Genomic DNA, 57,671 nt, shown 5'->3' with positions numbered 1-57,671 from the left:
CTCCCCGAGGAGCACACGTGACAGACATCCGAGTCCTCGTCGTCGAGGACGAGCCCGTCGCCGCTGCGGCACACGCCGCCTACGTGGGCAGGGTGGACGGCTTCACGCTGGCAGGAACGGCTCCGGACGGCCAGTCGGCGCTCCGGCTGCTCACCGAGTTCTCAGCCGCCGGCAGCCCGGTGGAGCTGGTTCTGCTGGACATGAACCTGCCGGACCTGCACGGCCTCGACATCGCCCGGCGGATGCGCTCCGCCGGGCACTTCGCCGACATCATTGCCATTACAGCTGTTCGGGAACTGGCGATTGTCCGCAGCGCCGTCTCCATCGGCGTCGTGCAGTACCTCATCAAACCGTTCACTTATGCAACGTTCGCGGACAAGCTGGAGAGCTACCGGCAGTTCCGTCAACAGCTGGCGGGACCAGAGGCGGGGTCTGCGAAGGCAGCGGCGTCGCAGAGCGATGTGGACCAGGCCTTCGCCAGCCTGCGGGCGCCGTCCGAGCTGCCGCTGCCGAAGGGTCTGGCCCCTTCAACGCTCGACGCCGTCCGCGACTTTATGAAGGAACAGCCCGGTGCCGTCTCGGCCACCGAAGTCATGACTGCCCTGGGCATGTCGAGGGTGACCGCGCGGCGGTACCTCGAGTACCTCGCCGACGCCGGAACGGTGTCCCGGACGGCGCGGTACGGGGCTCCGGGCCGTCCCGAGAACGAATACCGCTGGTCCCGCACCTGACCACTAACGGGGATCCTTGTGGACATCGGCATGGGAGACGCGCCCTTAGGCGGCCGCGGGTGTGGACCAATCGGGCCAGGGATCCATAGGCAGCGGGTCGGGATCCTCTGGCAATGACGCGTCCAGTCCCTCGAGGCTGTCGGGCTCGAGGTTGCGGAGCTCTAGGTTGCCGGGCTCGAGGTTGCGGAGCTCTAGGTTGCCGGGCTCGAGGTTGCGGGGCCAGCTGGGTGGTTCCCAGTCCTGGTGCTCGGCGGGGTAGGACCGACCCGTGGGCGAGATCCAGCCGGGCGGGCTCTCACGGGTCGCACCAACAGGTTTCCAGGCTGTTTGGTGTTTGAGTCGGTGGTGCTTGGGACAGGGCTGGCCAAGGTTGCTGATCCCGGTGGTCCCGCCGTCGGCCCAGGCCAGAAGGTGGTCGGCGTCGTTGTCCAGGGAGTGGTTGGTGCAGCCGGGGAACGTGCATCGTCCGTCCCTTAGCCGCAGCCATTGGCGCATCGGTTTGGGGATCCGGTAGCTGGTGCGCCCGATCTCCAGCGGCGCCCCGTCCCGCGGATCGGTCAACACCCGCAGGAATGACCCGGCACCGTCGCTGACGAGCCTGCGGGCCATGGCCGGTGGGATTGGCCCGTACCCGTCGAGCGTGGCCGGTTCGTGGGTCAGGCCGAGCAGCGAGAACACTGGAACCGTGACCAGGACCTGGGCTGCTGGGGACGGCACGTAGCCGGCCCGCACTTCACCGGCCTGGACGGAGTCTGTCGGCACAGAGCCTGCGGGCGTGCCGTCAACGCGCTGACCTGGGCCCAGCAGCCACCCGGCGGCGACATCCACCCGGAGCTGGGTCAGGGTCCTGGATTCGGTGGGGCCCTGCAGGGCGCGGGCGGCGGCGGTGGCGCGGTCCCAGATTCCGGCAGCCTGGTCCGCGGGCAGATACGCCGACAGCCAGGCCATGCCGTCCCGGTCCGGCACATACTCCAGCCGGCGGTCCTTCGCACAGTTGCGGTGCCGGGTTTCGATGCTGACCGGGTGATGCCGTTCCCGCCAATAGCGTGCCCTGGCCCGGAACCTGGACGGTGTCAGCTCCCCGGCCGGACACCCCCTGGCAGCATGCGGCGCGTCAGGGTCCAGGAAATGCGCCTCCAACGCCGCAGCGGCCGCCCGATCCAGCCCGTCCGTTTCATCACACATCACCCGGGCATGCTGCCACGACAGGGTTCCCGACCCCAGCGCGGCCAACGTCAACGGCAGGTCCGTGCTCAACGTGGCCGACTCAGCCAGAAACCGTGCGGCCGACCCTTCACTCACGGTCAGGGCGCACGCCACCTGCGCAGTCAAAGACATCTGCGTGACGGCTTGTTCCCGCGCGGACGCATCAGGCGGCGCCACGGCCGCAACAGTGTCGGCGAATCCGGCCGCGACGTGTACCTGCAGCGCGGCCACCCGGGCCTCCAACTTGGCCACTTCAGTCAGTGCCTCCAGGCAGGCATCCGCCCGATCCTGAAGCGGATCAGCACCCGAACTAGGGCCCGAACCGGTAAGTGAATCAGCGCCGGACAGAGGGTCCGCACCCGCCAATCCCCCAGAAGTCGCCTCGGTCCCGGCGGCCCGACAGACAACAACAGCCAACGCAGCGACGGAGGACGCGATGCCCTCCATCGTCTCCACTGCTGCCTTGCCATCCATACCCACAGCATGACAGGGGGCACCGACAAAAACGCCCGCCATGGGAGACACGCACTATGGGAAGCACGGACGTTCGAGAGCCGTCCCATCCAAGCACCGCGGATGACGTGGCCGCCGGGCCCGTGAACGCCCCGTGAACGCCACGCCGGCACTGCTCAGCCAAACAGGCCTCCTTTGCTAGAACCACTCGCATTGAGCCCAAGACTCCTTCTGTGTATACATTCCAGTCATCTTGCTTGGAAAAAATGCGGCTCATCTAGCCAAACATCTCGTCGGTGTATACACTCGGGACTAAACAAGCGATGGAAGGAGACGGCATGCGCGCGAGTGACAGGGCCTACGCGGCACTGCGCGATGACATCATCGAATGGCGTCTCCTCCCCGGCACGGTACTCGGCGAAGTGGAGCAGTCCGCCAGGCTGGGAATCTCCCGGACGCCGCTCCGCGAGGCCCTGAGCCGTCTCACGGCGGAGGGGCTGACGACGGCGGGTGGCCGCGGCGTCGTCGTCACCGATATCTCGCTGGAGGACATCGACGAACTGTTTGAGCTGCGCGAAACCCTTGAGGGTAAAGCTGCCGCGCTGGCGGCCCAGCGGGGCGATGCCGACGTTTTCCGCCGGCTCCAGTGCGAACTGCTGGACGCGCCCGCCCTGCTCAACTCCCCGGATCCCGCCCGGCACGACTACTACGAGCTCGTGGGCCGCCTGGATGCAGCCATCGACGCTGCCATCTCCAACTCTTACCTGGCGCAGGCCATGCGAAGCCTGCGCGTCCACCTGGTCCGGGTCCGCAGGCTGGCTGCTGACGACCAGGCCCGGCTCACAGCGGCCGCAGCAGAACATGCTGCCATCGCCGAAGCGATCGCGGCCGGCAACCCCCGGCTGGCCGAAGCGGCCACCACCGTCCACTTGCACCGCAGTCTTTCCCACGTTAAAGCCGTCCACACATCCGCCCCGAAGGAGCCCCATGGTTAAGGAACACCACGTCCGCGTATACAAGAGCGAGGAAAACCTCCCGCGTGAACAGCAACTCGCGCACAAGATCGCCGTGGTGGCAGCAGACCCGGTGGCAGTTTCCGACGACGTCACGGAGATGGTGATCAACCGGATCATCGACAACGCCTCCGTGGCCATCGCCTCACTGAACCGGGCCCCGATCGTTGCAGCCCGCGCACAGGCCCTCACTCACAGCCCGTCCAGCGGCGGCATAGGGGCCAAGGTCTTCGGCATCGGTGAGCGCGTCTCCCCGGAGTGGGCGGCGTGGGCCAACGGGGTTGCGGTCCGGGAACTGGACTACCACGACACCTTCCTGGCCGCGGACTACTCGCACCCGGGCGACAACATTCCGCCGATCCTCGCGGTCGCCCAGCACGTGGGCTCCAGCGGCAGGGACCTGATCCGGGCCATCGCCACCGGCTACGAGATCCAAGTGAACCTGGTCAAGGCCATCTGCCTGCACAAGCACAAGATCGACCACGTAGCCCACCTCGGCCCGTCCGCCGCCGCCGGTATCGGCACCCTGCTCGGCCTGGACGTGGAGACCATCTTCCAGTCCGTGGGCCAGGCACTGCACACCACTACTGCAACGAGGCAGTCCAGGAAAGGCGAGATCTCCACCTGGAAGGCACACGCCCCCGCCTTCGCAGGGAAAATGGCCGTCGAAGCGGTGGACAGGTCAATGCGCGGACAGACCTCCCCCGTACCGATCTACGAAGGCGAGGACGGCGTCATCGCCTGGCTGCTGGACGGCCCGGACGCCTCCTACATGGTTCCGCTGCCGACACCGGGCGAGGCCAAGCGTGCCATTCTGGACACCTACACCAAGGAACACTCAGCCGAATACCAGGCCCAGGCCTGGATCGACCTCGCCCGGAAGCTGAACAGGGAACACCCCGAGGCAACCGATCCGGCGAACGTGAAGTCCGTCCTGATCAAGACGAGCCACCACACCCACTACGTGATCGGCTCCGGCGCCAACGATCCCCAGAAGTACAGCCCGACGGCATCACGGGAAACCCTGGACCACTCCATCCCCTACATCTTCACCGTCGCATTGCAGGACGGGGCCTGGCACCACGTCGACTCTTACTCCCCCGAACGCGCCGCCCGCCCGGACACGGTGGAGCTGTGGCAGAAGGTGTCCACGGAGGAAGACCCGGAATGGACCCGGCGGTACCACTCCCTGGACATCTCCGAGAAGGCGTTCGGCGGTTCCGTGGAAATCACGCTCACCGACGGAACCGTCATCCGGGACCAGATCGCCGTGGCCGACGCCCACCCGCTGGGCGCCCGCCCGTTCACCCGCGAGCAGTACGTCAACAAGTTCCGCACTCTGGCTGCCGGGCTGGTCACGGAGGATGAAATCGACAGGTTCCTGGCCGCCGTCGAACGCCTCCCGGAACTGGCCGCCGGCGAGCTGGACCAGCTCAACATCGCAGCGGCGCCCGGCGTTATCGATTTCAGCGCCGCGCCCAAGGGGCTGTTCTAAATGCTGTATGCCAAAACCACCCCGGAGCAGAAGCGGCTCCGCTTCCGTGAACTGCTGGCTTCCGGAACCATTGCGCAGTTCCCCGGCGCGTTCAACCCGCTCTCCGCCCGCCTGATCGAGGAGAAGGGCTTCGCCGGGGTGTACATCTCCGGCGCCGTCCTGGCCAACGACCTCGGCCTGCCGGACATCGGCCTGACCACCCTCACCGAGGTGGCCACCCGGGCCGGGCAGATCGCCCGGATGACCGACCTGCCCTGCCTCGTCGATGCCGACACCGGCTTCGGCGAGCCCATGAACGTGGCCCGCAGCGTGCAGGAACTGGAAAATGCCGGGCTCGCCGGCTGCCACATCGAGGATCAGTTCAACCCCAAGCGCTGCGGCCACCTGGACGGCAAGAACGTCGTGGACCTGGACACCGCCACCAAGCGGATCCGGGCTGCGGCGGATGCGAGGCGGGACCCGAACTTCCTGATCATGGCCCGCACCGACATCCGCGCCGTGGAAGGGCTGGACGCGGCGAAGGACCGGGCAAAGGCCCTCGTCGAGGCCGGCGCCGACGCGATCTTCCCGGAGGCCATGGCCACGCTGGAGGAATTCCAGGCCATCCGTGACGCCGTGGACGTGCCGATCCTGGCCAACATGACCGAGTTCGGCAAGAGCGACCTCTTCACCGTGGACCAGCTGCAGGCCGTGGGCGTGAACGTGGTGATTTATCCGGTGACCCTGCTCCGTAGTGCCATGGGGGCAGCTGAGCGTACGCTGGACTCAATTAGGGCCGACGGAACGCAGGAGGCACAGGTAGGGAGCATGCTGACGCGCGCGCGGTTATATGACCTGGTGGATTACGAGGCCTACAACCGCTTTGACACCGGCGTCTTCAACTTCCGGATCCCCGGAACCGACTGACGCCCAGATCCCCCGCAGGACCACCGGCTCTTCCGGCCGGTAATCGGACGCAAGGAACGAAGGAGTTCAGCATGGCTGAAGAAGAGATCAAGAAGGGCCTCGATGGCGTGGTGGTGGACTACACCGCGGTCTCAAAGGTCAATCCCGACACGAACTCACTGCTGTACCGCGGCTACCCCGTCCAGGAGCTCGCCGCCAGGTGCAGCTTCGAAGAGGTTGCTTACCTCCTATGGAACGGCGAGCTGCCGTCCTCCGGCGAACTGGCTGACTTTACGGCCCGCGAGCGCGCCGGACGGCCGCTGGATCCCGTGGTCAAGCAGGTGATTGATGCCCTCCCGACGACGGCGCACCCCATGGATGTCTGCCGCACGGCAGCATCGGTGATGGGCGCCCGCCACGAGCTCGCGGAGGATTCCTCCCGTGAGGCCAACATGGCCAAGGCCCTGGACCTGTTTGCCGCGATGCCGGCGGTGGTGGCGTACGACCAGCGGCGCCGGCGCGGGCAGGACCCCGTGGAGCCCAGGGATAACCTCGGCTACTCGGCCAACTTCCTGTGGATGACGTTCGGCGAGGAGGCCGTTGCCGAGGTGGTGGAGGCCTTCAACGTCTCCATGATTCTCTACGCGGAGCACTCCTTCAACGCCTCCACCTTCGCCGGGCGCGTCATCATGTCCACGCTGTCGGACCTCCATTCGGCGGTGACCGGCGCGATCGGTGCGCTCAAGGGGCCACTGCACGGCGGAGCCAACGAAGCCGTGATGCACACCTTCGACGAGATCGGAATCCGGCCCGAGGAGTCGCTTGAGGAAGCCGCCGACCGCGCCAAGGCATGGATGGAGAACGCCCTGGCCCAGAAGAAGAAGGTCATGGGATTCGGCCACCGGGTCTACAAGCACGGTGATTCCCGCGTGCCCACCATGAAGGCGGCCCTCGACAAGATGGTTGCCCACTTCGGCCGGCCCGAACTGCTGGGCCTGTACAACGGGCTCGAATCGGCCATGGACGAAGCCAAGGGCATCAAGCCGAACCTCGACTACCCGGCCGGCCCCACGTACCACCTCATGGGATTCGACACGAACATGTTCACGCCGCTCTTCGTCGCCAGCCGGGTCACTGGCTGGACAGCCCACTTTATGGAGCAGCTGAACGCGAACTCGCTCATCCGCCCGCTGAGTGCTTACAACGGTCCGGACGAACGGCACGTGCCGTAGTCGCTCGCCTGTAACGCGAACGACGCCGGGAAAGTACGACGCCGGGCCGGTCACCTTTTTGGGATGGCCGGGCCCGGCGTTGTTTATGTGAAGCATCCTCTAATGCAGGGCTCAGGAGTTAAGCTCCATGCAGCGCCAGGGAGATCAGCATGCGCTTCATGTCCCGGTACTCCTGCGTCCCCATGTATGCCTTCGCCTCGGCAAGGGAGCCAAAGGTGAGCGGAGCGTCCTTTCCGTCCGCCGTGAGCCAAACAGTGTCGCCAAATTGGGCGATGGGAACGTTGTCCGGGCCAAGGATGCCGTTGTACAAGCCACACGTCGTGGTCTGCGGAGCCAGATCTCCGTCAGTCAAGGCGAGGGACCCATAGACCTTATCTCCCTGGATCACGCGGAACACAAAGGCGGACGGACCTTGAGGGTGTTCCCTGAGTTTGGCCGCCTTCTGCGGAATGTCCACGACCACCGAGTCGAGGGTCTGGTACGGCTTCGGGGCCGGGCAGACCGGGCCACCCGCGACGTCGTAGACCAGCCGCAGCGTGGCCATGGTCCTGCCCGCGGCATTCTTCAACTCGACGATGTTGTATGAACCGCCGTCGATTGTTTGCGGGGTTTGGGACACCGTCCACCCCAGGGGGTGTTCGAATGTGGCCTGGCCCGTGGCGTCCGTGAAGGTGGTCCACGTGGCGGGCGCTGGAGTAGGGGTTGGCGTCGGCGTTGCTGTCGCCGTGCGTGTCGGGGAAGGCGTAGCCGTCGGCGTTGCCGGCCCGGCCGTTTCGGAGGTCGACGGCGCAACGGTGCCCGCCGGAGCGGGAGCCGATGCCAGCGGTCCGAGATTCGTCGCCACCAGCACACCGGCGGTCACCGCCGCCGCAGCCAAGGCCAGCACACCGGCAACGCGCGCCCGCCGCCGTTTCCGGTCCTCGAACCGCAGTACGGTCGCCGGCAGGCTGTCCGTGAACATCGGGGCCTCGGTGGTTACCCGCCAAAGGGCCGCATCGGCGTCGGGCACCGCGGCAGGATCGTTGCGAAGCGGGTCTGACCCGGAAATCAGGTTTTTGATCGGATCCATTTCATGCACCCATCTTCTGTGTGACCGAGTTCTGTCTGCTCGACACCGGCATTTGCTTGCGGAAGGCGGCCCTGGCACGGTGGAGGCGTACCTTGGCAGCAGCTTCGCTGCACTGCAGAACGCCGGCGATCTCAGCCACGCTCAGCTCGTCCCAGTAGGCCAATTGCAGGATGTCGCGCTCACTGTCGCGCAGCGCGGCCATCGCGTCGTGGACTACCAGGTCCTCGGACGCCGCACCGGAGCGGAGCTCGGCGGACGCCCGGAGTTTTGCCTGCAGTGCCACGAGCCGGTCACGGCTCCGGTAGGCATTTCCGATCAGGTTCCGCGCCACTGTCAGCAGCCAGGCGATGTCCGCGTGCGGTTGGTCGTGCCATTTTTGCCATACGACGCGGAACACGTCAGCTGCGAGCTCTTCTGCGAGCTCGGGCGATTCCACCCGTCGGCGCACATATCTGTAAACCCGCGGATAGCTGTCCCTGTGAACGGCGATGAACGCCAGTTCGCGTTCCGAATCCACGTATCCCCCAAACGAAAGAAGTAGTGTCCCTGACCAGGCAGGCTAACCGTTTAGTTTCCGGCAGGGAACCGGCGGTTACACGGCCCGGAAAGAATATTCGGCGGACGCCACGGTCTCGTTGTCCTCGTTCAGGGTGATGACGGCATCGACAACGTTCCCGGCCAGCGCCAGCGGCAGCCAGTGCTCCGCATCCTGCCACATGCGTTCCAGTGGAAGGGCGGAAATCAGGAACCACTCCGGAATGATCTCGGGGCTCTCGACTGGCTCACCGGCCCATCGGCGGGACGTGAACAGGCGGGTGGACATGTTCCAGTCAGGGCGTGCGGGAAAGATGAACTCCACTTTTCCCGCGTCGAACAGGTCCTCCTCAAGGACGACGACGCCGGCCTCTTCCAGCACCTCCCGGCATGCCGCCTGGGCATCGGTTTCACCGGTCTCCACGTGCCCGCCCAGTCCGACGATCTTGCCCGTGCCGAAGCCTGTCCTCTTCAGGCCCAGGAGCACCTCCGGCCCTGACTCCGGGCCTTCCCGTAGCAGGAAGCAGAGGGTGACGGGCACGGAAGTCATGCAGACCAGCCTAGTGGTGCCGGCGCTGTCCGCATGTCCATCCCCGAGCTGGGATCATCCCAGTGCCCGGGGATGCGCAGCGGCGTAGACTTCCCGCAGCGTGTCGGCGGTAACGAGTGTGTACACCTGCGTGGTGGTCACCGAGGCATGCCCGAGCAGCTCCTGGACCACGCGGACATCGGCTCCGCCTTCGAGCAGGTGGGTGGCGAAGGAGTGCCGGAGTGTGTGCGGGGAGACGTCCTTGGTGATGTTGGCCTTGTCCGCCGCAGCCTTCAGGATGGTCCAGGCGCTCTGCCGGCTGATGCGCCCGCCCCTGGCGTTGAGGAACAGCGCCGGGGTGCCCTTGCCCTTCCCCGCTAGCAGGGGGCGGCCCCGCACCAGGTACGCATCGAGGGCACGGGCCGCGAATGAGCCGAGCGGCACGAGGCGTTCCTTGGAGCCCTTTCCAAACAGCCGAACGATGGCCGGCCCGGATTCGGCCGCCTGCACCGAGAGATCGTCGACGTCTAGGCCTACGGCTTCACTGATCCGGGCACCGGAGGAGTACAGGAATTCGAGCAACGCCCGGTCCCGGAGGCCGGTTGCCGTATCAGTACCGGCGGCTTCCAGGATCCTGGTGACTTCATCCACGGTGATGGCCTTGGGCAGCCGTTTGCCGGGCATTGGCGGGTGGACATCGCTGGCGGGGTCCGCCGTCGTCGTCCCTTCCAGCGCCCAAAAGCGGTGCAGTCCCCGGACCGCCACTACGGTCCGCGCCGCGGAACGCACCCCCAGCGCAGTGCCGCCGTCGGCGCCGTCGGAGAGTGCCTGGGCAAAGCCCGTCACGTGGTGGCGGGTGATGTCAGCCGGGCTGCTGAGGCCCTGCCCGGCGAGGTAGGCCGAATAGCGGGCGAGGTCGCGGCGGTACGCGGACAGGGTGTTTACTGCGAGGCCCCGTTCGACGCCCATGTGCTGGAGGTAGTCGGTCACGCCGCGGTCAATCGCGGTGCGGGGCCGGTCCGGCGGCGCCGTTTCCACGCCATCTACCGGCTTGGGTGCCGCCGTGGCCGGAGATTCTTCCGGTGCCGCCGTGTCCGTGGACATCAGCGCTGGCTGGGGTGCGCCGGCCAGGGGGCGTCGCCCGGCCGTAGTCCGCTGAAGCCGTCCGCTTTCGCGGCGGCGGCAGCAAGAATGCCGACGACGGCGGACGGGTTGTGCAGGCGTCCCTCCAGCACCGCCGCAACGGCATCCTCCAGCGGGATCCAATGCAGCTCGATTTCCGCTTCTTCGTCCGTGCGGACGTGCAGTTCGTGATGCGGGACCTCGGTGAGGCCGCGGGCCAGGTAGATGCGGATCGCTTCGCTGGAGGATCCGGGTGAATTGAAGAAGTCCACCAGGACGTTCCAGTCGCTGGCGATCAGGTCCGCTTCCTCGGCGAGCTCCCGCCCGGCGCCCACCACGAAGTCCTCGCCGTCGACGTCGAGCAGGCCTGCGGGAATCTCCCACAGGTCCATGCCCACCGGGTGGCGGTACTGCTTGATCAGCAGCACCTCGCCGGCGTCGTTCATGGGGAGCACAGCGACGGCACCGGGGTGCTCGATGTAGTCCCGGACCAGGGGGTCGCCCTCGGCGGTGAGCTTGAAGCTGTCGCTGACAACATCCCAGATCCGGCCGTTGTAGACCCGCTCCCGGGAGAGCAGACGGCGCGAGCTCGGCGCATCCGAAACCTGCCGGACAGCAGGGGTGTTTTCAGATTTACCGGGCATCGCGCCGTCCTTACTCTATGGGAGCTGTGAAATTACTCTGCGGTGGCTTCGCCGGAGCCGGCCGCGGCGGGTTCGAAACCGGTTCTGTCGCTGCCGCTCTGGTGGTCCAGGGCGGCCTTCACCAAGCCGGCAAAGAGCGGGTGCGGCCGGGTGGGCCGTGAGCTCAGTTCCGGGTGCGCCTGCGTGGCCACGTAGTAGGGGTGAACCTCGCGGGGCAGCTCCACGTATTCCACCAGCTTGCCGTCCGGCGATGTACCGGAGAACACCAGACCCTCGGCAGCAATCTGCTCACGGTACTTGTTGTTCACCTCGTACCGGTGGCGGTGGCGTTCGCTGACGGTGGTGGTGCCGTATGTCTCGGCGATGACGGAGCCCTCGTCCAGCTTGGCCTCGTACAGGCCAAGGCGCATGGTGCCGCCGAGGTCGCCGCCGCCCTCGACGAATTCCAGCTGCTCTTCCATCGTGGCGATGACCGGGTACTTAGAGTCCGGCTCGAACTCGCTGGAGGAAGCGCCCTCCATGCCGACGACGTTGCGGGCGTACTCGATAACCATGCACTGCAGGCCGAGGCAGAGGCCCAGAACTGGCAGCCGCGATTCGCGTGAAAACTTCAGGGCGCCCAGCTTGCCTTCCAGGCCGCGGATGCCGAAGCCACCCGGAACACAGATGGCGTCCACACCCTCCAGGGAGCGCACCGCGCCCTCGTGGGTTTCGCATTCGTCGGACGGCACCCAGCGGATCTTGACCTTGGCGTTGTTGGCGAATCCGCCGGCGCGCAGGGCCTCTGTGACAGAGAGGTACGCGTCCGGCAGGTCGATGTACTTGCCGACGAGCGCGATCTCAACCTCGTGCTTGGGGTTGTGGACGGCTTCGAGCAGCTTGTCCCAGCTGGTCCAGTCAACATCCTTGAACGGCAGGTCAAGGGCGCGGACGATGTAGGAATCAAGGCCCTGGGTGTGCAGGGTCTTGGGGATGTCGTAGATGCTCGGCGCATCGGCGGCATTCACCACGGCGTCAATGTCGACGTCGCACATCCGGCCGATCTTTTCACGCATGGCGTCGGGGACTTCGCGGTCCGAACGGATCACGATGGCTTCCGGCTGGATGCCGATGGAGCGGAGGGCGGCCACGGAGTGCTGCGTGGGCTTGGTCTTCAGTTCCTGCGAAGGACCGATGTACGGGACCAGCGAAACGTGGAGGAAGAAGACGTTGGTCCGGCCGATGTCCTGGCGGACCTGGCGGGCGGACTCGAGGAAGGGCTGCGACTCGATGTCGCCGACGGTGCCGCCGATCTCCGTGATGATGACGTCCGGCGCGTTCTTGCCCTCGGAGGGAAGCCGCATCCGGCGCTTGATCTCATCGGTGATGTGCGGGATGACCTGGACGGTGTCCCCGAGGTACTCGCCGCGGCGTTCCTTGGCGATGACCGTGGAGTAAACCTGGCCGGTGGTCACGTTGGCTGAACCCTCGAGGTTTTCATCGAGGAAGCGCTCGTAGTGTCCGATGTCGAGGTCGGTTTCAGCACCGTCGTCTGTGACGAAAACCTCGCCGTGCTGGAAGGGGTTCATCGTGCCCGGATCCACGTTCAGATAGGGATCGAGCTTCTGCATAGTTACTGACAAGCCACGTGCCCGCAGCAGGTGGCCGAGGCTGGAGGCCGTCAGTCCCTTGCCTAGCGAGGACGCCACACCGCCGGTGACGAAGATGTGTTTGGTCGTCTTGGACGAGCCCGGGAACCGGGAATTTACACGGGAATTTGATCGCTGCACCACGGAATTCGAGCCTATCATCAATTGAGCCTTCCACGGATCGGGTATGCGTCCCCAAAGGCTTCAGTTTTCCCTGTCCGCCCGCTCCCGGCAAGGGCTGCCAAGACCTAAGCCGCGCTCAGGCCTGCTGGGGCAGGAGCTTGGCGTCGTCCAGAAGCTCCTGGGCGTGTGCCTGGGCGGTTTCGGAGTCCTCCTGGCCTGCCAGCATCCGGGCCAGTTCCCTGACGCGTTCCGCCTCGTCCAGGAGTTGGACGTCGCTGGAGGTGAAGCCCTTGGCGGTGGAGCCGTCGGCGCCGCGCACCGAGGTCTTGGTCACACGGATGTGCTGGTCGGCAAACGCTGCCACCTGTGGCAGGTGCGTCACCACCAGGACCTGGACATGCCGGGCCAGCATTGCCAGCCGCCGGCCGATCTCCACGGCGGCGCGGCCGCCCACCCCGGCGTCGACCTCGTCGAAGACGAACGTGGGCACAGGGTCCACCGCCGCCAGCACCACCTCGATGGCCAGCATGACCCTGGAGAGCTCACCGCCGGACGCGCCCTTGCCCAGCGGCCGGGCGGGGGCGCCGGAGTGCGGCTGGAGCAGGAAGGAGATCTCGTCCGCGCCGTGGGGTCCCAGCTGGGATGCGGCCTCGATGGTGATCACCAGCGTGGCGTCTGCCATGGCGAGGGCCTTCAGTTCGGCGCTTACCCGGGAGGAGAGGTCCTTGGCGGCTTTGGCGCGGACCTTGCTGATGGCCGCGGCCTGCTTCTTCAGCTCGGCCGCGGCCCTGGCCACCTCGGCTTCCAGGTTCTCGATCCGGGTGGAGTCGCCCTGCAGTTCGTCAAAGCGCGCCCGGGCGTTCTCCGCCCATTCGAGGACCTCGTCGATACTCGGCGCGTACTTCCGGACCAGCTTGGCCAGGGACGCCCGGCGTTCTTCGATTTCGGCCAGCCGCTCCGGCCCCTCCGAGTCCAGCCCGGCCTGGTAGCTGGCCAGCTCACTGGCGATGTCGTTGAGCAGGAACCCTACTTCTGCGAGGCGGGCGGCAGCCGATCCGAGCTCCTCGTCGTGCTCGGCCACGTGTTCCAGGGTCCGCTTGGCCGCGTCCACGAGCGACGTGGCGTCGCCGGCCTCGCCGAAGTCCTCGGCGATGAGGGCCTGGTGCGCGGTGGTGGCGGCGATGCGGAGTTCCTCGACGTTGGCCAGCTTCACGGCCTCGGCCTTCAGGGCCTCGTCCTCCCCCGCCTGCGGGTCCACGGCGTCGATCTCCGCCAGCGCGGCTTCCAGGGACTCTGCCTCGCGGAGCCGCTCGCGCTCAGCACTGCGGAGTGAGTCCAGCTCGGCCTGGCTGGACTTCCAGGAGCTGTAGAGGTCCTGGAATCCGGCGAGCGTCGAGGCCAGCCCGTCCCCCGCGAACTTGTCGAGGGCCTCACGCTGCGCGGCGGCCCCCTTGAGCCGGATCTGGTCCGTCTGCCCGTGCACCACCACAAGCGACTCGCCGATTTCGGCCAGCACCCCCACCGGGGCGGCCCGGCCCCCGAGGAAGGCCCGGCTGCGTCCGTCGGCACCCAGGCGCCGCGACAGCAGAAGTTCCGCGCCGCCGTCGAACTCCTCAACGTCAGCACCGGCGTCCCTGGCACGTTGCAGGGCGAAGTGCCCGGATTGCAACTGCACCACCGCTTCCGCAGAGGCGCTCTTCGCGCCGCTGCGCACGGCGCCGGCGTCCGACCGGGCTCCCAGCAGCAGCCCGACGGCGGTGACCACCATGGTCTTGCCGGCACCGGTCTCGCCGGTAACCACGCTGAGCCCTGGGCCCAGCGGCAGCGTGGCGTCGGTGATGACGCCGAGATCGCGGATTCTCAGTTCTTCAAGCATGGTTCACTTTTCAGTCGGAGGATCGGATTCTGAACCGGGTTCGTACGGCCGAAGTCCCGAGGGCGGCGCCATGGCCCGGGGCGTGCGAACGATCGGCACGGGACCGGTATGGACCTGCTCGGACTGTGGCACGGGGCCGCGCCAGCCATGGATGGGAAGTTCGAACTTGCGGACCAGCCGCGCCGAAAACGGCGTCTGGTGCGTGCGGGCCAGCCGGACAGGGGTGGTGGACCTGGTGACCTCCACGCGGGCGCCGGGAGGCAGGTCCACGGAGCGCCTGCCATCACACCACAGCACGCCCAAGGCGTCCGTCCGGTTGAGCACTTCGACGGCCAGCCGGGACCGGGGCGAAACCACCAGCGGCTTGGCGAACAGGGCATGCGCGCTGATGGGCACAATGAGGAGGGCTTCCACCTCCGGCCACACAACAGGGCCGCCGGCCGAGAACGCGTAGGCGGTGGATCCGGTGGGCGTGGCCAGCACCACGCCGTCGCAGCCGAAGGAGGTCAGCGGGCGCTCGTCCACCTCGGTGACCAGCTCGAGCATGCGCTCCCGGTCGCCTTTTTCGATGGCGGCCTCGTTCAGGGCCCAGGTGTGCCAGATCTTCTGGCCGCGGACCCAGACCTGGACGTCGATGGTCATGCGCTCCTCCACCGTGTATTCACGGCTGGCGATCCATTCGACTGTCTGGGCGAGGTCCGCACGCTCGCTCTCGGCGAGGAAGCCGACATGGCCGAGGTTCACGCCCAGCAGCGGCACGTCCACTTCGCGGACCAGTTCGGCCGCCCGCAGGATAGTCCCGTCCCCGCCCAGCACCATGACCAGTTCCACGTCCGGAAGCTGGATATGGTCATGAAGGATTTCGACCGGCTGGTCCATGGCGCCGAAGAAGCCCTCCATGTCGCCCAGTTCGGACTTCTGCATGACGGGGATGATGCCGAAGGCGTGGAGCTGGGCGCACGCCTCCCAGGCCGCCTTTAGGGATTCCTCGCGGCCGGTATGGGCAAGTACCAGTACACGCCTGCTCATCGGGTTCCGCTCTCTAGTGGTTCGGCCAGATCTTTCCCAACAACGCAGCCACTGCTGCGTCCCGCTCTTCGATCTTAGGCAAGTCTTCGGACATTCTTTGCGTTATCCACAGGAAGTACTCGACATTTCCGTCCTGGCCGGGCAACGGGCTGGTGGCCAGCCCCCGCAGTTCCAGGCCGGCGTCGAGCGCCGCCCCCGCCACTTTACCGACAGCCAAGCGCCGTTCGCGCTCCGAGGTGACCACTCCCGTGCGGGAGAGCCGCTCCTTGCCGATCTCGAACTGCGGCTTGACCATGAGGACCAAGTCTCCGCCCGGAGCGGTGCAGGCCGCCAGCGGGACCAGCACCAGCGTCAGGGATATGAAGGACAGGTCGGCAACCGTGAGCTCGGCCCGGCCGCCGATCTGGCCGGAATCCATGTAGCGGACGTTCAGCCCCTCATGCACGCTCACGCGCGGATCGCTGCGGAGCTGCGGCACCAGCTGGCCGTGCCCGACGTCAACTGCCACCACGTGCGCGGCGCCCCGCCGCAGCAGGACGTCGGTAAAGCCGCCCGTGGACGCTCCGGCGTCAAGGCACCGCTTGCCGCCGACGACGACCTCGGGGAAGGCGTCCAGCGCGCCGGCCAGTTTGTGGCCGGCCCTGCTGACGTACGCGTCCGTCGCGTCTTGCGCGACGCTCAGTTCACGGTCGTCGCCCACCTGCAGCGACGCTTTGGCGAGGACGTCGCCTTCGGAGGACACCTTGCCTTCGGCGATAAGTCGGGCGGCGTGCGTGCGGGACCGCGCCAATCCCCTGCTGACGAGCAGTTGGTCGAGTCTGGGCATGGTCAGGCGGCACCCGGACCATGCCGCGGCTCTTCGTTCTGCGGCTCTTCGTTCTGCGGCTCTTCGTTCAGGGCTTCCAGGAGGGCGTCGTGCATGTCTGCATAGGCGGCTGGGTGCTCCGAAACCGGGAGCCCGGGGACCTCGCGGACCCGGTCCAGGATGGCCAGCACCGCGGGATCGGCGACGCCGGCTTCAGAAGCGCGGCTGCCGGGCACGGCCAGCTCCGGCCAGGCGGCGCCTGGCACTGCGGTGTCCGTCACTGCCGTGTCCGACGCGTTGTTGTTCAACTCGGGCATGGCACCAGTCTATTGATCCAGCCACTCGAGTTCGGGAGCCGTGGGGACGTCGGCGTCGGGGTGGGCCGCCCACCAGGCAGCACACGCCGCCCGCCACGAATCAAGGTCGCCCTTGAGCCCGGCGACGCGGATGGTGTCTCCGGCCACAGTTGCCGTGGCGTTCCCGCAACGGAACGTCCCGCCGTCGTTATCAATCTCCGGATATGCCTCGTAGAGGCCGGCCAGGTCCCGGATGATGTAGCGGGGCCGCTCCTCGGCCCTGGCCGCCAGCATTGTTTCCAGGGTGTCGACGCCGGTCAGGACGGCCACCGTGGCGAAGCCCGCCCGGTTGCCGCCCAGGATGTCGGTGTCCAGCCGGTCGCCGACGACCAGTGGCCGGTCTGACGACAGCCTCTTGGCCGCGGCATGGAACAGCGGAGCCTCCGGCTTGCCGGCAACGAGCGGCCGGCGGCCGGTCGCCGCGGCCACGGCGCCCACCAGGGTTCCGTTGCCGGGCGCCATCCCGCGGGCCTGCGGGATGGACATGTCCGTATTCGTGGCAACCCACAGCACGTCCCCGTCGGCCAGGACAAAGGACGCTTCGGCGAGCTCCTTCCAGCCGATCGCAGGGTTGAAGCCCTGCACCACGGCAACAGGCTTGTCCTCCGCGCCGTGGACCGGCTTCAGGCCAACGAGCTCAACCTCGTGGGCCAGCGCCGGGCTTCCGGTAATCAGGACGGGAGCGCCCGGGGACAGCATGGACGCCAGCAGGTCGGCCCCGGCCTGGGACGAGCTCACCACCTGCTGGTCCTCGGCGGGGGCGCCGAGCTCACGCAGGTGGGCGGCCACCTGCGCCGGCGTGCGGGAGGCGTTGTTGGTGACGTACCCCAGGCCGACGCCGATCCCGGCCAGCCGCTGCAGGGACTCCACAGCTCCGGGGATGGCGTGCGGGCCTGCGTAGACCACCCCGTCCAGGTCGGACAGCAGCGCGTCGAACCGCGAAATCAAGTGGGCATCACTCATGTGCGGCTAGTCCTCCGAGCCGTTCTGGCGGCGGTCAGCATCCTGCTGTTCCGTGTGCTCGGCTTCGGTGCGCTCGGCTTCGGCGGCCTCGGCGTCCTCATCCGGCTCGGCGGAATCCTCGTCGGACTCGGCGTCGTCGGATTCGAAGTAATCCGCCTCGGCGTCGTCCAGGTTTTCCACCGCTGCGTCCTCTGAGGGCCGCTGCGCAGCAGCTTCCTCCTGGGCGCTGATCGCCGGGGCCGCCTGGCTGTCGGTAGACCCGGTTGCTTCCTGCGCCGGCGTGCCTGCAGCGTGCGCAATCCGCTTCCGGCGTTCGGCTTCTTCCCGGGCTTCCTCTTCCTCATCCCAGCCAAGGTCGATGATGTCGGGTTCCTCGGCCATGCCCAGACCCAGGGCTTCTTCCGCTACGACGGCCTGCCGCTGCCACTTTCCGGCCTCGGTTTCGCGGCCAACGGCGGTCAGGGCGTCGGCATAGGCGCGGAACAGGCGCGGGCTGTAGGAAAAGGCCCTGTTGATGTCCAGCTGCGGGATCTCCAGCTCCGCCACGGCGGCGTCCAGCTGGCCAAGGTCGGCGCGGGCACCGGAGGCGACAATCGCCAACTCCACCTTGCCAGGCGCGTCAAGGTCCTGGGCCTCCTCGGAACGGACGACGTCCAGGGCGCGGTCGGGCCGGCCCAGGCCACGTTCGCAGTCGGCCATGACGGGCAGGTGGACGTTGGAACCGCTGATCCGGCGGTAGGTGCGGAACTCGCGCAGGGCCTCGCCGTAGTGTCCGGCGGCATAAGCTGTCAGGCCCACTGCCTCGCGGACAGCGGCAAGGCGTCCGCCGCGGCGGCTGGCGGCGAGGGCGTGCTGGAAAGCCAGTTCAGGCTCGTCGTCGATGAGCCGTCCTGCCATTACGAGGTGGCGGGCAACCCATTCCGCACTGTTGGATTCCAGGGTCTTGATCTGGTGCTGCGTGGCGCGGTCGAGTTCCTTGCCCGTGACATCCTCGTCGATTTCGGGCGAACGCTCACGGTCCGGGCGGTTGGCGCTGCGGAGGTCGCGGGCGTTGGGAACGCGGGCCGGGCGGTCCTCAGCCCTGTCGCGGCCGAACTGGCGGGGGCCGGAGTCGCCTCGATCAAAGCTGCGGGGTGCGCGGTCCTGCCGGTCACCGCGGTCCTGCCGGCCAGCACGGTCCTCGAGGGGTGCACGGTCCTGCCGGTCACCGAAAGGCCTGCGGTTTTCTCCGCCACCAAAGCTGCGGCGGTCGCCCTCGCCCTCGCGGCGCGGACGGTCACCAAACGGCTTACGGTCACGATCACCAAACGGCTTACGCTCGCCACCGCCAAAACCGCGGCGGTCACCCTCGCCCTCGCGGCGCGGACGATCACCAAACGGCTTACGCTCGCCACCGCCAAAACCGCGGCGGTCACCCTCGCCCTCGCGGCGCGGACGGTCACCAAACGGCTTACGGTCACGATCACCAAACGGCTTACGCTCGCCACCGCCAAAACCGCGGCGGTCACCCTCGCCCTCGCGGCGCGGACGGTCACCAAACGGCTTACGGTCACGATCACCAAACGGCTTACGCTCGCCACCGCCAAAACTGCGGCGGTCGCCCTCGCCCTCGCGGCGCGGACGATCACCAAACGGCTTACGCTCACCGCCACCAAAACCGCGGCGGTCGCCCCCGCCCTCACGGCGCGGACGATCAGAGAACGGCTTACGCTCACCGCCACCAAAACCGCGGCGATCGCCCTCGCCCTCACGGCGCGGACGATCAGAGAACGGCTTACGCTCACCGCCACCAAAACCGCGGCGATCGCCGTCGCCCTCGCGGGCGCGGAAGCCCCGCGGATCCCCGCCGGAGTTATTGGTCCCCCTAAACGGGCCCCCCTGCCGTCCCCGGTTGCTTCCCGAGTCCCCCCGGTCGTTTCCGCCGCGGTAACCGCCGCCTTTGTGCTCAGCCATGGTGGATTCCTCCTGTAGTGAGCCGACCACTGGCGCGATGTGCAGCCGCTCTTATCCGTGTTTGGTTGTCCTGCGCGACCCGTGGTGAAGCATCCGGTGTCCGCATATCTCTAGCAATTCTAGGTGAGAGCCGGTGCCGGCCACTAACAGCGAGGGCCTTCCACGGGCTGGCGTGTGCATCCTCACAGGGGTGTGGGCCACTTCATCTGTTGTGGGCCGGGCCGCCTATTCGTGCTCCTGGGCGTCAGGCCCGCACCATCCCACAGGAAATATCCAAGGAGGCGTGGCAAGACTGGGCCTTACAGCATCCGCCGAGGGGGAACCATGAAGAAATCACGGACGAAGCCGGTGGCCGTTGCTGCCGTGATCCTGGGTTGCGGGCTACTGGCATTGTTCGTTGCCTACTCGACCGAGGCCGGCAAGGAAGCAGCCCTCCTGGACCGGACGGGCGCAGCGGTCATCTGGGGGCTTCCCGTTACCAAACTTGTTTTCAATGTCGCGGCTGCCGGGACTGTCGGGCCACTTATCCTGGCGCTCTTTGCCCTCCCCCCGAAGGGAAAAGCGTTCTCGAAGGCACTCGTCCTCGCCGGCATATCCGCTGTGCTCTGGACAGCCGCCGCAGCCGCGATCAGCGTCCTCACCTTCCACTCGCTGGCTAACCTGCCGCTTTTTTCCGAAGGATCCGGCCCCATCTTTGTCAGCTTCCTGACGGATGTCGACGCTGGCCGGAGAAACGCTCTGACAGTCGTGATTACGGCAACTGTGGCGCTCCTGTGCTTCGGCGTTCAGAGCCAGCGGACCGTTGCCGTCACGGCTGTGCTGGCTTCCACGGGGCTGGTACCCCTGGCTCTAAACTCCCACGCCGCGGGCGGTGCCAGCCACGCCGACAGTACGGTTTCGGTGGTCATGCACATGGCCGCCGCAGCCGTCTGGATCGGCGGCCTGGCAACGCTCGTCCTGCTGCGGCGGACGCTGGGAACGGAGTTGCTGGCTGCGGTCCGGCGTTACTCGACGTTGGCGCTGCTGTCCTTTCTTGCCCTGGCAATCTCGGGCATAGCGGCCGGCGTGACAGGCATCGGAACGCTTGACGGGCTGGCGACACAGTACGGCCTGATCCTCTTGGCCAAGACCGCAATCCTGGGGGTCCTCGGCGTGTTCGGGGCCCTGCACCGAAAGTGGATCCTCACGAAACTGGAATCGGCCCCAGGCCGGGCAGGGACCACCTTCTCGGCTCTGGCAGTGGCCGAACTTGCCGTCATGGCAGCCGCATCCGGACTGGCGGCCGCTCTGGCGCGCACCCCGCCGCCAACGGTCTCGCAGGCAACACCCGCCCCGGTGTCCCTACGTCTTCCAGGTTTTGTGGAAGTGCTCGGCAGTTGGAAGCCGGACGCCCTGTGGATCTTCCTCTGCGCCGGCGCCCTGTTCCTCTATGCGGCCGGAGTGCGGCGCGTCAGGAACCGTGGCGGGTACTGGCCTGCCTACCGAGCGGGTCTGTGGGTGGCTGGGGTCGCGCTGCTGTTCCTGGTCACCAACGGAGGACTCCGCGTTTACCAGGAGTACCTGATCAGTGCGCACGTCACGACCCAGATGCTTCTTATCGCCGTCGTTCCGCTCCTGCTGGTTCCGGGTGCGCCGCTGACATTGGTCAGGCTCGCGGCTGCGCCCAGGCAGGACGGGACCATAGGCGGTGCAGAAGCTCTCACTTTGATGCTGCGTCCTGTCATGAGTACTACGTCGTCGGCGCCCTATGTGGCGGCCGCTGGCCTGGCCGCAGTGCTGGCTGCCCTGTACTACACGCCCTTACTGGAGTACTCGTCACGCACCCAGTTCGGGTACCAGGCCATGGCCCTGTTGGCGTTGCTCTCCGGCTGCCTGTTCACCGCTTCCCTTGCCCGCCCCACCGACGGCGGCCCCGGATCGTCACTGGCCTCCAGGCTGGTGACCATAGGTGCCGTGGCCGCGCTCTACGCGGCGCACGGCTGGGCCCTCGCCCAACAGACAGACCAGCTGCCGGATTCACGGCGGCAGGAATGGCTGATCACCGTCGGCCAGCCCTGGGACCAACCGGTTCTGGCGGTCGTCGAGCCGGCGGGCATGGCTATGTGGATCATCGCGGCCGGCACGCTTCTTGCAGTGGCAGTTACTGAGGTGTCCAAGTCTCGCCGACGCCGCGATCCGGGCGCACGGCACCGTTCCGCTACTGAGCGCGCCCACGACCTCGTGATGTCCTCTGAGACCTGATGGGCCCCTCTCCCCCAGGCGGGCGTCTCTTGGGTGGCCTCCACCCAAAGAAGGCCGCCGCCAGCCCTGTCCCTCTCAAGGTTTCCGCAGGGTAGGTATTACACCCTTCAACTAAATCAATTGGACTTTCTAAATGACGTCGGAGGTAGTCGTGTCAGTTACACGCCGTCAGGCATTGCAAATAGGTGGAGTGGGGATCATCGGTGCCTTTGGGATGGCTGTACCCTTGACCTCGGTCAACGCCAAGTCAGCAAGTCAGCTGGCGTCCCGCAACATGCCGAAGCCCTACCAGCGGACGCTTCCCATTCCGGAGGTACTCAAGCCCAACAGCACGGTTGTGGACCCCGACGGCCACAAGCGGCACCTGTACAAGATCGAACAGAAAGCCGCCCTGGCCAACATCGTCCCTGGCCTCAGCACCCCGATCCTCGGCTACAACGGGACATTTCCGGGGCCGACCATCAAGGTGAACCAGGGCGAACGAATCACTCTGGAGATGGACAACGTGTTGCCTCTGTTCCACCCGCAGTGGGGGTATCGGCTTGATACCTCGACCCACCTGCACGGGTCGGCGTCGCTGCCGCAGTTCGACGGCTACGCCAACGACCTCACCGGCCGGGACTACTGCAAGGACTATGAATACCCCAACTTCCAGCCGGCACGGACCCTCTGGTACCACGACCACGCCGTCCACAATACGGGCCAGAGCGTCTACTCCGGCCTGGCCGCCCAATACCACCTGCACGACGAAGTGGAAGGCAACATTCTTCCGCAGGGAAAGTTCGACGTACCGCTCACGATTTCCGACGCCATGTTCGCAGCCAACGGCTCCCTCGGCTACAACGACAACACCCATTCCGGCTTGTGGGGCGACGTCGTCCTTGTCAACGGAGCGCCTTGGCCGGTAATGAAGGTCCAGCGACGGATCTACCGCTTCCGTATTCTCAATGCCTCCATTGCTCGTTCCTACCGTTTCTCCTTGAGCACAGGAGACGCAATGACCATCGTCGCAACGGACGGCGGCCTGATGCCGGCCGCCCAGCAGGTGACATCCTGGCGGCACGGCGGCGCCGAACGGTATGAGGTCCTCATCGACTTTTCGAAGTACCCCGCCGGCAAACGGGTCGAGCTGCGCAATCTGTCCAACAAGAACAATGTGGACTACGACTTCACCAACAAAGTCATGGCCTTCGACGTGACGGACGAGCCTGTCGACACGTCCGGACCCGGCGCCAGGGTGCTGCCAACACTTCTCGCCCCGAGCAACGCCATGAGCCTCAAGACTTCGGACTCTGTAAAGACCAGGCGCATGCGCGTGAAGCGGGACAACGACGTCTGGACCATCGGGGGCATGACGTGGGACGAGGTGGTCGAGAGCGGCTACAAGAAGGTCCTCGCCGATCCCGACCTCAACGACGTGGAAATTTGGGAAATAGAAAACAGCTCAGGAGGATGGTTCCATCCGGTCCACATCCACCTGGTGGACTTCCAGGTCCTCAGCCGCAACGGGCAGGCACCCTTCGCCCACGAGCGTGGGCCCAAGGACGTGGTCTACGTGGGCGAGGGCGAAACGGTCCGGCTGCTCATGAAGTTCGAGCACAACCGCGGCAGATACATGATCCACTGCCACAACCTGCCCCACGAGGACCATGACATGATGGCCCAGTTCAGCGTCGGCATCGATCCGAACGATGTAGATCCCAATCATCCAGTCGAAGCTGTGCGGCCGCACCCGATCAACCAGGCTGCACCGGTACAAGGCACGGCGGAAGTGCCGGCACGACAGACCACGCAGCCGGCAGAGGTGGCGGCACCGGTGGGGACCACCACGTCACCGGCGGCATCACCACCGGCACCGGCCCAGACTGCCGCACCTGTGGGACAGAAAGACGTTGTGACCATTACCGCCGCCCGGCACCGTCTGAACAAGGAAATGACTCTCATTGGGACTTCCAAGTTCGCCGGCTCGACGGCGGCAACTTCGGCCACCGTCGTACTGTTCGACGTGACGCCAGGGCGGGCCGCCGCACGCTTGGGAACCGTGAAGGCAAACACCCTGGGGACCTGGACGCTGACGGTCAAGCCCGGGCCTACCAGGCAGGTCACCGCCGTCAAGGCCGAATCAAGCGTTGGCGGGACAGCGACGACAAGCGTACGGACCAGCTGAATGGTGGCTTAAATGCGGGAGAGCCCCGACCATGGCTGGTTGGGGCTCTCGACCGTTTTTCTAATGGTTGTCCGGCGGTGACCTACTCTCCCACACCCTCCCGGGTGCAGTACCATCGGCGCTGTGGGTCTTAGCTTCCGGGTTCGGAATGGGACCGGGCGTTTCCCCCACGCTATGACCGCCGTAACCCTTGCTCCTCCGCCGCGGCCGGGCCGTGACGGGGAAATCTTTGTGGTTACAACCTTCCTGCCTGGTGAGGCAGGTGTGGTGTTGTTATTCAATTTTGTCGGTTCTCAAGCAACGGGTTTGTTGGTTGGGAACCACATAGTGGACGCAAGCAGTCTTGTTATCTTTTTACCATCCCTGGTTGCAAACGCTTTTGAATCCGTTTGCGGGATGGTGTGTGGTGTAAGTTATCGGCCTATTAGTACCGGTCAGCTTCACGAGTCGTTAGTCCTCGCTTCCACATCCGGCCTATCAACCCAGTGGTCTGGCTGGGGGCCTCTCACACACAAGGTGTATGGAAATCTCATCTCGAAGCGAGCTTCCCGCTTAGATGCTTTCAGCGGTTATCCCATCCGAACGTAGCTAATCAGCGGTGCACTTGGCAGTACAACTGACACACCAGAGGTTCGTCCGTCCCGGTCCTCTCGTACTAAGGACAGCCCTTCTCAAATTTCCTGCGCGCGCAGCGGATAGGGACCGAACTGTCTCACGACGTTCTAAACCCAGCTCGCGTACCGCTTTAATGGGCGAACAGCCCAACCCTTGGGACCTACTCCAGCCCCAGGATGCGACGAGCCGACATCGAGGTGCCAAACCATGCCGTCGATATGGACTCTTGGGCAAGATCAGCCTGTTATCCCCGAGGTACCTTTTATCCGTTGAGCGACGGCCATTCCACAATGTACCGCCGGATCACTAGTCCCGACTTTCGTCCCTGCTCGAGATGTCTCTCTCACAGTCAAGCTCCCTTGTGCACTTACACTCGACACCTGATTGCCAACCAGGCTGAGGGAACCTTTGGGCGCCTCCGTTACTTTTTAGGAGGCAACCGCCCCAGTTAAACTACCCATCAGGCACTGTCCCTGACCCGGATTACGGGCCGAAGTTAGATGTCCAAAGTGACCAGAGTGGTATTTCAACGATGACTCCACCCGAACTGGCGTCCGGGCTTCAACGTCTCCCACCTATCCTACACAAGCCACTCCGAACACCAATACCAAACTATAGTAAAGGTCTCGGGGTCTTTCCGTCCTGCTGCGCGTAACGAGCATCTTTACTCGTACTGCAATTTCGCCGAGTTTATGGTTGAGACAGCGGGGAAGTCGTTACTCCATTCGTGCAGGTCGGAACTTACCCGACAAGGAATTTCGCTACCTTAGGATGGTTATAGTTACCACCGCCGTTTACTGGGGCTTAAATTCTCAGCTTCGCCCTTGCGGACTAACCGGTCCTCTTAACCTTCCAGCACCGGGCAGGAGTCAGTCCGTATACATCGTCTTGCGACTTCGCACGGACCTGTGTTTTTAGTAAACAGTCGCTTCCCCCTGGTCTCTGCGGCCCCGATCCCCTCCCGGTCGCTAGTACCGTTCAAGGTTGGGGCCCCCCTTCTCCCGAAGTTACGGGGGCATTTTGCCGAGTTCCTTAACCATAATTCTCTCGATCGCCTTAGTATTCTCTACCTGATCACCTGTGTCGGTTTGGGGTACGGGCGGCTAAAACCTCGCGCCGATGCTTTTCTAGGCAGCATAGGATCACCGAATCCCCCCTTTACGGGAGTCCCGTCAGATCTCAGGCACATGAACAGCGGATTTGCCTACCGTTCGCCCTACATCCTTGGACCGGGACAACCATCGCCCGGCTCGGCTACCTTCCTGCGTCACACCTGTTAATACGCTTGCCTCCCAGGATCAGGTCCCGCGCTCCACCAAAAACCGCACACCACAAGGGTGATTGGTCAGGTCTCGGGCGGTTAGTATCCCCTGTTCAACATGGGCGGTTTTTCGCCGGTACGGGAATATCAACCCGTTGTCCATCGACTACGCCTGTCGGCCTCGCCTTAGGTCCCGACTTACCCAGGGCAGATTAGCTTGACCCTGGAACCCTTGATCATCCGGCGGACGGGTTTCTCACCCGTCTTTCGCTACTCATGCCTGCATTCTCACTCGTGTAGGCTCCACCGCTGGTTTACACCGCGACTTCACCGCCCACACGACGCTCCCCTACCCATCCACACTCCTGAACCACAAAGGCTTGGAAAATATGTGAATGCCACAACTTCGGCGGTGTACTTGAGCCCCGCTACATTGTCGGCGCGGAATCACTTGACCAGTGAGCTATTACGCACTCTTTTAAGGATGGCTGCTTCTAAGCCAACCTCCTGGTTGTCTTCGCAACTCCACATCCTTTCCCACTTAGCACACGCTTAGGGGCCTTAGTTGGTGGTCTGGGCTGTTTCCCTCTCGACTATGAAGCTTATCCCCCACAGTCTCACTGCTGCGCTCTCACTTACCGGCATTCGGAGTTTGGCTGACGTCAGTAACCTTGTAGGGCCCATTAGCCATCCAGTAGCTCTACCTCCGGTAAGAAACACGCAACGCTGCACCTAAATGCATTTCGGGGAGAACCAGCTATCACGAAGTTTGATTGGCCTTTCACCCCTACCCACAGCTCATCCCCTCCATTTTCAACTGAAGTGGGTTCGGTCCTCCACGACGTCTTACCGTCGCTTCAACCTGGCCATGGGTAGATCACTTCGCTTCGGGTCTAGATCACGCCACTGCAACGCCCTGTTCAGACTCGCTTTCGCTACGGCTTCCCCACACGGGTTAACCTCGCGACGTAACACTAACTCGCAGGCTCATTCTTCAAAAGGCACGCCGTCACAGCTACAAGGCTGCTCCGACGGATTGTAAGCACACGGTTTCAGGTACTGTTTCACTCCCCTCCCGGGGTACTTTTCACCTTTCCCTCACGGTACTGGTCCGCTATCGGTCATTAGGGAGTATTTAGGCTTATCAGGTGGTCCTGACAGATTCACACGGGATTTCTCGGGCCCCGTGCTACTTGGGATACTCATCAAAGGCGGCGCACAGCATTACGGTTACGGGGCTCACACCCTCTACGGCCGGCCTTTCAAGACCGTTCACCTATACCAGCACTCACACCTCCCCGGTCCGGCAGAACCAGGACAACAAGTCCCACAACCCCGCCCATGCAACGCCCGCCGGCTATCACACATGGGTCGGTTTAGCCTGATCCGCGTTCGCTCGCCACTACTAACGGAATCACTGTTGTTTTCTCTTCCTGCGGGTACTGAGATGTTTCACTTCCCCGCGTTCCCTCCACGCACCCTATGTGTTCAGATGCGGGTCACCAGATCACTCGCGCGTCTGGCGGGGTTTCCCCATTCGGACACCCTGGGATCACAGTCCGGTTATCGACTCCCCCAGGCTTATCGCAGATTCCTACGTCCTTCTTCGGCTCCTAATGCCAAGGCATCCACCGTGTGCTCTTAAAAACTTGACCACAAAAGATCAAAAAACACTTTCGAGAGAACCACGGAAACCAACCCCACACCCCGAAAGATGCACGGCCAGATCCAGGTTCATATTCTTGGAAATTGCTTCTTATAAAAGATGCTCGCGTCCACTATGTAGTTCTCAAACAACAACCCCGTACCACACACCCCACACACAACCCCAAAAGGTCAACCGTGCGATCCGTGCAGCCAGGAAACCAGAAACACAAGTCCCGGAAAACAGGCAGCCAAAACCACCCCTCCCCCGGCCCTGTTGCCTCAGGACCCAACAGTGTGCCAAACACAAAACCACACAACCCCCGCCCCCGCCGTTCCAGGACAGCCACCCACAAGGGGCACACCATCCGTACTGAACCAGGACAAAAACCATGCAGCCGCTATTTGCTGATATTCCACCCATGAGCACCCGCCGCAGAACAATCGCCTGCGCAACGGGCCTTTACTCCTGACAACCCCTCCACACCCGCATACACGGGGCAAGGGAACTGTAGGTGCTCCTTAGAAAGGAGGTGATCCAGCCGCACCTTCCGGTACGGCTACCTTGTTACGACTTAGTCCCAATCGCCAGTCCCACCTTCGACGGCTCCCTCCCACAAGGGGTTAGGCCACCGGCTTCGGGTGTTACCAACTTTCGTGACTTGACGGGCGGTGTGTACAAGGCCCGGGAACGTATTCACCGCAGCGTTGCTGATCTGCGATTACTAGCGACTCCGACTTCATGGGGTCGAGTTGCAGACCCCAATCCGAACTGAGACCGGCTTTTTGGGATTAGCTCCACCTCACAGTATCGCAACCCTTTGTACCGGCCATTGTAGCATGCGTGAAGCCCAAGACATAAGGGGCATGATGATTTGACGTCGTCCCCACCTTCCTCCGAGTTGACCCCGGCAGTCTCCCATGAGTCCCCACCACTACGTGCTGGCAACATGGAACGAGGGTTGCGCTCGTTGCGGGACTTAACCCAACATCTCACGACACGAGCTGACGACAACCATGCACCACCTGTGAACCGGCCCCAAAAGGAGAAACCACATTTCTGCGGCGGTCCGGTCCATGTCAAGCCTTGGTAAGGTTCTTCGCGTTGCATCGAATTAATCCGCATGCTCCGCCGCTTGTGCGGGCCCCCGTCAATTCCTTTGAGTTTTAGCCTTGCGGCCGTACTCCCCAGGCGGGGCACTTAATGCGTTAGCTACGGCGCGGAAAACGTGGAATGTCCCCCACACCTAGTGCCCAACGTTTACGGCATGGACTACCAGGGTATCTAATCCTGTTCGCTCCCCATGCTTTCGCTCCTCAGCGTCAGTTAATGCCCAGAGACCTGCCTTCGCCATCGGTGTTCCTCCTGATATCTGCGCATTTCACCGCTACACCAGGAATTCCAGTCTCCCCTACATCACTCTAGTCTGCCCGTACCCACCGCAGATCCGGAGTTGAGCCCCGGACTTTCACGGCAGACGCGACAAACCGCCTACGAGCTCTTTACGCCCAATAATTCCGGATAACGCTTGCGCCCTACGTATTACCGCGGCTGCTGGCACGTAGTTAGCCGGCGCTTCTTCTGCAGGTACCGTCACTTTCGCTTCTTCCCTACTGAAAGAGGTTTACAACCCGAAGGCCGTCATCCCTCACGCGGCGTCGCTGCATCAGGCTTTCGCCCATTGTGCAATATTCCCCACTGCTGCCTCCCGTAGGAGTCTGGGCCGTGTCTCAGTCCCAGTGTGGCCGGTCACCCTCTCAGGCCGGCTACCCGTCGTCGCCTTGGTGAGCCATTACCTCACCAACAAGCTGATAGGCCGCGAGTCCATCCAAAACCACAAAAGCTTTCCACCCCCCACCATGCGATGAGGAGTCATATCCGGTATTAGACCCAGTTTCCCAGGCTTATCCCAGAGTCAAGGGCAGGTTACTCACGTGTTACTCACCCGTTCGCCACTAATCCCCGATGCAAGCACCGGATCATCGTTCGACTTGCATGTGTTAAGCACGCCGCCAGCGTTCATCCTGAGCCAGGATCAAACTCTCCGTTGAAGAAAAACAGACACAACCAACACCCCCGGAAATAACAGGAACGAAGGCTGCACAAAATTTGAAACCAGCCAAAAACACCAGGCCACACCACGGGGGTGGGCAGCCCGGCAAATTCAACCAATTTAATAAAAAATCGGTATCAACAAACTTGGCACACTATTGAGTTCTCAAACAACAGACACGTTCGAATACTTCCGAAACAATTCCGATTCATTATCGGAAATTTGTGTTTCGCATTTCTTCGCTGCGATGTTTCCAGCTTATTTCATTCATTTTCACTTTGCAAATCCGGGATATTCACCCGATATTCACCTCGTGGAATGAATCAAACCCAGCACTAATGGAAGCTTTTCTTCATTCATGCTTGTAGTTGAAGAATTGCTTCTCAGTGAAGGGAGTTTGTCACCGCTCAGCGGCGGCGACTCAGAAGACATTACACGCTCCCCCGCGGCCGTGCAAATCGGCTGCGGAGGAGCGTGCATTTTGCCCGTTCCGGTGCTAGGCGCCGGACACCTGAACTGTGGCCAGGTTCTTCTTGCCCCGGCGGAGCAGCAGGTACTTGCCGTGCAGCAGCTGAGACGGGGAGATCACCGCGTCCGGATCCGTGACTTTGGCGTTGTTGACATAGGCGCCGCCCTCTCCGACGACACGGCGTGCGGCTGACTTGCTCTCCGACAGCCCCGAAGCAACCAGCAGGTCGATGATGCCGAGGCCCGTGCCGTCCACGGATGCGGACGGAAGTTCTGCAGTTGCCGCGGCAAGCGTCTGCTCGTCGAGGACCGACAGATCGCCGTTGCCGAAAACCGCCGCGGAAGCAGCAATGACCTTTTCGGTGGCTTCGGCGCCGTGGACCAGCGCCGTCACCTCGTAGGCGAGCTTCCGCTGGCCCTCGCGGGCGAAGGGACGCTCGGCGACAGACACGGCAATTTCCTCGATCTCGGCCCGGGTGAGGAACGTGAACACCTTTAGCCGGTCCACGACATCCGCATCGGCGGTGTTCAGCCAGAACTGGTAGAAGGTGTACGGGCTGACCATGGCGGAATCCAGCCAGATGGCGTTGCCCTCGCTCTTGCCGAACTTGGTACCGTCGGCGTTGGTGATGAGCGGGGTGCCCAGTGCATGGACCGTCTTGCCCTCCACCTTGCGGATGAGCTCGGTACCGCTGGTGAGGTTGCCCCACTGGTCGGATCCGCCGGTCTGCAGCATGCAGCCGTAATCGCGGTAGAGCTGGAGGTAATCCATGCCCTGCAGGATCTGGTAGCTGAACTCCGTGTAGCTGATGCCCTCCTCGGAGCTGAGGCGTGAGGCCACGGCGTCCTTGCGGAGCATCGTGCCCACGCGGAAGTGCTTGCCGACCTCGCGAAGGAAGTCGATCGCGCTCAGCGGCGCGGTCCAGTCGAGGTTGTTGACCATCCTGGCGGCGTTGGCGCCATCGAAGCTGAGGAAGCGGCGGACCTGGGCCTGCAGGTAGCCAACCCACTCCGAAACGGTGTCCTTGGTGTTCAGGGTGCGTTCCGCCGTCGGACGCGGATCACCGATCAGCCCGGTGGAGCCACCCACAAGACCCAGGGGCTTGTGGCCGGCAAGCTGGAGCCGCCTCATGAGGAGGAGCTGGACCAGATTTCCCAGGTGGAGGCTCGGCGCCGTGGGGTCGAATCCGCAGTAATAGGTGACCGGTTCCCCGGCGAGGAGCTTTTCCAGTTCCACCTCGTCGGTGGATACGTGGACAAGGCCGCGCCATTTGAGCTCCTGCCAGATGTTGGCGAAGCTGGGGTCGTTCTGCTGGGATTCGAGGTCGTTTAGTTGTGACACGCTTTCTAAGTTAGCAGGATCAGCGCAACCGCGACCCTCGTGAAGGGCAGCAGGCAGGCCGGGCCGCGAACGGCCGGGCCTGCCCGGAAACCTTAACGCTCGATGCCCGCCGGAACGTCCGCGGCTGCGATCAGCCGAAGCCGCTGCGTGGGGCGGGTCATGGCGACGTACAGATCGCCGACCCTGCCGTGCTCATGGTTCAGCATGGCGCTCGGTTCAAGGACCACGACGCCGTCGAACTCAAGTCCCTTGGCCTCCCGCGGGCTGATGACCACCACGTCCTGTTCATAACTGCCGGCACCCGTGCCCAGCCGGGAACCGTACTCCGCGCGCAGCGCCGCGGTGGCTTCCCTCAGCAGGTCGCCGTCGGCAATCACGGCGAGCAGACCGCCGTCGAGCGCTTGGAGCTCATCCGGGAGGACCTCCACCAGCCGGTTCACAATGCCCGACCGCTCTACGCGGTCGATAATGGGCGACCAGCGGCCTTCCCGAACCGCCTTCGGGGCCGATACCACGAGTCCAGCCGCGTTGGCCATCCGCGCCGCCGCTTCGGCGATCTGCGACGGCGTGCGGTAGTTCACCGTGAGCTCCTCCAGCTGCCAGCGGTCGCCGAACATCGGGGCGAGGGCTCCCTGCCAGGATTTCGCTCCGGCCACGGAACTGGTCTGGGCGATATCCCCCACGATCGTGAAGGACTTGAGCGGGCAGCGGCGGACCAGGAGCCGCCACTGCATGGGCGACAGTTCCTGTGCCTCGTCGACGACGATGTGGCCGAACGCCCATGTGCGGTCGCTGGTGGCGCGCTCGGCTGCCGTCAGGCGGGCCTCGCGTTCCTCGTTCTGTTCAACGAGGTCCTCGGCAGACATGAGGACATCAACGCCGGCCGACTCCATGTTGACCAGGGTCTGCCGGGCGTTGGCCAGGGCGCGGGCCCGGTCCTGCTCCTGCTGGGCGAGGCCGCGGCCGGCGGCGGGATCCAGTTCACCGAGAAGCTCGGCAGCTTCGTCGAGCAGGGGTACGTCGGCCTCGGTCCACGGGGCATCGGGAGCCCGCAGCAGGAGCTCGCGTTCCCTGGCCGTGAACCCGGGCGTGCAGGCTTCGAGGAGGGCAGGCTTGCTGAGGAGTTCGCCCACCAGCTTCTCGGGCGTCATGGGCATCCAGCACAGGTTGAGCGCGATGCGCACATCGCGGGCTGTCCGCACGTCCTCGGCGAGGTACGAGCGGTCGGCGTTGTTGCCGATGTTCCCGGCCTCGACGAGTTCGGTCATCTGCTCGGTCAGCTCCCGGAGCAGGATCTTGACGAACGTAACGCGGGCCTCGTTGTGCGGCTTGCCGGTGGAGCGTGCGCGTTCACGTGCGCGCCGGACCTGGCGGGGCGTAAGGGTCAGCTTGCGGCCGTCGACTTCCAGGATCCGGTTTTCGGCCGGAACGCGCTGCCGGTTGGCCACGGCGTTGGCAATGACCTCGGCCATGTCCAGCCGGCCCTTGATGGCGGCGACGTCCGCCTCCTGCTCCGGCACGGCATTGATGCCCGGCATGAGCCTGCCGAGGCTGGCCATGACCACGCCGGTCTCACCCAGCGACGGCAGGACGCGTTCGATGTATTTCATGAACGACGACGACGGGCCCACCAGCAGCACGCCGGCGGACTTGAGCCGGTCGCGGTGGGTATACAGCAGATAGGCGGCGCGGTGCAGGGCCACGGCGGTTTTGCCGGTGCCCGGCCCGCCCTGGACCACGAGGGCGCCAGAGATGGAAGACCGGATAATACGGTCCTGCTCGGACTGGATGGTGCCCACGATGTCCGACATCCGGCCCGTGCGCTTGGAGTTCAGGGCGGCAAGCAGGGCGCCCTCGCCCTGCAGCGAGTCGGCGTCGGAGAGCATGTCGGCATCCAGGACGTCGTCCTCGATGGCCTTGACCTCGCGGCCCTGCAGGATCAGGTGCCGGCGCCGGCGCACGCCCTGCCGGTCAAATGCGGTGGCCTGGTAGAAGTGGCCGGCCTCCGGCGCGCGCCAGTCGACCATGAGCCGGACGAGATCCTCGGTGGTGAGCCCGATGCGGCCAATGTACTGTGCCTCCCCGGAGTCCAGGTCCAGCCGACCGAACACCAGGCGGTCATCGACGGCGTCGAGCTGGGCGAGGCGGTCCTCGTACAGGGCCGCGAAGGCGTCGCGTTCGGAGACATTCTGCATGGTGCCGACTGCTCCCGCGCGGCGCACCTGGGCCAGCTGGGCGCGCTTTTCCTCGCGCAGTTCATCAAGCCGGGTGTACAGACCGGCTACATAGTCCCGTTCGTGGGCCAAATCGGCGTCGAGCATCGTTCCCCTATCGCAAAAGACAGACCGTCCATTCTATAACCTTTTCGGCTTACGTGGCGGCTGTTGAGCTGCTTAAAGCAGGTTATCTGACGGCGCGGCTCCGCCGCTCACCGACAAGGCCGCTGTTCAGGGCCCGGTAAGCCAGGGCCGCGCACGGCCCGCGGATCAAAACATCAGAGGCGCAGCAGCGACCGCACGCGATGCCCGGCAAGCGCCGAGCGGCCGCGCAGCTCGCCGAGTTCCATCACCACGCCCACGCCCGAGACGTGGACACCGCAGCGTTCAAACAGGCGGGCGGCTGCCCCAAGGGTGCCGCCCGTGGCGAGGACGTCGTCAAGGATCAGCACCCGGCTGCCGCGGGCCAGGTCGGTGGTGTGAAGTTCCAGGGTGGCGTTGCCGTATTCCAGGGCGTAATCCTCGGAGTAAACCTCCCGCGGCAGCTTCCCGGCCTTCCGCACCGTCACCACGCCGGTGCCTGTGGCGTAGGCCGCGGCGGCGGCGAGCAGGAAGCCCCGTGCCTCGACTCCTGCCACGGCGTCGAACTGCCCCTTGAACGGTTCCACGAGCGCGTCAACGACTGCACGGAACGCGGCACCATCGGCGAAGACGGGGGTCAGGTCCTTGAAGGTGATGCCGGGCTTGGGGTAGTCCGGAACGGTCGCGCAGAGGCTGGTAATGAGTTCGTCCACGGGGACGGGCCTGCGGGCAGGGGCTTGTTCGCTGTGGTTCACCCGTCCAGCCTACGCCCGCGGCGGGCGCGCCTTCGCAGCCTTGTAACGGGACACGGTCGGGTCGCCGGTGAGCCAGAACCGCCATGGATAATCGTGCGTGCCGCCATGCCCGGCGACGCCGACCCGCGGCCCGGTGCTGACATGGGCGGCGGGTGCCGGCGGCAAAACCAGGCCAAACGGAGGGCCCAGGGCGTCCCGCCCGCTGTCCTCGGTGGTCAGTCCGAGCGCTGTGGCCAGCCGGGCCGGTCCGCTGGCCAGGTCCTTGGCGGCCTTCGACGTCGGCCGCCGCGTGAGCGCCAGTTCCCGGCCCTGAACGATTTCACCCGCGCGCAGCAGGACGGCCGAGGCGTGGCCGGCCGGGCCGCAGACGATGTTGGCGCAGTAGTGCATGCCATACGTGAAGTAGACGTAGAGGTGGCCGGCCGGGCCGAACATGGGGGCGTTCCTGCGGGTTGGGCCGCGGTATGTGTGGGAGCCGGGGTCAGGGTGCAGTGAATCGACGGGACCCATGTAGGCCTCGAGTTCTGTGATCCGGACGGCAACGGAACCTTCCCCGCTGTCGTGGGTCAGGACAGCGCCCAGGAGCAGCGGGGCTATTTCGCGGGCATCGCCGGACAGGAACTGCCGCACAGGGCCGCTGGAGGTCATGTCCCGACTTTACCGAAGCGCCTGTTGGCCGGGCCTGATGCCCGAGAGCCGCTCCACGGCCATGTCCGATTTCCGCTAGCACGGCCTTCTGGCGGCTGGCAGGATGGAGTCATGGACTTCTGGCAGCGCTACCGCGCCATCGACGCGCGGGACACCCGCTTCGACGGGCAGTTCTACACGGCGGTGCGGACCACGGGCATTTACTGCCGGCCCTCATGCCCGGCGAGGACGCCCAAGGCGGAAAATGTCACGTTCTACGAGACCTCCGCCGCCGCGCACGAGGCCGGGTACCGCGCGTGCAAGCGCTGCCTGCCCGAGGCCGTGCCAGGCACGCCAGCCTGGAACCTCCGTTCGGATGTTGCCGGCCGGGCCATGCGGCTGATCAACGACGGCGTGATCAACCGCGACGGCGTTGAGGGGCTCGCCTCGAGGCTGGGCTATTCGTCCCGCCAGCTGAACCGGATCCTCAGCCATGAACTGGGCGCTGGTCCCCTGTCCCTGGCCCGGGCCAGCAGGGCACAGACCGCGCGCACGCTGCTGGTGTCCACGGGGATGAAGTTTGCGGACGTCGCCTTCGCCGCGGGTTTCAGCAGCGTTCGCCAGTTCAACGAGACCGTGGCCGAGGTGTTCGACATGACGCCGACGGCCTTGCGCAGCACCGCCCGGCACCATCCGTCCGCCCCTGCGAGCACCTCACTCACGCTGGCTCTCCCTTACCGGGAGCCGTTCGACCCCGGCGTGTTCAGCTTCCTCGCCGTTCGCGCCATTCCGGGGATCGAGGCCGGAACCGCAACGTCCTATGCCCGGACACTGAGGCTCCCGCACGGGGACGCGCGGTTCCGCGTGGAATACACCGGCGAAGGCAACGCCACCGAGGAGCGCAGCACCCTGTTGGGTGGCAAGGTGGAGTACGACGGCGGGGCGCACCGGCGGCCGCTGGTGCTCACCATCGGAGCCATGGACCTCCGGGACCTGCCGGCCCTGCTTAGCAGGGTTCGCCGGCTTTTTGACCTCGACGCCGATCCCGTTGCCATCGACGGCGCGCTCGGCGCCGACCCTCGGCTTGCGGCGTCCGTGGCGGCAGCGCCGGGGATCCGCCTGCCGGGTGCCCTGGATCCGCAGGAACTGCTGGTCCGCGCCATGGTCGGGCAGCAGATCACGGTGGCCGCCGCGCGCACTGCCCTCACGCAGCTGGCTGCGGCCGGCAGTCCCAGCGCGGCCGCCGGCGACGGGCTTTCCCGGCTGTTCCCGTCGCCGGCGCAGATCGCCGGGGCCGGCGCGGAACTGCTGCGCGGCCCGCGGCGCAGGATAGAGTCGCTGCTGGCCGTGGCCACGGCATTGGCCGAAAACAAGCTGGACCTTGGCTACGGGGACGATCTGCCCAGCCTTTCTGCCAAGCTGCTGCCGCTGCCCGGCGTGGGGCCGTGGACCGTGGGATATGTGGCCATGCGGGTCATCGGCGCGCCGGACATCTTCCTCGCCAACGACGCCGCGGTGCGCAACGGAATCCGGGCGCTGCCCGGCGGTACTGCCGGAAGTGGCGCCGCGCCGCCGTCGGACTTCCTGTCCTCGGACTTCCGCGAAGTGAGCCCGTGGCGTTCGTATGCCACCATGCATCTCTGGCGGGCGGCCGCGGCTGCATCCAAGACGTCCGGGTCCAAAACGTCCGTGCCCAAAGCAATGAAAGTGACAGCGCAATGAAAGCGACAGTGCAATGAAAGCCCAACTGCTCACCATGACCACGCCGGACGGGCCGTTCACGATCATCGCCCGCGACGGCGTGGTGCTCGGCTCAGGCTGGACGGCCGACCCCCAGGACCTCACGGGCCAGATCCATCCAGAGCTCCTGCCGGACGCCTACGAGGCAGTGGAGCACCTCGGCCCGATATCAGCCGCGGTTGAGGCGTTCTACACGGGCAATCCGGCTCCCGCCATGAGCGTGCCGGTCCTGCAGAAATCAGGCCCGTTCCGCGCCCACGCCTGGGACGTGCTCCGCACCGTTAGCCCAGGGGCGCCGGTTACGTACACCGAGTACGCGGAGCTGTCCGGCAACGCCAGGGCAGTCCGGGCCGCCGCCAGCGCCTGTGCCTTCAACGCGGTGGCGCTGTTCGTTCCGTGCCACCGCGTGGTCCGCACGGACGGCACCATGGGTGGCTTCCGCTGGGGTCTGCGGATCAAGGAAAGCCTGCTGGCCCGGGAAAAGCAGGGACTCGCAGCGGGTTAAGCTGCCGCGCCCTGGGTTAGGCGCTATTTCGCCGGAACCCCGGAAGGCCACGGCAGCAGCTCCGGCAGGTCCACGCCGTCGGCGGCGGCCGAGGCGCGCAGGCTGCCAAGCGACGGTTCCCGTCCAGCGAGCCAGGCGGCGATGTCGGTGACCATTCCACTGACGACCGTGGAACGGCCGCCGGTTCCGATCGTCACCGGCGGCATGCCAAGCGGCTGCAGCACCAGCTTCTGGTCCTCGGGCACGCGCGCGGCCAGGAAGGTTAACAGGTGCTCGCAGAATTGCCTGCTCCACGTTTCCGGGCCGCGGCCGGTGTTGAGGTCGGAGGCATGGATCACCAGCTCGCGCCAGAGCGCCAGGCCGCCGTCCAGCACCACTCCCCCGCGGTAGGAGATAGGCGCGCGCCAGCCGCCGGCACCGGCGGCATCGGAACCCGTATCCGCCTCCAGCGAATCGAAGGCGCGCAGCGCCCGCTCCAGCGCTGCGTCCAGGTCCGCCCGGTGCTGTTCCAGGGCATGCCCGGCGCTCATTTCGATGGCCTTCGTGCGGCCGTCGTAGCCGCCGTCGTACAGTTCCACCGCTTCCCCGCGCGCGGCGTATTCGAGCTGCCGGGCCATCGCGTTGGAGATGCCGGTGATGTGCGCGAGGACATGCCCGCGGGTCCAGCCCGGGAGGGCAGAGGGAGCCGGGACGTCAGCCTCGGTGAGTTTGGCCGCCAGGGAGGAAACGGCGTCGGCCGCTTTATGGAGCTCGGCGAGCAAAGTGTCAGGTGTGATCGCGGTCATGCCGCAATCGTAGCGGAGTGACCCACCGGCTCCCTGCCTTCGCAAGCTCAGACGGGGGCCTTCGCCGGCGTGGGCCCCCGCGACGGAAACCTGCCGGCGGGGGCCACTCTTAGCTGCCGACTATCCCGCGTACTCGCGGACGCCGTTAAGCTCGCCTTCCAGCGCAGCGAGCTGGCGTTCGACGGCGGCCGGGGCCGTGCCGCCCTGCGAGTTCCGGCTGTTGAGCGAGCCTTCCGTGCTGAGGACGCTGCGGACCTCGGGGGTGAGATGCTCCGAAATGGCGGCATACTCCTCGTCCGTCAGGTCCCACAGCTCCACGCCGCGGCTTTCGGCCTGCTTCACGGCGGCACCCGAGAGCTCATGCGCCTCGCGGAACGGAACACCCTGGCGGACCAGCCATTCGGCGATGTCCGTGGCCAGCGCGAAGCCCTGCGGAGCGAGCGATTCCATCCGTTCGGTGTTGAACTTCAGGGTGGCGATCATTCCGGAGACGGCCGGGAGCAGCAGCTCCAGCGTGTCGGCTGCGTCGAACACCGGTTCCTTGTCCTCCTGCAGGTCGCGGTTGTACGCGAGCGGCAGGCCCTTGAGCGTGGCCAGCAGGCCGGTGAGGTTGCCGATCAGACGGCCGGCCTTGCCGCGGGCCAGTTCAGCCACGTCCGGGTTCTTCTTCTGCGGCATGATGGACGATCCCGTGGAGTAGGAATCGTGCAGCGTGACGAACGAGAACTCCTTGGTGGCCCAGAAGATGACTTCCTCCGAGATCCTGGACAGGTCCACGCCGATCATCGCGGCCACCCAGCCGAACTCGGCGAAGACATCGCGGGCCGCGGTACCGTCGATCGAGTTGTGGACGGCGGAAAAGAAGCCCAGGTCCGCGGCAACTGCCTCGGGGTCAAGGCCCAGCGACGAGCCGGCGAGGGCACCTGAACCGTAGGGCGAAACGCCGGCGCGCTTGTCCCAGTCCTGCAACCGCTGCACGTCGCGCAGCAGCGCCCAGGCGTGGGCCAGGAGGTGGTGGCTGAGCAGGACGGGCTGCGCGTGCTGCAGGTGCGTGCGCCCCGGCATCGCCACTCCCTGGTGGGCCTTGGCCTGCTCCACCAGCGCGTCGATGGTGGCCAGCACGCCGCGTGCGATGATCCGGGCGTGGTCGCGCAGGAACATGCGGCCCAGGGTGGCCACTTGGTCGTTGCGGGAACGCCCTGCCCGGAGCTTCCCGCCCAGCTGGGTGCCGGCCCGCTCAATCAGGCCGCGCTCCAGGGAACCGTGCACGTCCTCATCAGATTCCGCCGGCACGTAGGCGCCCGAGGCGACGTCCGCATCCAGCTGGTCCAGGGCTGCGAGCATGCCTTCGAGCTCGGCGGCATCCAGCAGCCCGGCCTTGTGCAGCACGCGGGCGTGCGCCTTGGAGCCGGCGATGTCGTAGCGCGCCAGGCGCCAGTCGAAGTGCGTGGACTTGCTCAGTGCCGCAAGGGCGTCGGCGGGGCCGCCGGCGAACCGGCCGCCCCACAGCGCACCCGTGTTTGTAGCTTGGGGTTTGGTTTCCTGCTCAGCCACAGGGGCTACTTTCCTGCGACGCGGATGTCGCGGCCGGAGGCAACCTTGGCGGACATGCCCCACAGCTCGATGAAGCCGCGCGCCATGGACTGGTCGAACGTGTCGCCGGTGTCGTAGGTGGCGAGTTCGAAGTCGTAGAGCGAGGTCTCGGAGCGGCGTCCGTTGACGATCGCCTGGCCGCCGTGCAGCACCATGCGGATGTCGCCGGTGACGTACTTCTGGGTGTCCTCGATGAAGGCGTCCAGGGAACGCTTCAGCGGGGAGAACCACTGGCCGTCGTACACCAGTTCGGCCCAGCGCTGGCCAACGGTGGCCTTGAAGCGGGCCTGCTCGCGTTCGATGGTGATGTCCTCGAGGTGCTTGTGCGCGGTGATCAGCGCCATGGCACCCGGGGCTTCGTAGATTTCGCGGGACTTGATGCCCACGAGGCGGTCCTCGACGACGTCGATGCGGCCCACGCCCTGGGCGCCGGCGCGGCGGTTCAGTTCCTTGATGGCCTGCAGCGGGGTGACCTTCACGCCGTCGATCGCTACCGGAACGCCTGCTTCGAAGGAGATGGTGACCTCGTCCGGTGCCGGCGGGAATTCCGGCGTGGCGGTGTAGTCGTAGATGTCCTTGGTGGGGGCGTTCCAGATGTCCTCGAGGTAGCCGGTTTCGACGGCGCGGCCCCAGACGTTCTGGTCGATCGAGTACGGGTTCTTCTTGGTGGTCTCGATCGGCAGTCCCTTTTCCTCGGCGAAGGCGATGGCTTTGTCGCGGGTCAGGGCGAGGTCGCGGACCGGGGCGATGCATTTCAGGTCCGGGCCGAGGGTCTGGATGCCTACTTCGAAGCGGACCTGGTCGTTTCCTTTGCCGGTGCAGCCGTGGGCCACGGTGGTGGCGCCGAATTCGCGGGCTGCCTTGACCAGGTGCTTGACGATCACCGGGCGGGAGATCGCGGAGACCAGCGGGTAGTGGCCCTGGTAGAGGGCGTTGGCCTTCAGCGTGGGCACGCAGTATTCGTTGGCGAACTCGTCGCTGGCGTCCGCCACATAGGCTTCGACGGCGCCGCAGCCCAGGGCGCGCTGGCGGATGGTCTCCAGCGACTCGCCGCCCTGTCCCACGTCGACCGCCACGGCGATGACCTCGGCACCGGTGGCTTCACCGATCCAGCCGATGGCTACGGAAGTATCGAGGCCACCGGAGTAGGCCAGAACAATACGCTCAGTCACGTCAAATGCTCCTTAGTTGTTGTTTCTGTTGTTTGTTTGTCTTGAAAGGTAGCGGCCAGGTTCTACTGGCCGGCTTCCTCGGCGAGCTGCAGGAACCGGGCAGCCAGTTCCGGCCCGCCCAGCGGATCCCGTGCCACGAGCAGCACGGTGTCGTCCCCGGCGATGGTGCCCAGGATCGAGGGCATTACGGAATGGTCGATGGCGAGGGCGAGGAAGTTCGCCGCGCCCGGCGGGGTCCTGAGCACCACGAGGTTGGCTGATGCCTCGGCCGTGACCAGTAGCTCCCCACACAGCCGCGCCAGCCTGGCATCCAGGATTTCCTGGCTGACCCCGCTCTTGGCCGCCCGCTCCCCGCCTTCACCGGGAACGGCGTACACCAGCACGCCTTCCTTGCCCCGGACGCGGACGGCACCAAGCTCCACGAGGTCACGCGACAGCGTGGCCTGGGTGACCTGTACGCCGTCGTCCGCGAGCAATGCCGCAAGCTCGGCCTGGGAACGCACCGATTCGCCGGTCAGGATCGCGGTGATCCGCGCCTGGCGGGCGGTCTTGGTGGCCGGGCTCGCCCCGGGCGAGGGTGCGGGGACGGACAACTACGCCTGCCCTGCCAGGGGGCGCAGCCCGTCGACGACGGCCAGTCCGGACTGGTGCATGAGCCAGGCCATGAGCCCCTTCTGCGCGTGCAGGCGGTTTTCGGCCTCGTCCCACACGATCGACTGCGGGCCGTCAATCACGCCAGCCGAGATTTCGTAGCCGCGGTAGGCGGGAAGGCAGTGCAGCACGACGGCGTCCGCGGCGGCCTGCCCCAGCGCGGCCTCGTCCACGGAGTATTCACGGAACAGCTGCATCCGTGCTTCCTTTTCGGCTTCCTGGCCCATGGAGACCCAGGTGTCGGTGGCGACGACGTCGGCCCCCTTGAGTGCCTCCGCCGCGTCGGTCGTGATGAGCACGGATCCGCCGGTCTCGGAGGCACGTTCCTGGGCGGCCGCCACGATGCCGGCCGCGGGGAGGTAGCCCTCGGGACCGGCGATGCGTACGTGCATGCCGGCGGTGACGCCAGCCAGCAGGTAGGAGTTGGCCATGTTGTTGGCGGCGTCGCCGAGGTAGGCCATGGTGAGGCCCTTGAGTTCGCCCTTGTGCTCCTTGACGGTAAGCAGGTCGGCCAGCAGCTGGCAGGGGTGGTAGTCGTCGCACAGGGCGTTGATGACCGGAACCTTTGAGTTCTCAGCCATGGCGACGAGGCCGGAGTGCGCCCCGGTCCGCCACACGATGGTGGAAACCATGCGCTCGAGGACCTTGGCGGTGTCCTCGACGGATTCCTTGTGGCCGATCTGCGCCTCGCCCGGGTTGATGATCAGGGCGTTGCCGCCCATGTCCGCCACCCCGGTGGCAAAGGAGACCCTGGTCCGGGTGGAGGTCTTGTCGAAGATCACTGCAACGGTCTTGCGGCCGCTGCCTTCGGCGGCGAACGGCTGGACGCTGTAAGGCGCCGCCTTCATGCGGCCCGCGAGTTCCAGGACTTCCGCCTGCTCGGCAGGGCTGAGGTCCGTGTCCTTGAGGAAGTGGCGGATGGTGCCGGTGGAAGTCACTGTGCGTCCTTTGCGGTTTGCAGGATGGCCGGAAGGGCGGCCAGGAAACGGTCCGCCTGCTCGGTGGTCAGGATGAGCGGCGGGGCTAGACGGATGGTGCGCGGGCCAGGGCTGTTGATGATGAAGCCGGCGTCCAGGGCAGCGGTCACGGCGGCAGGGGCGACGTCGGCATCCAGGTCGAAGCCGATCAACAGTCCCTCGCCGCGCACCTCTGTGACGCCGTCGACGGCGGCCAGCGCCTGCCGGAGATGCTCACCCACCACGCGGACATTGTCCAGCACGTGCTGGCTTTCGATCGCGTGCAGCGTGGCCAGAGCCGCAGCGGTGGCCACCGGGTTGCCGCCGAAGGTGGTGCCGTGCTGCCCTGCGGAGAGCAGGGACGACGTCTTCTCACCGAACGTGACGAGCGCGCCGATCGGGAAACCGCCGCCAAGGCCTTTGGCAAGGGTGATGGCGTCGGGCACGATCCCGGCGTCCTCGCTGGCCAGCCACTTGCCCGTGCGTGCGATGCCGGTCTGCACCTCATCGAGGATCAGCAGGGCGCCGGCTTCGGCGGTGCACTCGCGGGCGGCCTTCAGGTAACCGGCCGGAAGGGGCCGGACGCCCGCCTCGCCCTGGATCGGCTCCAGGAAGACGGCAGCCACGGTGTTGTCCACCGCGTTGCGCAGGGCCTCGATGTCCCCGAACGGAATGTGCTCGACGCCGCCGGGCACCGGCTCGAAGGGAGCACGGTAGGCCTCCTTGGCCGTGAGCGCGAGTGCGCCCATGGTCCGGCCGTGGAATGCGCCTTCGAGCGCGATGATCCGTGTGCGGGGTTTGCCGCCTTCGGTGCCGGAGTTCCGGCGGGCCAGCTTGAAGGCTGCCTCGTTGGCCTCGGTGCCGGAGTTGGTGAAGAACACCTTCGAGCCGGCCGGCGCTGCACTGAGTTCCAGCAGCTTTTCGGCCAGGGCGATCTGCGTGGGGCTGGTGAAGAAGTTGGAGACGTGCCCCAGGGTGGCCAGCTGGCTGGAGATTACCGAGGTCACGAATGGGTGGGCGTGGCCCAGCGCGTTAACGGCGATGCCGCCCAGGAGGTCCAGGTACTCCTTGCCGTCGGCGTCCCAGACGAGGCAGCCCGCGCCGCGGACCAGCACCCGCTGAGGCGTGCCGAAGACACCCATCAGCGACGACGAGTAGCGCGCCAGCCAGTCGGCGCCGCTGGAGTGGCCCTTGGTTTCGACCAGCTCTACCACCGGGGACTGCTCAACGAGTGCCGATTGTTCAAAGTTGCTCATGCGTTCACTTCCTCGTCCGGGACCACCTGGGTGCCGATGCCGGCGGTCGTGAAGGTTTCCAGGAGCATCGAGTGCGGCAGCCGGCCGTCCACGATGTGTGCGCGTTCGACGCCGTCGTCAACGGCTTTCAGGCAGGCCGCCATCTTGGGGATCATCCCGGACTCAAGGCGCGGCAGCATCTCCCGCAGCTCCGAAGCAGTCACCGACGAGATGAGCGATGACTTGTCCGGCCAGTTCGCGTAAAGGCCCTCGACGTCAGTGAGGATGACAAGTTTGGAGGCGCCAAGGGCCGACGCGACGGCGGCCGCCGCCGTGTCTGCGTTGACGTTGAGCACCTGTCCGGTGGTGCTACCGTCTTCGGATATCTCCGGGGCGACGGTGGAGATCACGGGGATCCGGCCGGCGTCGAGAATGTCCACGATGCCGGCGGGGTCCACTCCGACCACCTCGCCAACGAGCCCGAGGTCCACCTCCTCGCCGTCAACCACGGTGCCGGTGCGGACGGCGCGCAAGAGGCCGCCGTCTTCACCGGACATGCCGACGGCGTAGGGCCCGTGCGAGTTGATCAGGCCCACCAGTTCACGGCCCACCTGTCCGGTGAGGACCATGCGCACCACGTCCATCGCCTCGGGCGTGGTGACGCGCAGGCCGCCCTTGAATTCCGACTCGATGCCGAGCCTTCCCAGCATCGAGTTGATCTGCGGGCCGCCGCCGTGCACCACCACGGGGTGGATGCCCACGTGGTGGAGGAACACGACGTCCTCGGCGAAGGCGCGGCGCAGATCGTCGTTGACCATGGCGTTGCCGCCGTACTTGATCACCATGGTGGTTCCGGCGAAGCGCTGGATCCACGGCAGGGCTTCGATGAGTGTGCCGGCCTTGTCTTGGGCATCACTCATGGACGTTGACTCGCGGGTCTGGGTGTTCATGCGGCTGGTTCTCCAGGGTTTGCTGGCGGATCTAGCTTGAGTAGGCGCTGTTCTCGTGGACGTAGTCGTGCGTAAGGTCGTTGGTCCAGATGGTGGCTTCCGCCCCGCCGGCCTGCAGGTCAATCTCCACGAGCACCTCTCGTGGTTCCAGGTCCACGAGCTTGCGGTCCTGGCCGATGCCGCCGTTCTGGCAGATCTGGATGCCGTTCATGGACACGTTGAGCTGGTCCGGTTCGAACATGGCGTCGGTGGTTCCCACGGCGGAGAGCACCCGGCCCCAGTTGGGGTCCTTGCCGAAAATGGCGGCCTTGAAGAGGTTGGAGCGGGCCACGGCGCGGCTGACGGTTTCGGCGTCGCGCTCGGTGGCCGCGTTGAACGTCCGGATCGCGATGTCGTGGCTGGCACCCTCGGCGTCGCCGATCAGCTTGCGGGCCAGCTCGGCGCAGACCTGGGTAAGGCCCTGGCCGAAGGTGTCGGCTGACGGAACGGCCTTGGAAGCGCCGGAGGCGAGCAGCACCACGGTGTCGTTGGTGGACATGCAGCCATCGGAGTCGGCCCGGTCAAAGGTGACCCGCGTGGCGTCGCGGAGGACGAGATCGAGCATTTCCGGCTGCACGTCGGCATCGGTGGTGAGCACCACCAGCATGGTGGCGAGTCCGGGTGCCAGCATGCCGGCGCCCTTGGCGATGCCGCCGATGGTGAATTCATTTCCTTCGGCGTCGGCGCCGTTGAAGACCGCCTGCTTGGACACCGTGTCGGTGGTCATGATGGCAGTGGCCGCTTCGGGACCGCCGTCGGCGCGCAGGGCGGCGGCCGCAGCGTCGATGCCGGGGACAATCTTGTCCATGGGCAGCTGCTCGCCGATCAGGCCGGTGGAACAGACAAAGACGTCGGTGGCGGACAGTCCCAGTGCCTCGGCCGTTTTCTCGGCCGTCGTGTGCGTGTTCTGGAAGCCCTGCGGGCCGGTGCAGGCGTTGGCGCCGCCGGAGTTGAGGATCACAGCGTCGACGCGGCCGTCCGAGACCACCTGGCGTGACCAGTGGACAGGGGCCGCGGCAACCCGATTGGAGGTGAAGACCGCGGCTGCCGCCTTGGACGGTCCGTCGTTGACCACGAGGGCGAGGTCCGGGTTTCCTGAGGCCTTGAGTCCGGCAGTGACGCCTGAGGCGCGGAATCCCTTGGGGGCGGTAACGGTCACGGGGCAACTCCCTGCAGGTTAAGGCCGGCGGTCTCCGGCAGGCCAAGGGCAATGTTCATGGACTGCACCGCTCCACCGGCGGTGCCTTTGGTCAGGTTGTCGATGGCGCACGTGACAATGACGCGCCCGACGTGCTGGTCGAACGCAAGCTGCATGGCGGCATGGTTGGAGCCCTGCACGGACTTGGTGGTGGGCCACTGGCCTTCGGGCAGCAGGTGGACGAACGGCTCGTCGTCATACGCCTCCGCCCAGGCACGGCGAAGTTCCTCGGCACCGACGCCGGGCTTGACCCGCGCGGTGGCTGTGGTGAGGATGCCCCGGCTCATGGGCGCCAGGGTGGGCGTGAAGGAAACTGTCACCGGCCCGCCGGAGGCGTTGGACAGGCCCTGCTCGATTTCCGGCGTGTGCCGGTGGCCACCGCCCACGCCATAGGGGCTCATGGACCCCATGACCTCGGCGCCGATGAGGTTCACCTTTGCTGCCTTTCCGGCCCCGGAGGTGCCGGAGGCGGAGACGATGACGACGTCGTTCCCCTCGAGCAGGCCGCCGGCAAAGCCGGGCGTGAGGGCGAGCAGCGCCGACGTCGGATAGCAGCCCGGGACGGCGATCCGGTTGGCGCCCTTGAGTTTCTCGCGCTGGCCCGGCAGCTCAGGCAGGCCGTAGGGCCACGTCCCGGCGTGGTCCGAACCGTAGAACTTTTCCCACGCGGTGGCGTCCTCCAGGCGGTGGTCCGCGCCGGCGTCGATCACCACCGTGCCTTCAGGGAGCTTGGCCGCGATCTCGGCAGACGCCCCGTGCGGGAGGGCGAGGAACACGACGTCGTGCCCGGACAGGTTCTCCACGCTGGTCTCCTCGAGAATCCTGCTCGCCAGGCCATGGAGATGCGGCTGCAGTTCGCCTAGTCTGGAACCGGCGTTGCTGTGTGCCGTGATGGCTCCGATGGTGACGTCCGGATGGCCGGCCAGGAGGCGGAGGACTTCGCCGCCGGCATAGCCGCTGGCGCCGGAAACGGCAACAGAAATAGTCATGTAATCGACTATACAGCAAGACTATGCATAGGTACCGATATTTATGCATGATTGACCCGCGCCCGCCAGGCGAGCCAGCCTCGCTGGCCAGAGTATGCTTGGCAGAGGGTGATCCTGACCGCGCGCGCCGAATGTCGGCCGCAGCGTCGCCCGTTATTGTTACGAGGCACGCAGTTCATGGCCCCCACTATCACTTCCGAGCGCCCACAACCGCGTATTCGCCAAGCAAGCAGAGTGCAGAGGCCGAACCCTGTAACTCAGAGCTACTCTGATCTGCTCAAGTCCGTGCGGGCAGCCGGACTCCTGGAGCGGCGCCAGGGCTTCTACATCACCGTCTTCGCCACGCTGGCTGCACTCATGGCAGCGGTGTGGTTCGGTTTCGCGCTGATCGGCCAGAGCTGGTTCCAGCTCCTCATCGCCGCGGCGCTCGGCATCATTTGCACGCAGCTGAGCTTTCTGGCCCACGAGGCCGGCCACCGCCAGATATTCGCCTCCCGGCGGGCCAACGACTGGTCCGCACGGCTCCTGGCCACATCCGTCGCCGGCGTCAGCTACTCGTGGTGGGAGCAGAAACACGGGGCACACCACAACCACCCGAACGTCATATCCAAGGACCCTGACATCGCACCCGGTGCCATCGTGTTCCACACGGAAGCCGCGGCCAAACGGCAGGGCCGGCTGGCGCTGCTGACGCGCAAGCAAGGCTGGCTGTTCTTCCCCCTGCTGTTCCTTGTGGGCCTCGGCCTGCAGATAGATTCGGTGCGCTTCATCTTCCGGCGCGCCAAGGTCACGCACCGCTGGGTGGAACTGCCTATCCTGCTGACCCGCCTCAGCATCCTGCCTGTGCTGGCGTTTTCATTCCTGCCGCTGGGCATGGCTGCCGCCTTCATCGGCGTGCAGTTGGCTGTTTTCGGCTTCTACATGGGTGCGTCCTTTGCGCCCAACCACAAGGGCATGCCGGTCCTTCCGGCAGACAGCCGCGTCGACTTCCTCAGCCGTCAGGTCCTTACATCACGCAACATTTCCGGCGGCCGGTTCATGGATATCCTGCTCGGCGGCCTGAACCGCCAGGTGGAGCACCACCTCTTCCCCGACATGGCCCGGCCCCAGCTGCACAAGGCAACGGCGATTGTGCGCCAGCACTGCGACACACAGGGGATCCCTTTCACGGAGACCACCTTGGCGGCGTCGTTCGGGATCATCGTCCGGTACCTCAACGAGGTGGGGCTCGCTGCGGGACGCCACTTCGAATGCCCCATGGCAGCGGTCTCCCGGCGTTACTAGCCGGCTGCTCCGACTTCGCGTGCACGTCCACGTTCCCTAGGATGGGTTGTCCCTAGGATGAGTGAGGAAGGGTGCCGGAGGTCCCGGCCCGGATAAGGAGAGTTTCCATGACGCACGCCATCGTCGCCCGGCAGCCGGGTGGACCGGAGGTTCTGGAATTCACGGAGATCGACCGCCCAGTCCCCGGACCTGGCCAGCTGCTGGTGAAAGTAGCGGCAACGGGCGTCAATTTCATTGAGACTTACCAGCGCAGCGGCACCTACAAGGTGTCCTACCCCTTCACACCCGGATCGGAAGCTGCCGGCGTCGTCGAGGAAGTCGGTGAAGGGGTGGAGGATTACGCCGTCGGAAGCCGCGTGGCGACGGCCGAAGGTGCCGGGTGCTACGCCGGGTACATCGTGTTGGACGCCGCGAAGGCCCTGCCCGTCCCGGACGGCGTCGACGATCACACGGCCGCGGCGCTCCCCCTCCAGGGCATGACAGCCCATTACCTCATCAACTCCTCGTTCCGCGTTGAACCCGGGCACAACGTGCTGGTCCACGCCGGCGCCGGCGGGGTGGGCCTGCTGCTGATCCAGCTCCTGAAGGCCCGCGGCGCCCGCGTCATCACCACCGTGTCCAAGGACGAGAAGGAATCCCTGGCCCGCGGTGCAGGCGCTGACGAGGTGCTGCCCTACGACGGCTTCGCCGACGCCGTCCGGGACCTGACTCACGGCGCCGGCGTGAACGTGGTTTACGACGGCGTTGGGAAGGACACGTTCGACGGTTCGCTGGCCAGCCTGCGCACCCGGGGCTCGCTGGTGCTCTTCGGCGCAGCGTCCGGACCCGTTCCGCCGGTGGACCCGCAGCGCCTCAATGCCGGCGGCTCACTGACCCTCACGCGCCCGTCGCTCGCCCACTTCCTCGGCAACCCGCAGGAACGGCTCTGGCGCTCCACGGAAATCTTCGGCGCCGCGGCCGATGGCAGCCTCAACGTCCGCATCGGCGCCACCTACCCGCTGGCCGAGGCAGGCCGGGCCCACGAGGACCTCGAAGGCCGGCGCACCACGGGCAAGGTTCTGCTGGTCCCCTAGCCTGGCCTCAAGCAATGCGGTCCCCGTGACAAAGGCAGCCCGGATTAACGCGGGGGAAACGATGTCATCTTCCGTTCATCTTGCTGAGGGAGAACCCAGCCGTGATTGAGCCGCTCCCGAAAACCCTGGACACGACCGCACCGTCTGCCGCCGGTGGACCGGCGGCAGAGGTGTACCCGGAGCAACTGCCGGGCCCTGCCGCCGCCCCGCCGGAGCGGACCCTGGTGGACATCCTCACCGACACCGCCGCACGTTTCCCGGATGCTTCGGCGCTCGATGACGGCCGCCGCTCCCTGAGCTACGCCCGGCTCCTGGCGGAGATTAAGGCCGAGGGCCGCCGGCTCCACCAGGCCGGCCTGGGAGCGGGAGACAAAATAGGGGTGCGGATTCCCTCGGGCACCAACGAGCTCTACACCGCGATCCTTGCCATCCTGCTGATTGGCGCCGCCTACGTCCCCGTGGACGCGGATGATCCGGACGAACGGGCCAAACTGGTGTTCGGTGAGGCACGGGTGGCCGGCATCCTGCGGCCAACGGCGAGAACGTTACGGACCACAAGCGGCCCATCCCCTTCCCGGCTCCGCGCCCTGCCACCCCCGACGACGATGCCTGGGTCATCTTCACGTCCGGTTCCACCGGGACGCCCAAGGGCGTGGCGGTGCAGCACCGCTTTGGCGGCAGCGTTCGTGGACGCGGAAGCCCGCATCTTCCTGCAGGACGATCCGGTGGGGCCGCAGGACCGCGTGCTCGCGGGACTTTCGGTCGCCTTCGACGCGTCCTGCGAAGAGATGTGGCTGGCCTGGCGCCATGGCGCCTGCCTCGTGCCTGCCCCGCAGGCACTGGTCCGAACGGGCATGGACCTGGGGCCGTGGCTGATCAATCACGGCATCACTGTGGTCTCCACCGTTCCCACGCTTGCGGCACTGTGGCCGGCAGAGGCCCTGGAGAACGTCCGGCTGCTGATCTTTGGCGGCGAGGCCTGCCCGCCGGAGCTGGCCGAGCGCCTGGCCGTGGACGGCCGTGAGGTGTGGAACACGTACGGACCCACCGAGGCAACGGTCGTGGCCTGCGCGGCTCCCCTGGGCGGTACTGGCCCGGTCAGGATTGGGCTCCCGCTGGACGGCTGGGACCTGGCGGTGGTTGGCTCCGACAGCGTCCCGGTGGCCGAGGGCGAGGTCGGCGAGCTCATCATCGGCGGCGTGGGGCTGGCCCGCTACCTCGATCCGCAGAAGGATGCGAAGAAATATGCCCCCATGCCCTCACTGGGGTGGGGGCATGCCTACCGCTCCGGCGACCTGGTCCGTTTCGAGCGCGCCGGCCTGATCTTCATGGGACGCGCCGACGAGCAGGTCAAGCTTGGCGGCCGCCGGATCGAACTCGGTGAGATCGACCTGCCCTGCAGTCGCTGCCGGGCATTGCGGGCGCCGCCGCTGCAGTTCGCACGACGGCGGCCGGCAACCAGGTCCTCGTAGGCTACCTGGCTCCCACCGGCGGAACGGACACCGCACCGGACCGTCCTCCACTCGACCGTCCTTTCGTAGACCTGGCCGCGTTCCGTGAACTGCTGCCCGCTCCGCTCATCCCCATGCTGACCGTCGTCGACGCGCTGCCCACCAAGACCAGCGGGAAAGTCGACCGGCATGTGCTGCCATGGCCCCTGCCGGGTGCCGGCGCGGCGGCCGCGGACGCCGCGCCGCTGAACCTGCCCGAGGATGCCCAGTGGATCGTTGACCGGTGGCAGGCCGTCCTGGGCAGCAGCGTCGCCGGCCTCGACGCGGACTTCTTTGCCCACGGCGGCGGATCGCTGGCCGCGGCGCAGCTCGTCTCCGCACTCCGGGTCCGCTACCCCACCATCCCCATGGCTGATATCTACGCCACCCCGCGCATCGGCGCGCTGATCACCCTTGGCTCTACGAAGAAGCCCTGCCGCCGCTGCCGTGAATTGTTTCCGGCATTTGGTTTTCCGGCATAAGAAAGACCACGCCAAATGGCGTGGTCTTTCTTTATGGCCTGCTAGCGCTGGACGGCACCAAACCGCTCGGCCGCGGTGGCGACGGCGCGCTCCCGCGCCTCCGACGCCTCGTCGGCCGTCAGTGTCCGGTCGGTTGCGCGGAACCGCAGGCCGAAGGCGAGGGACTTCTTGCCGTCCTCGATCCCCTTCCCCGCGTAGACGTCGAACAGGGCGACGTCCTCGAGCAGCTCACCGGCGCCTTCACGCAACGCTGCCAGCACGTCGTCGGCGGGGACGTCCTGCGGCACCACGAGTGCCACGTCCTGCGTGGCCACCGGGAAGGTGGAGATGTGGCGGGCCACCACGACGTCGGCCGCCGCCTCGAAGAGGGCGTCCGCGTTGAGTTCCAGCGCGACCGACCGCGCCGGCACGTCGTGCGCAGCCAGGAGCTTGGGGTGCAGCTCGCCGGCGTATCCCACGACCTCGCCGGAGCGCAGGGAAAGCTGCGCGGCGCGGCCCGGGTGGAAGGCCTGGTGCCGGCCTTGGGTGACCACAAGCTCCACCCCAAGGACGTCACCGGCCAGGCGGGCGATGTCCAGGGCGTCTGCCCAGTCCCACAGCCGCGGCGTGTGGCCGGCAGCGGCGGGCGAGTCATGGCCGGTGAGGACAGCGGCGACGTGCAGCGGCTGGTCCGGAACGCCGTCGTACAGCGCGTCCAGCACCTCATCGCTTGGCTTGACGCCCAACGGAGGAATGGTCGGCGTGCCCAGGGTGTCGCCGGGCAGGAACACCATGCCGGCTTCGAAGACGGCGAGGTCGCGGAAGCCGCGGGAGTGGTTGCGCTTGGCGACCTCCAGCAGGCCCGGCAGCACCGAAGTGCGCAGGTATCCGTGCTCTTCGCTGATCGGGTTGGCAAGCTTGACCGCAGTCCGGGGTGCACCCTCCTCGGCCACGCCAAACGTGTCGTTGGCGGCCTTCGACACGAAGGGGTAGGCCAGGACCTCGGTCAGGCCGGCATCCGCCAGGGCCTGGACCAGGCGGCGGCGCTGCTGCTGCACGCGGGTCAGGCCGCGGCCGGGAGGCGCCACCGGCAGGGTCGCTGGGATCTGGTCGTAGCCGACGAGGCGGGCTACCTCCTCGGAGAGGTCCTCTTTGGTTTCCAGGTCGTTGCGCCAGCTCGGCGCGGTGACGGTCCAGCCGGCGCCGGTCTTTTCCAGTACGGCACCGAGGTCCTCAAGGGACGTGACGATCTGCTCTTCGGTGAAGTCGATGCCGATCCGGGCGGCGGGGAATTCCGCCGGCAGCGCGATCGTCACCGGATCCGGCGAGGTGCCGACGTCGGTGCCCGCCTCATCGGCGGTCCCGCCGGCGAGTTCCACGAGAAGATCCACGGCGCGCTGGGCCGCGACGTTCGCAACCTGCCAGTCCACACCGCGTTCGAAGCGCTTGGAGGCTTCGGACGGGAGCTTGTGGCGCCGGCGCGAGCGGGCAATGGAAACTTCCTCGAAGTGGGCCGCTTCGATCAGCACAGCCGTGGTGGCGTCGGAGACCTCGGTGGACGCGCCGCCCATGACGCCGGCGACGCCGATGGGGCCGGAGGCGTCGGTGATCAGCAGGTCCTCGGCGTCAAGCGAGCGCTCCTTGCCGTCGAGGGTGGTCAGCTTCTCCCCCGCCACAGCCCTGCGCACCACGATGTCGCCGGACAGCTTGTCCTGGTCATAGAAGTGCAGCGGCTGGCCGAGTTCGAGCATCACATAGTTCGAGATGTCCACCGGCAGGGAGATGGACCGGATCCCGGCCAACCTAAGCCGGGAAGTCATCCACGGCGGCGTGGGCCTGGTGGCGTCCACGCCGCGGACGGTGCGCGCCACGAAGCGGTCGCAGCCGGGCTTGCCGTAGATCGGCGCGTCGTCGTTGATCTTGACGCCGTAGCCTCCGGAGAGGACAGCCGGCGCGTTGACCTTCGACGCGGGATCGGTGAATTCCGTGCCGGTGGCGTGGGCGTATTCGCGTGCCACGCCGCGGATCGAGAAGGCGTAGCCGCGGTCCGGGGTCACGTTGATTTCGGCGGCCTGGTCGTAGAGGCCCAGCAGTTCCATGGCGTCGGTCCCTATCTCGGGGTCCAGGCCGATCCGGGAAAGCACCAGGATGCCGTCGTGGTCCTCGCCGATGCCCAGTTCGCGGACCGAGGCGATCATGCCCGCAGACATGTGGCCGTAGGTCTTCCGTGCCGAGATGTGGAAGTCGCCGGGCAGGACGGCGCCTGGCAGGGTGACCACCACTTTGTCGCCCTCAACGAAGTTGTGGGCGCCGCAGACGATGCCCTGCACGCCGGACGGATCAATGCCCTTGCCCGTGAGGGTCTGCTCCTGCCCCTCGGGGACGACGCGGACCTGGCACCAGTTGATGGTCTTGCCGTTGGACTGCGGTTCCTTGACCAGGCTCAGGACCTGGCCCACCACGACGGGTCCGCGCAGGGCGTCCGTGGGGCGGTGGACCGCTTCCTCTTCAAAGCCGACCTTGACGAGGTCCGCCATGACGTCTTCGGCCGTGGCTCCGGCCGGTACCTGCGCGAATTCACGCAGCCAGGAAAGTGGGATACGCACTGTTAGATCTCCATCCCGAAGTGCTCGCTGAAACGTACATCGCCCTCGATCATGTCGCGCATGTCGCCGACTTCGTTGCGGAACATAAGGGTCCGCTCGATGCCCATGCCGAAGGCAAAGCCTGAATAGACGTCCGGATCGATCCCGGCGGCCCGCAGGACGTTGGGGTTGACCATGCCGCAGCCGCCCCATTCGATCCAGCGTGGCCCGCCCTTGGCGCCGGGGTGGAAGATGTCCAGCTCGGCGGACGGCTCGGTGAACGGGAAGTAGTTGGGGCGCAGCCGGATCTGGGCTTCGTCGCCGAACATCTGGCGGGCGAAGTGCTCCAGGGTTCCGCGGAGGTCAGCCATGCTGAGCTTCTTGTCGATGGCCAGGCCCTCGAACTGGTGGAAAACCGGGGTGTGGGTGGCATCGAGCTCATCGGTGCGGAAGACCTTGCCCGGGCACAGCACGTAGATGGGCAGCTCCCGCTCCAGCATGGACCGGACTTGTACCGGGGAGGTGTGTGTGCGCATCAGCAGGTGGGCTTCGGGCGGCTCCACGAAGAACGTGTCCTGCATTTCGCGGGCCGGGTGGTCCGGCTTGAAGTTCAGTGCGTCGAAGTTAAACCATTCGGATTCCACCTCGGGGCCCTCGGCGATTTCCCAGCCCATGCCCACGAAGATGTCCGCAACGCGGTCCTGCAGCGTGGACAGTGGATGGCGGGCTCCGGCGCGGCGGCGCCGCGGGGCTGCCGTGACATCAACGGTCTCCTCAACCAGGATGCGGGCGTCATTCTCCGCTTCGAGTTCGGCGGTGCGGTCCGCGAGCGCCTTGTTAACACGTCCGCGCGATGAGCCCATCAGCTTGCCGGCGGCGGCTTTCTGGTCCTTGGGCAGGCTTCCGATCCCACGGTTGGCCAGGCTGAGCGGCGACTTCTCACCGGTGTGGGCCAGACGGACTGCCTTAAGTTCATCGAGCGTGGACGCACCGGCAATGGCGGCGACGGCCTGGTCCACGGCGGCGTTGATGGCGGTTTCATCCAGAGGGTTCGGGACGGCGGCGCCCGGCAAGGTTTCAGTCATCTACTGTTCTTAGCTACGAGTCGGGTGATGCCAGCCGCCGGTGCAGCCGCGCCGGTTTCCCAGGCAGCGCGTCCGTCGCTGGCACGTCATTGCATGAAGTCATCCAAGGACGTCATCCAAAGACGCCATCCAAAGACAAGGGCAGGCTCGCCGGCGGGTGGCCGGCAGGCACTGTTCCCAGTCTAATTGACAGCGCCGGGCTAATTGACAGCGGCCCGGCTGCCCGGGGTCATCGGGCGCTCATCTGTCCGGCCTGGGCCCCGTCATGCACCGCCGGGGCCGTTGCCTGTCCTGCACGGCCGCCCGCGGCTAGCATGGCCTCATGACTCAAGGCCCCCGAACGAGAGTCCCCCGAACCAGAGGCCCGCTGACGCCAAGACAGCGCCTCAGGCAACTCGCAAACGTGCTGAACGCCTCCACGCCCTTGGGGCTGGTGCTTGCCGGGCTGGCCGGCACCAGGACGTTTCGGGGTCCCCGCGGCCTGATTGTCGCCACGGGTTACCGCTGGCGCCTGCCGGTGGCTCGTGCCTTCACTGTGGGCAACGTGGTCATCTTCCGCTCGGGTGCCGACGCCACTTTGACAAGCCGCTCGCTCCTGGGCCACGAGGAACGGCACAGCACCCAGTACGCGTGGTGCCTGGGGCTGCCCTTCCTGCTGTTCTATTTCGCGGCCGCTGCATGGTCGGCAGTGCGGTACGGCGATCCGGCGTCGGGAAATCCATTCGAGCGGCATGCCGGCCTGGAGGCCGGCGGCTATGTGGACCGGAGGCTCAGGCGTGAGTGAACCCGCGGGCCGGGCGGCAGCCCGGACTGTCACCGTCACGGGATTCGGAACCGCCGAGGCCGCACCGGACCTGCTGACGCTCTCCGTTGGCGTGGAATGCCGGCGCGATACCGCTGGGGATGCCTATGCCGCTGCCGGAGAGGCGTCTGCTGCCGTAACGGGCGCACTGCGCAGCCGGGGAACGCAGAGCCGGGATATCAGGACGTCCGGGCTTAACGTCCGTGCTGACGTCGTCTGGCAGGAGGGCCGCGGCCAGCAGGTCACGGGCTATGTGGCATCCAGCATGCTCAGCGTTCGGCTCCGGGACCTCGCTGCCGGTTCGGGTGTCATCGCGGCGGCCGTGGAGGCAGGCGGCAACGACGTGCGCCTGGATGGCGTTCAGCTGGGCTTTGCCGATGCCGCAGCCGTGATGACGCTGGCCCGCGAGGCCGCCTGGGCTGACGCGCGGGCGGCGGCCGCACAGCTCGCCGGTCTTGCCGGAGCTGAGCTGGGTGAGGTGGTCTCTGCGCGCCAGCACCCCGTGCCGTCGGCTCCCGTCCCGGTGGGCGGGATGCAGCGGGCCTTCGCCGCCGACGCCGTTGGGGTGGAATCCGGTGAGTCCAGCGCCAGCACCAGTGTCACGGTTGAGTGGGAGCTGTTCAGTGGAGGCTTCGCCCCTGCAGCGGCCGAACCGCACCCCGCCGGATGAACCACGGCATCATCGCAGTTGATGGCAACCCTATCCGTGTCACCCCTATCCAGGGACACCCGCCCGCGGCCTCCGGCTTGCCCGTTACACACCACCCGTTCCAACCCAGCGCCGTCGGCGCCTCCGCGGGAAACGCCGACGGCGGACCTTGACTTAAGTTCGAACATACCTTCGAATGGAGGGCATGAGATGGGATGCACAAGCACTCAAACCGGCACAGGAAGAGATGCCCGGGACTGCACCGCTGCTACCCTTGGCCGGCCTGGTGCGGTCTGTGTCCACGCCCGAGTTCGCCGGCGTCACCTTTCATGAGGTCACCGCCAAATCGGTGCTCAACAAGGTGCCCTCCGGCTCCCGGATGCCGTTCGAGTGGACTGTGAACCCCTACAGGGGCTGCAGCCACGCCTGCGTCTACTGCTTCGCCCGCAAGAGCCACACCTATCTGGACTTCGACGCCGGGCTGGATTTCGACAGCCAGGTGGTGGTAAAGATCAACGCGGCCGAGGTACTCCGCAAGGAGCTGGCCAAGCCCTCCTGGAACCGGCAGCAGGTGGCACTGGGCACCAACACGGACCCCTACCAGCGAGCGGAGGGCCGGTACCGGCTGATGCCCGGCATCATCGGTGCGCTGGCCGATTCGGGGACTCCGCTGTCCATCCTGACCAAGGGGACTTTGCTGGCGCGTGACATTCCGCTCCTGAAACATGCCGCGGCACAGGTGCCGGTGGGCATCGGGATCTCGCTCGCCATGACGGACGAGCAACTATCCGAGGCCATCGAACCCGGCACTCCCGGACCACGGGCCCGGCTCAAGCTCGTTTCCAGGCTTCGCGAAGCCGGGCTGCCCTGCGGGGTGATGGCCATGCCCATCCTGCCGTGGCTCTCGGACAGCGACGATGCACTGGACTCCCTGTTCGCCTCGCTGGCGGCCGCGGGTGCCACCGGCGTCACGGCCGGAGCGCTATATTTGAAGCCCGGCACCAGGGAATGGTTCATGCAGTGGATCGCGGGCCGGCATCCGGAACTCGTGGGCCGCTACCGCAGGCTGTACGGCACGGGCTCGTATGCCTCCAAGGAATACCGCACCTGGCTGGCGGGCAGGGTCCGCTTCTTCAAAGCCCGGCACGGCTTTTCCGGCTCGCACGGGTTCAGCCACCGGGACGTCGACGATCACCAGGCTGACGATCCCCGCGGCGAGGAAGCCGCCTACCCCGAGGGAAGCATTCCGCAGGATCGCTCAGGGCAACACAGGACCGGTCAGCATGGACACCGCAGCTCAGGCCGGACGTCC

The 57,671-nt window shown here is 66.1% G+C and carries 44 protein-coding genes, 3 rRNA genes and 1 pseudogene (2 of these 48 running past the window's edge); 17 read left to right on the top strand and 31 right to left on the bottom strand.

What is annotated here, in order from left to right:
* Positions 1-21: the final stretch of a sensor histidine kinase gene (locus QFZ23_RS08875; RefSeq protein ID WP_306922232.1), read on the top strand. The gene continues 1,701 nt to the left of window position 1, outside the view; 21 of the gene's 1,722 nt are visible here — the last part of the coding sequence; its start codon lies off the left edge, out of view; the stop codon is at positions 19-21.
* The gene (locus QFZ23_RS08870) at positions 18-731 is read left to right on the top strand and encodes a response regulator (protein WP_306922231.1); all 714 of its coding nucleotides are present in this window, start codon (positions 18-20) and stop codon (positions 729-731) included. The genes QFZ23_RS08875 and QFZ23_RS08870 overlap by 4 nt, the downstream gene beginning before the upstream one ends.
* Before the next feature lie 45 nt (positions 732-776).
* On the opposite strand, the gene QFZ23_RS08865 is transcribed toward QFZ23_RS08870, so the two are convergent.
* Positions 777-2,411 carry an HNH endonuclease signature motif containing protein gene (locus QFZ23_RS08865; protein ID WP_306922229.1) on the bottom strand — a complete coding sequence of 545 codons (1,635 nt, stop codon included), beginning with the start codon at positions 2,409-2,411 and terminating at the stop codon, positions 777-779.
* A gap of 317 nt (positions 2,412-2,728) precedes the next feature.
* Here QFZ23_RS08865 and QFZ23_RS08860 point away from each other — a divergent pair, with 317 nt between their 5' ends.
* From QFZ23_RS08860 to QFZ23_RS08845, 4 genes are all read left to right on the top strand, one after another.
* A complete protein-coding gene (locus QFZ23_RS08860) occupies positions 2,729-3,385 on the top strand; it encodes a GntR family transcriptional regulator (protein WP_306922228.1) in 657 nt (218 codons plus the stop codon).
* Positions 3,378-4,898: an MmgE/PrpD family protein gene (locus QFZ23_RS08855; protein WP_306922226.1), complete on the top strand. Its 1,521-nt coding sequence runs from the start codon at positions 3,378-3,380 to the stop codon at positions 4,896-4,898. Before QFZ23_RS08860 ends, QFZ23_RS08855 begins: the two co-directional genes overlap by 8 nt.
* A complete protein-coding gene (gene prpB, locus QFZ23_RS08850; RefSeq protein WP_306922224.1) occupies positions 4,899-5,804 on the top strand; it encodes a methylisocitrate lyase in 906 nt (301 codons plus the stop codon).
* A 71-nt stretch (positions 5,805-5,875) separates the two neighbouring features.
* On the top strand, positions 5,876-7,015 hold the full coding sequence (locus tag QFZ23_RS08845; protein WP_306922222.1) for a bifunctional 2-methylcitrate synthase/citrate synthase: 1,140 nt from the start codon (positions 5,876-5,878) through the stop codon (positions 7,013-7,015).
* 118 nt (positions 7,016-7,133) lie between these two features.
* Here QFZ23_RS08845 and QFZ23_RS08840 read toward each other — a convergent pair whose 3' ends face one another.
* The 12 genes from QFZ23_RS08840 to QFZ23_RS08785 form a co-directional block, all read right to left on the bottom strand.
* A complete protein-coding gene (locus tag QFZ23_RS08840) occupies positions 7,134-8,084 on the bottom strand; it encodes a hypothetical protein (RefSeq protein ID WP_306922220.1) in 951 nt (316 codons plus the stop codon).
* A 1-nt stretch (position 8,085) separates the two neighbouring features.
* The gene (locus QFZ23_RS08835; RefSeq protein WP_306922218.1) at positions 8,086-8,601 is read right to left on the bottom strand and encodes an RNA polymerase sigma factor; all 516 of its coding nucleotides are present in this window, start codon (positions 8,599-8,601) and stop codon (positions 8,086-8,088) included.
* A gap of 75 nt (positions 8,602-8,676) precedes the next feature.
* On the bottom strand, positions 8,677-9,168 hold the full coding sequence (locus tag QFZ23_RS08830; RefSeq protein ID WP_306922216.1) for an 8-oxo-dGTP diphosphatase: 492 nt from the start codon (positions 9,166-9,168) through the stop codon (positions 8,677-8,679).
* A 54-nt stretch (positions 9,169-9,222) separates the two neighbouring features.
* Positions 9,223-10,251, bottom strand: a complete 1,029-nt coding sequence (xerD, locus tag QFZ23_RS08825) for a site-specific tyrosine recombinase XerD (RefSeq protein ID WP_306922215.1) — start codon at positions 10,249-10,251, stop codon at positions 9,223-9,225.
* A complete protein-coding gene (locus QFZ23_RS08820; protein ID WP_306922213.1) occupies positions 10,251-10,913 on the bottom strand; it encodes an NUDIX domain-containing protein in 663 nt (220 codons plus the stop codon). Before QFZ23_RS08820 ends, xerD begins: the two co-directional genes overlap by 1 nt.
* Before the next feature lie 32 nt (positions 10,914-10,945).
* On the bottom strand, positions 10,946-12,703 hold the full coding sequence (locus QFZ23_RS08815; RefSeq protein ID WP_306922211.1) for a CTP synthase: 1,758 nt from the start codon (positions 12,701-12,703) through the stop codon (positions 10,946-10,948).
* A 97-nt stretch (positions 12,704-12,800) separates the two neighbouring features.
* Positions 12,801-14,540, bottom strand: coding sequence for a DNA repair protein RecN (gene recN / locus QFZ23_RS08810; protein ID WP_306922208.1), 1,740 nt, complete (start codon positions 14,538-14,540; stop codon positions 12,801-12,803).
* A gap of 3 nt (positions 14,541-14,543) precedes the next feature.
* Positions 14,544-15,569 (bottom strand): NAD kinase, encoded by a 1,026-nt coding sequence (locus QFZ23_RS08805; protein ID WP_306922206.1) that lies wholly within the window; start codon positions 15,567-15,569, stop codon positions 14,544-14,546.
* Positions 15,570-15,582: 13 nt separating this feature from the next.
* The gene (locus QFZ23_RS08800; protein WP_306922205.1) at positions 15,583-16,395 is read right to left on the bottom strand and encodes a TlyA family RNA methyltransferase; all 813 of its coding nucleotides are present in this window, start codon (positions 16,393-16,395) and stop codon (positions 15,583-15,585) included.
* Positions 16,396-16,397: 2 nt separating this feature from the next.
* Positions 16,398-16,691 carry a hypothetical protein gene (locus QFZ23_RS08795; RefSeq protein WP_306922203.1) on the bottom strand — a complete coding sequence of 98 codons (294 nt, stop codon included), beginning with the start codon at positions 16,689-16,691 and terminating at the stop codon, positions 16,398-16,400.
* Between the two features lie 9 nt (positions 16,692-16,700).
* Positions 16,701-17,693, bottom strand: coding sequence for an HAD-IIA family hydrolase (locus QFZ23_RS08790; protein WP_306922200.1), 993 nt, complete (start codon positions 17,691-17,693; stop codon positions 16,701-16,703).
* 6 nt (positions 17,694-17,699) lie between these two features.
* The gene (locus tag QFZ23_RS08785; protein WP_306922198.1) at positions 17,700-18,590 is read right to left on the bottom strand and encodes a hypothetical protein; all 891 of its coding nucleotides are present in this window, start codon (positions 18,588-18,590) and stop codon (positions 17,700-17,702) included.
* On the opposite strand from QFZ23_RS08785, the gene QFZ23_RS08780 reads away from it, so the two are divergent.
* From QFZ23_RS08780 to QFZ23_RS08770, 3 genes are all read left to right on the top strand, one after another.
* Positions 18,543-19,664: a hypothetical protein gene (locus QFZ23_RS08780; RefSeq protein ID WP_306922196.1), complete on the top strand. Its 1,122-nt coding sequence runs from the start codon at positions 18,543-18,545 to the stop codon at positions 19,662-19,664. The two genes, QFZ23_RS08785 and QFZ23_RS08780, sit on opposite strands and share 48 nt — an antisense overlap.
* Before the next feature lie 306 nt (positions 19,665-19,970).
* Positions 19,971-21,887 carry a cytochrome c oxidase assembly protein gene (locus QFZ23_RS08775; RefSeq protein WP_306922194.1) on the top strand — a complete coding sequence of 639 codons (1,917 nt, stop codon included), beginning with the start codon at positions 19,971-19,973 and terminating at the stop codon, positions 21,885-21,887.
* Between the two features lie 214 nt (positions 21,888-22,101).
* Complete coding sequence (locus QFZ23_RS08770; protein ID WP_306922192.1) at positions 22,102-24,054, top strand: multicopper oxidase family protein; 1,953 nt, start codon at positions 22,102-22,104, stop codon at positions 24,052-24,054.
* Between the two features lie 69 nt (positions 24,055-24,123).
* Here the strand turns inward: QFZ23_RS08770 and rrf are convergent.
* The 7 genes from rrf to QFZ23_RS08735 form a co-directional block, all read right to left on the bottom strand.
* A 5S ribosomal RNA gene (gene rrf / locus QFZ23_RS08765) occupies positions 24,124-24,240 on the bottom strand.
* A gap of 217 nt (positions 24,241-24,457) precedes the next feature.
* A 23S ribosomal RNA gene (locus QFZ23_RS08760) occupies positions 24,458-27,585 on the bottom strand.
* A gap of 515 nt (positions 27,586-28,100) precedes the next feature.
* A 16S ribosomal RNA gene (locus QFZ23_RS08755) occupies positions 28,101-29,626 on the bottom strand.
* The 16S, 23S and 5S rRNA genes sit together here, the layout of an rRNA operon.
* A 498-nt stretch (positions 29,627-30,124) precedes the next feature.
* Entirely contained in the window at positions 30,125-31,438 is a 1,314-nt protein-coding gene (tyrS, locus tag QFZ23_RS08750; RefSeq protein ID WP_306922189.1) for a tyrosine--tRNA ligase, read from the bottom strand.
* A gap of 92 nt (positions 31,439-31,530) precedes the next feature.
* Complete coding sequence (locus QFZ23_RS08745; protein WP_306922187.1) at positions 31,531-33,759, bottom strand: HelD family protein; 2,229 nt, start codon at positions 33,757-33,759, stop codon at positions 31,531-31,533.
* A gap of 173 nt (positions 33,760-33,932) precedes the next feature.
* Positions 33,933-34,490 carry an adenine phosphoribosyltransferase gene (locus tag QFZ23_RS08740; RefSeq protein WP_306922184.1) on the bottom strand — a complete coding sequence of 186 codons (558 nt, stop codon included), beginning with the start codon at positions 34,488-34,490 and terminating at the stop codon, positions 33,933-33,935.
* Between the two features lie 9 nt (positions 34,491-34,499).
* On the bottom strand, positions 34,500-35,138 hold the full coding sequence (locus QFZ23_RS08735) for a DNA-3-methyladenine glycosylase (RefSeq protein WP_306922182.1): 639 nt from the start codon (positions 35,136-35,138) through the stop codon (positions 34,500-34,502).
* 111 nt (positions 35,139-35,249) lie between these two features.
* On the opposite strand from QFZ23_RS08735, the gene QFZ23_RS08730 reads away from it, so the two are divergent.
* Both QFZ23_RS08730 and QFZ23_RS08725 read left to right on the top strand, forming a co-directional pair.
* Positions 35,250-36,839 (top strand): DNA-3-methyladenine glycosylase 2 family protein, encoded by a 1,590-nt coding sequence (locus tag QFZ23_RS08730; protein WP_306922180.1) that lies wholly within the window; start codon positions 35,250-35,252, stop codon positions 36,837-36,839.
* Between the two features lie 13 nt (positions 36,840-36,852).
* Complete coding sequence (locus QFZ23_RS08725; protein WP_306922177.1) at positions 36,853-37,362, top strand: methylated-DNA--[protein]-cysteine S-methyltransferase; 510 nt, start codon at positions 36,853-36,855, stop codon at positions 37,360-37,362.
* A gap of 23 nt (positions 37,363-37,385) precedes the next feature.
* Here QFZ23_RS08725 and QFZ23_RS08720 read toward each other — a convergent pair whose 3' ends face one another.
* The 9 genes from QFZ23_RS08720 to argC all read right to left on the bottom strand — a co-directional run bounded on the left by QFZ23_RS08720 (position 37,386) and on the right by argC (position 46,930).
* Positions 37,386-38,147, bottom strand: coding sequence for a maleylpyruvate isomerase family mycothiol-dependent enzyme (locus QFZ23_RS08720; RefSeq protein WP_306922175.1), 762 nt, complete (start codon positions 38,145-38,147; stop codon positions 37,386-37,388).
* A gap of 120 nt (positions 38,148-38,267) precedes the next feature.
* Positions 38,268-39,701, bottom strand: coding sequence for an argininosuccinate lyase (gene argH / locus QFZ23_RS08715; protein ID WP_306922173.1), 1,434 nt, complete (start codon positions 39,699-39,701; stop codon positions 38,268-38,270).
* Positions 39,702-39,706: 5 nt separating this feature from the next.
* Positions 39,707-40,912: an argininosuccinate synthase gene (locus QFZ23_RS08710; RefSeq protein ID WP_306922171.1), complete on the bottom strand. Its 1,206-nt coding sequence runs from the start codon at positions 40,910-40,912 to the stop codon at positions 39,707-39,709.
* A gap of 62 nt (positions 40,913-40,974) precedes the next feature.
* Positions 40,975-41,505 carry an arginine repressor gene (locus QFZ23_RS08705; protein WP_003798679.1) on the bottom strand — a complete coding sequence of 177 codons (531 nt, stop codon included), beginning with the start codon at positions 41,503-41,505 and terminating at the stop codon, positions 40,975-40,977.
* Positions 41,506-42,501, bottom strand: a complete 996-nt coding sequence (argF, locus tag QFZ23_RS08700; protein WP_306922170.1) for an ornithine carbamoyltransferase — start codon at positions 42,499-42,501, stop codon at positions 41,506-41,508. It abuts the gene before it with no gap.
* Positions 42,498-43,775, bottom strand: a complete 1,278-nt coding sequence (locus tag QFZ23_RS08695; protein WP_306922167.1) for an acetylornithine transaminase — start codon at positions 43,773-43,775, stop codon at positions 42,498-42,500. The genes argF and QFZ23_RS08695 overlap by 4 nt, the downstream gene beginning before the upstream one ends.
* Complete coding sequence (gene argB / locus QFZ23_RS08690) at positions 43,772-44,704, bottom strand: acetylglutamate kinase (RefSeq protein WP_306922165.1); 933 nt, start codon at positions 44,702-44,704, stop codon at positions 43,772-43,774. Before argB ends, QFZ23_RS08695 begins: the two co-directional genes overlap by 4 nt.
* Before the next feature lie 31 nt (positions 44,705-44,735).
* A complete protein-coding gene (argJ, locus tag QFZ23_RS08685) occupies positions 44,736-45,902 on the bottom strand; it encodes a bifunctional glutamate N-acetyltransferase/amino-acid acetyltransferase ArgJ (RefSeq protein ID WP_306922163.1) in 1,167 nt (388 codons plus the stop codon).
* Positions 45,899-46,930 (bottom strand): N-acetyl-gamma-glutamyl-phosphate reductase, encoded by a 1,032-nt coding sequence (gene argC / locus QFZ23_RS08680; RefSeq protein ID WP_306922161.1) that lies wholly within the window; start codon positions 46,928-46,930, stop codon positions 45,899-45,901. Before argC ends, argJ begins: the two co-directional genes overlap by 4 nt.
* Before the next feature lie 177 nt (positions 46,931-47,107).
* On the opposite strand from argC, the gene QFZ23_RS08675 reads away from it, so the two are divergent.
* The 3 genes and pseudogenes from QFZ23_RS08675 to QFZ23_RS08665 form a co-directional block, all read left to right on the top strand.
* A complete protein-coding gene (locus QFZ23_RS08675; RefSeq protein WP_306922158.1) occupies positions 47,108-48,214 on the top strand; it encodes a fatty acid desaturase family protein in 1,107 nt (368 codons plus the stop codon).
* 107 nt (positions 48,215-48,321) lie between these two features.
* Positions 48,322-49,287, top strand: a complete 966-nt coding sequence (locus QFZ23_RS08670) for a quinone oxidoreductase family protein (RefSeq protein ID WP_306922156.1) — start codon at positions 48,322-48,324, stop codon at positions 49,285-49,287.
* Positions 49,288-49,412: 125 nt separating this feature from the next.
* Positions 49,413-51,211 (top strand): annotated as a pseudogene (locus QFZ23_RS08665) (non-ribosomal peptide synthetase); the annotation flags it as partial.
* An 89-nt stretch (positions 51,212-51,300) separates the two neighbouring features.
* Here QFZ23_RS08665 and pheT read toward each other — a convergent pair.
* Both pheT and pheS read right to left on the bottom strand, forming a co-directional pair.
* Complete coding sequence (gene pheT, locus QFZ23_RS08660) at positions 51,301-53,844, bottom strand: phenylalanine--tRNA ligase subunit beta (protein WP_306922154.1); 2,544 nt, start codon at positions 53,842-53,844, stop codon at positions 51,301-51,303.
* A 2-nt stretch (positions 53,845-53,846) separates the two neighbouring features.
* Positions 53,847-54,908, bottom strand: a complete 1,062-nt coding sequence (pheS, locus tag QFZ23_RS08655; protein WP_190605497.1) for a phenylalanine--tRNA ligase subunit alpha — start codon at positions 54,906-54,908, stop codon at positions 53,847-53,849.
* 403 nt (positions 54,909-55,311) lie between these two features.
* On the opposite strand from pheS, the gene QFZ23_RS08650 reads away from it, so the two are divergent.
* The 3 genes from QFZ23_RS08650 to QFZ23_RS08640 form a co-directional block, all read left to right on the top strand.
* Entirely contained in the window at positions 55,312-55,692 is a 381-nt protein-coding gene (locus QFZ23_RS08650) for an eCIS core domain-containing protein (protein ID WP_306922150.1), read from the top strand.
* Entirely contained in the window at positions 55,685-56,380 is a 696-nt protein-coding gene (locus QFZ23_RS08645) for an SIMPL domain-containing protein (RefSeq protein WP_306922148.1), read from the top strand. Before QFZ23_RS08650 ends, QFZ23_RS08645 begins: the two co-directional genes overlap by 8 nt.
* 184 nt (positions 56,381-56,564) lie before the next feature.
* Positions 56,565-57,671, top strand: partial view of an Rv2578c family radical SAM protein gene (locus QFZ23_RS08640; protein WP_306922146.1) — the 5' portion only. Its footprint extends 18 nt past the window's final position; only the first 1,107 of its 1,125 coding nucleotides appear in the window; the start codon lies at positions 56,565-56,567; its stop codon lies beyond the right edge, outside the window.

The organism is Arthrobacter globiformis, from assembly GCF_030818015.1.
In the GTDB taxonomy this organism is placed as follows: Bacteria; Actinomycetota; Actinomycetes; order Actinomycetales; family Micrococcaceae; genus Arthrobacter; species Arthrobacter globiformis_C.
Note: the sequence above shows the minus strand (reverse complement) of the source record. Positions and strands in the feature narration are given on the sequence as shown.

Bases quoted from the DNA above. Each gene is read 5' to 3' on its own strand.
- xerD (WP_306922215.1), bottom strand. From the start codon at position 10,251: ATGTCCACGGACACGGCGGCACCGGAAGAATCTCCGGCCACGGCGGCA.
- QFZ23_RS08720 (WP_306922175.1), bottom strand. From the start codon at position 38,147: ATGACCGCGATCACACCTGACACTTTGCTCGCCGAGCTCCATAAAGCG.
- QFZ23_RS08815 (WP_306922211.1), bottom strand. From the start codon at position 12,703: ATGATAGGCTCGAATTCCGTGGTGCAGCGATCAAATTCCCGTGTAAAT.
- QFZ23_RS08745 (WP_306922187.1), bottom strand. From the start codon at position 33,759: ATGCTCGACGCCGATTTGGCCCACGAACGGGACTATGTAGCCGGTCTG.
- QFZ23_RS08735 (WP_306922182.1), bottom strand. From the start codon at position 35,138: ATGACCTCCAGCGGCCCTGTGCGGCAGTTCCTGTCCGGCGATGCCCGC.
- QFZ23_RS08865 (WP_306922229.1), bottom strand. From the start codon at position 2,411: ATGGATGGCAAGGCAGCAGTGGAGACGATGGAGGGCATCGCGTCCTCC.
- QFZ23_RS08800 (WP_306922205.1), bottom strand. From the start codon at position 16,395: ATGCCCAGACTCGACCAACTGCTCGTCAGCAGGGGATTGGCGCGGTCC.
- QFZ23_RS08840 (WP_306922220.1), bottom strand. From the start codon at position 8,084: ATGGATCCGATCAAAAACCTGATTTCCGGGTCAGACCCGCTTCGCAAC.
- QFZ23_RS08725 (WP_306922177.1), top strand. From the start codon at position 36,853: ATGAAAGCCCAACTGCTCACCATGACCACGCCGGACGGGCCGTTCACG.
- QFZ23_RS08820 (WP_306922213.1), bottom strand. From the start codon at position 10,913: ATGCCCGGTAAATCTGAAAACACCCCTGCTGTCCGGCAGGTTTCGGAT.
- pheS (WP_190605497.1), bottom strand. From the start codon at position 54,908: ATGACTGAAACCTTGCCGGGCGCCGCCGTCCCGAACCCTCTGGATGAA.
- QFZ23_RS08695 (WP_306922167.1), bottom strand. From the start codon at position 43,775: ATGAGCAACTTTGAACAATCGGCACTCGTTGAGCAGTCCCCGGTGGTA.
- QFZ23_RS08675 (WP_306922158.1), top strand. From the start codon at position 47,108: ATGGCCCCCACTATCACTTCCGAGCGCCCACAACCGCGTATTCGCCAA.
- QFZ23_RS08830 (WP_306922216.1), bottom strand. From the start codon at position 9,168: ATGACTTCCGTGCCCGTCACCCTCTGCTTCCTGCTACGGGAAGGCCCG.
- QFZ23_RS08670 (WP_306922156.1), top strand. From the start codon at position 48,322: ATGACGCACGCCATCGTCGCCCGGCAGCCGGGTGGACCGGAGGTTCTG.
- QFZ23_RS08790 (WP_306922200.1), bottom strand. From the start codon at position 17,693: ATGAGTGATGCCCACTTGATTTCGCGGTTCGACGCGCTGCTGTCCGAC.
- QFZ23_RS08785 (WP_306922198.1), bottom strand. From the start codon at position 18,590: ATGGCAGGACGGCTCATCGACGACGAGCCTGAACTGGCTTTCCAGCAC.
- QFZ23_RS08860 (WP_306922228.1), top strand. From the start codon at position 2,729: ATGCGCGCGAGTGACAGGGCCTACGCGGCACTGCGCGATGACATCATC.
- QFZ23_RS08730 (WP_306922180.1), top strand. From the start codon at position 35,250: ATGGACTTCTGGCAGCGCTACCGCGCCATCGACGCGCGGGACACCCGC.
- QFZ23_RS08775 (WP_306922194.1), top strand. From the start codon at position 19,971: ATGAAGAAATCACGGACGAAGCCGGTGGCCGTTGCTGCCGTGATCCTG.
- prpB (WP_306922224.1), top strand. From the start codon at position 4,899: ATGCTGTATGCCAAAACCACCCCGGAGCAGAAGCGGCTCCGCTTCCGT.
- argB (WP_306922165.1), bottom strand. From the start codon at position 44,704: ATGAACACCCAGACCCGCGAGTCAACGTCCATGAGTGATGCCCAAGAC.
- QFZ23_RS08845 (WP_306922222.1), top strand. From the start codon at position 5,876: ATGGCTGAAGAAGAGATCAAGAAGGGCCTCGATGGCGTGGTGGTGGAC.
- QFZ23_RS08855 (WP_306922226.1), top strand. From the start codon at position 3,378: ATGGTTAAGGAACACCACGTCCGCGTATACAAGAGCGAGGAAAACCTC.
- QFZ23_RS08770 (WP_306922192.1), top strand. From the start codon at position 22,102: ATGGCTGTACCCTTGACCTCGGTCAACGCCAAGTCAGCAAGTCAGCTG.
- QFZ23_RS08805 (WP_306922206.1), bottom strand. From the start codon at position 15,569: ATGAGCAGGCGTGTACTGGTACTTGCCCATACCGGCCGCGAGGAATCC.
- argC (WP_306922161.1), bottom strand. From the start codon at position 46,930: ATGACTATTTCTGTTGCCGTTTCCGGCGCCAGCGGCTATGCCGGCGGC.
- recN (WP_306922208.1), bottom strand. From the start codon at position 14,540: ATGCTTGAAGAACTGAGAATCCGCGATCTCGGCGTCATCACCGACGCC.
- QFZ23_RS08795 (WP_306922203.1), bottom strand. From the start codon at position 16,691: ATGCCCGAGTTGAACAACAACGCGTCGGACACGGCAGTGACGGACACC.